Origin of the sequence: Microbacterium sp. SA39 (genome assembly GCF_000967865.1) — a bacterium.
GTDB lineage: Bacteria > Actinomycetota > Actinomycetes > Actinomycetales > Microbacteriaceae > Microbacterium.
In genome coordinates this window covers 226,044-283,714 of sequence record NZ_JXRU01000038.1, presented here as the reverse complement: position 1 = coordinate 283,714, position 57,671 = coordinate 226,044, and the positions used below count along the sequence as shown (strand labels likewise).

Genomic DNA, 57,671 nt, shown 5'->3' with positions numbered 1-57,671 from the left:
TGCTCCAGTGGGCCTCCGGCACCTGGATGGTGAGCGCATTCGGCATGGCGGCGATGGAATGCTTCGATGCGTCCGGCAGCCCGCTCGCCCGCGGACTCGAGCCCGGCGCCATCGCATTCCTCTTCGAGGCGAGCTACGCACCGCTCGCGTGGACGGTGACCGCCCTCGGCGCCACGGTGACGTTCCTGACGAGCATGTTCGTCATCCGCTGGACCGGCCTGCTCATCCCGCTCTGGTGCTCCGTCGTCGGGCTGCTGGCCCCCGTCGTCACGGGACAGGTTCTCGTCGGCCCGGACCACGACTTCGGCGGCGACTCCGCCGCCCTCCAAACCCTGGCTGTCGCCGTGCTCGGGGGAACCTGGCTCGTCAGTGCCGTCCGCGTCGGGCTGCGCCGGATGCCGGAGCCGGAGTTCATCCGTCGACACCTGCGCATCGCGTTCGTCGCGCTCCCCGTCATCGCCGTGACGGATGCGATCATCACGGTGTTCAAGCTGGCGGGCACATCTCTCACGGCATCCGTCACCGGGTGGCTCATCATGGGCCGCTGGGTCTTCTTCGCGCTGCTGGTCGTCGCGACAGTGGTCGTCGCTCGCCGCTGGAAGAGCGCGACTCTTCGCGCGGAGCACGTCGTGACCGCCTCCGCGCTGGGCGCGTTCGGCACGGTCGGCTGGATCGCGCTCACCGTCGCGATGACGCGCCAGCCGCCGCCGCAGTACTTCGTGCCGACGAGCATCGAGCAGGTCTTCATGGGGTTCGAGGTGCCCGACCCGCCCTCGCTCGCCGTGCTGTTCGGGCAGTGGCGTCCGAACATCCTGTTCCTCGTCCTCGCCGCCGTGGGCATCACCGCGTACCTCGTCGCGTTGTCGGTCCTGCGTCGTCGCGGTGACGCGTGGCCGGCGGGGCGGACGGCATCCTGGATCCTGGGATGGGTCATCGTCGTCGTCGCGACCAGCTCGGGGTTCGGCAAGTACTCGGCGGCGGATTTCGGCATCCACATGATCGTGCACATGAGCCTCAACATGCTCGCTCCGGGGCTCCTCGTCCTCGGCGGCGTGCTGACGCTGATGCTGCGCGCGTCGCGCAGCATGCGGAACGAACCATCCCGGCTGCACGACTGGATCACCTGGGTGATGCACTGGGGCGTCCTCACCCGCCTGTACAACCCGCTCATCGTCTTCGTCGTCTTCATCGGCTCGTACTACGGGCTCTACCTGACCCCGATCTTCGGCGACTTCATGCGCTTCCACTGGGCGCATCAGCTGATGAACCTGCACTTCCTCATCGTCGGGTATCTGTACTACAGCCTCATCGTCGGCGTCGACCGTGCACCCAACCCCCTGCCTCACATCGGCAAGCTCGGCTACGTGCTCGCGGCGATGCCGTTCCACGCCTTCTTCGGGGTCATCCTCATGACCCGCGGAGTCATCATCGCCGAGGACTTCTACACCTACCTCGGCATCCCCTGGGCGAACCTCGAAGCACAGCAGTACCTCGGCGGGGGAGTCGCGTGGGCGGGTGGCGAGATACCGCTGCTCATCGTCATCGTCGCGCTCTGCATCCAATGGGCCCGGCAGGATGCGAAAGACGCCAAACGGGCGGACCGTCACTTCGACACCGGACGCGACGCCGAGTACGACGTCTACAACGAGATGCTCCAGCGCCTGGCCGACCGAGACGCGCGAGCCCCTGCGCCGAAGGCCACCCGCGATTCCTCGACCGAAACGGAGCGCGACACGCTCTCGCTCGACCGAAAGGACAGCTGATCATGGCGTCCACCGCCCCGGCTCTCGACATCACGGAGACCATCGAGCTGGACGTGTCCGGCATGACCTGCGCCGCCTGCGCCGGTCGAGTCGAGCGTGCCCTGAACAAGCTCGACGGAGTGACCGCGACCGTCAACTACGCCACCGAACGAGCCGTGGTCATGGACGCATCCGCTGACCCCGCCCGGCTCATCGCCCAGGTCGAGAAGGCCGGGTACGGCGCCCACGTCCGTGAAGGCGCCGACGACACCTGGTCCTCGCGCGCGACGGAGGTGAAGATCACCTCCCTGAGGCGCAGGCTCATCGTCTCCGCGCTGCTGACCGTGCCGCTCATGGACATCACGCTCGTTCTCGCGCTCGTGCCCGCATGGCGATTCCCGGGATGGGAACTGCTCTGCGTCCTCCTCGCGATCCCTGTCGTGATCTGGGCGGCATGGCCCTTCCACAAGGCGACCTTCCGCAACCTGCGCCACGGCGGAGTCAGCATGGACACGCTCGTGTCCATCGGCATCCTCGCTTCGTTCGGCTGGGCGGTCGCGACGCTCGTTTTCGGGTTCGGAGGAAGTTCGGAAGCCGGGTACTGGCTCGGATTCGGTGCGACTCCTGCCGGCGCTGATGCGATCTACCTCGACGTCGCCGCCGGAACGACGACCTTCCAGCTCGCGGGCCGCTACTTCGAGACACGCTCCCGACGGAAAGCCGGTGACGTGCTCGGCGCACTCAATGCCCTGGCCGCCGACGACGTGCGCATCTCCCGGGGCGGTACCGAGACCGTGGTGCCCATCGGTGAGCTCCGCGTCGGTGACACCATCGTCGTTCTTCCCGGAGAGAGCATCCCGGCCGACGGCATCGTGCAGGCGGGAAGCGCGGCGGTCGACACGAGCATGATGACAGGCGAGCCGGCGCCGACGGATGTCGCGCCCGGAGACCGGGTGCTGGGCGGCACGGTGAGCGCCGACGGGCGCCTCGAGATCATCGCCGAATCGGTGGGCGCGAACACGCAGCTCGCCCAGATGGCTGCGATGACCGAGCGGGCCCAGGCGCGAAAGGCCAAGGTCCAGACCCTCGTCGACCGCATCGTGACCTGGTTCGTCCCCGTCGTCATCGCCCTCGCCATCATCGTCGGCCTCGGATGGTGGTGGGCGGGTGCCCCGGGTGAGCGTGCCTTCGGCATCGCGATCTCCGTCCTCATCATCGCCTGCCCCTGTGCGCTGGGACTGGCGACGCCCACCGCGCTCATGGTCGGCATCGGGCGCGCCGCGACGCTCGGCATCCTCATCAAGGGCCTCGACGCCCTCGAGGCCTCCAGCGGCATCACCACCGTCGTCCTCGACAAGACCGGGACGCTGACCAGCGCGGACATGCGAGTGCAGACCGTCGACGCAGAGATCGAGGAACACCGGCTCTGGGCGTTCGCGGCAGCGGCCGAGGTCGGGTCCCAGCATCCCATCGCCGATGCCATCCGCGTCTCGGCCATGACCCACGTCACGGATCTTCCTCAGGCAGACGACTACCGCACCATCCCCGGGCTGGGAATCACCTGCCGCATCGACGGTCGGATCGTCGCCGTCGGCAACGCGGCACTCATGGCGCACGTCGGCGCGAACGGTGAGGCGATGACTCAGCGTATTCAGGAGGGTGCGGCCGAGCTCGGGCACACGCCGGTCCTGGTCGCCGTCGATGCGACCGTCGTCGGAGGCTTCACCCTCTCCGACGAGATCCGTCCGGAGGCAGCGGATGCTGTGCGCGCTCTCCACGATCAGGGACTCAAGACCGTGCTGCTCACGGGGGACTCGCCTGCGGCCGGTCGGCGCGTCGCGGAGCAGCTCGGCATCACCACGGTGCACGCCGGGATCGTCCCGTCGCAGAAGGCCGAGGTCATCGCCTCGATCCAGCAGGGTGGCGAGAAGGTCGCCATGGTCGGCGACGGCATCAACGACGCCGTCGCCCTCGCGACAGCCGACCTCGGGCTCGCCGTGGTCAGCGGCACAGACATCGCGTTGAAGGCGGCAGACATCATCCTCGTGCGCGAAGACCTGATGGTCGTCCCTGACGCCATGCGCATCGCACGCAAGACCCTCTCGACGATCCGCATCAATCTGTTCTGGGCGTTCGGGTACAACGTCGCCGCGATCCCCATCGCCGCCGCGGGACTCCTCAACCCGCTCATCGCGGCCGCGGCCATGAGCCTGTCTTCGGTGCTCGTCGTCTACAACAGCCTCCGTATCCAGAAGCTGTCGGGCAGTCGTCGTCGCTGAGCTCTCGCCTCTCCTCTCTCAGCCGCACCGGGGCCAACAGAAGGGGTGTGCGGCGCGACCGCACACCCAACACCGTCTGACGAGGTCAGACGGTGTTGAAGAATCTCTTCCAGGACGGCATCCGTCGGATGAGGAGCTGGTCGACCGCGAGGATGACGAGCAGTGACAGGCCGAACATCGGCAGGAAGATGCCGAGGGCTGCGACCACGACCAGCAGGACGATGTTGCCGAACAGCGGCAGACGGGCTCGAGGCGCTGCGGTGCCGCTCGCGGTTCCTCGGCGACGCCACCACATGATGGGGGCGGAGACGCAGAGGAAGATCACCCCGAGGCAGAACAGCGACGTGAGGATCGTGTTGATGGGGCCGAAGCGACGGCCCTCGTGGATGGCGATGCCCTGGGAGACCGCCTGGGCCATCGGGCTGTAGTCCTCGTATCCGTACTGGGCGACGACATCGCCCGAGTACTGGTCGACGTGGACAGTCCGCTCGAGCGTCACATCGGATTCGGCCGGGTTGCCCTGCTGGTTCCACTGGCTGCTCATCACGCTGAACACGCCGGCCTCGTCGGCCGGGTAGATCACGTAGTAGGGGGTCGGGGCACCCTCGGCCTCCGCGGCGGCGACGGCGGTGTCGATGGACACCTGCGCACCCGCTCCCGTGCTCTGTCCGGTCGCCCCCATGCCGACTGCCCATCCCGCCGGCGCGTTGGTGCCGTCGGTCGTCTCGATGAGTTCCTCCATCGACGACTCCCCGCCCGGGTCGTCACCCCACAGTGACGAGCCGCCCTGCGATGCCACCTGCTGTGCAACGCTGCCCCACAGTCCCGTCCAAGGTAGACCCGAGACCACCAGCATGATGATGCCGATACCGACCGGCAGCCCGACGAGCGCGTGGGCGCTTCGAAGGCGCGCGCCGCCCGCCTTCTTCGTCGACGCGGCCTTCCGCGGCTTCCTGCCGAGGAAGAAGATGATGAACCCTGTGATGGTGAGCACGATGGCCCAACTCGCGCCGAGCTCCATGAAGCGGTCGCCGAGGTCACCGGCCAGGAGGTTCGCGTGAACGCGGATGAACACATCGGAGATCAGCTGGTCGTTCGTCAGCGAGCCTGTGACGACCGCCCGATAGGGGTCGACATAGACGTTCTGGGTCGTTCCGTCCTCGAGCGCGGTGACGAACACGGTCGCGCGATCTCCGAGGCTGTCGAACAGCGACATCACGGTGCGGTCCGGGTACTCCGCGAGCACGGCATCCTGCTGCTCGGAGAGCGGAAGACGTTCCCCGCCCTCGGGAACCGAGACGGTGATCACCCCCGGGTGCATGGCTGAATCGATCTGCGCACGGAAAAGATAGGTCATGCCCGTCACCGCGAGGACGAACAGCGTCGGGATGACGATGAGAGCTCCGTAGAAGTGCCAACGCCAGAAAGCGCCATACCAGTTGATCCTGCGTGCGCGGGGTGCGTGCGGGCGCTCGGCAGCGCCGACGGGGGCGTCCTGCACGGCAGCTTCTGCGGTGGTCATCGGCGCGGAGCCTTTCGACGAGGCGGAATCGTATGTCTACATTATGTAGTACTAAGCTCGTACCCGTGATCGCAGCACCTTGGAACATCGTCCTCACGCTCCTCTTCGTCGCCACGGCGGCGATCTGCCTCGGAGACCTCGTCGCCCGCCGGCGCCGCGTCTCCGACGGGACGGGGCTGACGGATGCCGATCTCATCGACCTCAACCACGGCGTGATGAGCATCGCGATGATCGTCATGGTCTGGTGGAGCGTCTGGGACGCAGTGACCTGGGCGCAGGTCGCGATCTTCGCCATTCTCGCGCTGGCGCTCATCCCGTCGTATCGAGGAGCGAAGGCGGCGAAAGCGGTCGACCTCACCGGCCATATCGCCCTCGACGCGGCGATGATCTGGATGCTGGCGGCGATGCCGCTCCTGATGGCGGGCATGGACATGGCAGAAGGCGACGGCGGAGCCCACGCCGGTCACCAGGGCGGAGGCGGGATGATGCTCGACGCGACTCCCGCATGGGCGGACGTCACGAACGTCGTGTTCCTGGGCATCTGTGCCGTGGCAGCGGTGTGGTGGATCCTGCGCCTGTTCACCGCCCGGCACCACCGCATCCACACCCTCTGTCACGTCGCCATGGCGGCGGGCATGGGGTGGATGCTCGTCCTGATGAACCTGTAGGCGAGCCGGATCCCGGCTGCCGAGGGAGGGTTCGTGCCCCCGCGTCCCCATTTGCCACTCCACGCGCCGCCTCGTTTGTGACGCATCGTCGCGATGATGAGAATGGGCGGCGCGTGGAGCCTCGGGCAAATGGGGCCCCTCGGTAGGGGGTTACCTAGGATGCGAAAAGGGACCGCCCTGGCGGGCGATCCCTTTTCGCATCCGTGCCCCCGACAGGAGTCGAACCTGCGACCTACGGTACCGGAAACCGGCGCTCTATCCACTGAGCTACGGAGGCGTACCGAACGACGATATCACTCGTCGGGGGTGGTCTCCGACCCGCCGGCCTCGGTGACGGGCGCTGCCCGCAGCGCGTCGAGGTCGGCAGCGACCTTCTCGGCCAGATAGCGGTGGCCATCCGTCGACGGATGCTTGAAGCCGACCACCACGTCGATGACGTCGAGATAGTTCTGCTCGGTGATCCAGTTCTCGGCGATGGGGGAGATGTACGCCCAGCCGCGCGCTGCCGCGAGTTCCGAGAGGTCGGCGTCGATCCGGGCGGTGGCCGCGCCGACCGGAAGCTCGTGCGGCGCCGGACCCAGCACGACGATCGCCGCCTCTGGATACTTCGCAGCCAGAGCGTCCCAGGCGGCCGTGACGGCTTCGCGGTAGCCCGCCACGCCCTGCTTGCGGTCGTGATCGAGCCCTGGATCAGGATGAGGTTCGGCGCGAGGGCCGGGTCGAGAAGAGCGATGCGCTCACCGAAGGTCGGGCCGTCGAGGCCGGGCTTGAGATAGCCGCTGCCGCGGACACCGTTGACGATGGTCTCGCCGTCGAGAAGGTCGGCGAGAACGTAGGCGTAGCCGAGAGACGGATCGGTCGCCGCGGAACCGTAGGTCCACGAGTCGCCGAAGACCAGCACACGCGGGTGATCCGGCAGGCTGAGAGGTGCGGGAGCGATGACCGAGGCGGCCGCGCCCTCCCCGCTTGCAGCGGCGCCGACGGGGGCTGCGGCGGGCATCGGCGTCCACGGTCGCCATACGCCGAGGACACCGGCGGCGACGGCGAGGAGCAGGGCGAGAACGACTCCCGCGACGCGCAGTCGGGCTCGGGTCGCGGAGGCGTGCATTGCATGAGGGTAGATCACAAAGTCGCGATCGCAAATTCCCCGCGCCGCCGGGGCGTCGGGGACCGTCATCGCGCGCCCTAAACTGGGACGGCTATGAACCCTGACACGCTCGCCGAAGCCCTCCTCGCCGTCCTCGCACCGATCGCCGAGGAACGACGCCCCGGCGAGCCGCTCGGCCTCACTGCATCCGACATCGTCTTCGAGCGCCCGCGCAACCGCGATCACGGCGATTGGGCGTCGAACATCGCGATGCGCCTGGCAAAGCCGTTCGGCACGAACCCGCGCGAGCTCGCTCAGCAGATCGCCGACGGACTCGCCGGCATCGAGGGCGTGGCGAGCGCCGAGGTCGCCGGCCCGGGCTTCATCAACATCCGCCTGGATGCCGCCGCAGCCGGCGCGCTCGCGAAGAAGATCGTCGACGCCGGCGCCGCGTACGGCACGAACGACTCGCAGGCAGGCCGCAGCGTCAACATCGAGTTCGTCAGCGCCAACCCCACCGGCCCGCTGCACATCGGCCACACCCGCTGGGCGGCGCTCGGCGATGCGATCGGCCGCGTGCTCGCGGCATCCGGAGCCACCGTCGCGCGCGAGTTCTACATCAATGACGCCGGCGTGCAGATGGAGCGGTTCGCGAACTCCATCGTGGCCGCCGCCAAGGGGGAGCCGACCCCTGAGGGCGGCTACGCCGGCAGCTACATCACCGACCTCGCCGTGCGAATGCTCGCCGCCCGCCCCGACCTGCTCGAGCTTCCGGATGATGAGCAGGCGGTCGTCGCGCGCGAGCTCGGCTACGAGTACCAGCTGGCCGAGCAGCAGGAGTCGCTCGAGAAGTTCAACGTGCACTTCGACGTGTGGTTCTCCGAGCGCACTCTGCACGCGAAGAACGCCGACGGGGTCAGCCTCGTCGACCAGGCCGTCGATCGCCTGCGCGAGCAGGGCCACGTCTTCGAGCAGGACGATGCGGTGTGGGTGCGCACGACCGACTTCGGCGACGACAAGGATCGCGTGATCCGCCGCTCGAACGGTGAGTACACCTACTTCGCCGCCGACGCGGCGTACTACCTGAACAAGGGCGATCGCGGGTTCCAGCACAAGATCTATCTGCTCGGCGCCGACCACCACGGGTACGTCCACCGTCTCAAGGCGCTCGCGGGCGCGGCGGGCGACGACCCGGAGAAGGATGTCGAGGTGCTCATCGGGCAGCTCGTCTCCGTCGGTGGAGCGCGTCTGAGCAAGCGCGCCGGCAACATCATCGAGATGGACGACCTGCGCGAGTGGCTCGGCACCGATGCCCTGCGCTACTCGCTGGAGCGCTCGCCTGCCGACTCCCCGCTCGCGCTCGACCCCGAGCTGCTGCAGAAACGCACGAACGACAACCCGGTGTTCTATGTGCAGTACGCGCACGCCCGCACCCACAACGTGGCGCGGAATGCCGCTGACTCCGGCGTCGATCGCTCGGAGTTCGCTCCTGAGACCCTGACCCACGAGTCCGAGAGCGCGCTGCTCGGAGCGCTCCAGGAGTTCCCGCGCATCGTCGCCTTCGCTGCAGAGGTGCACGAGCCGCATCGTGTCGCCCGCTATCTCGAGGAGCTCGCCGGCCTGTATCACCGCTGGTACGACAACTGCCGCGTGATCCCGCTGAGCGACGACCCGATCGAGGGCGTGCACCGCACGCGTCTGTGGCTGAACGACGCTGCGGGTCAGGTCTTCCGCAACGGCCTGGAGCTGCTCGGCGTCTCGGCTCCGGAGCGCATGTAGCACCGAGGGCCGGACACGCCGGTAGGGCAGGATGTCAGCATGAGCGACGACAACCACACCCTGCCGTATCCGGATGCCTCGGCAGAGCATCCGACGCTCGTGATACCGGATTCCGCCGAGGATCAGCGGCCGGATGCCGCACGCCCGAAGCGCCGTCGTCGGTGGCCCTGGGTGCTGCTGATCGTCGTGGTGCTCCTGGCGCTGCTGGTCGTCGCCGCCGAGTTCATCGCTCGGGCGGTCCTCCCGGGCATCGTGCGGTCGATCGTCATCGAGCAGCTCGATCTGCCGGCTGACCAGCAGCTCGACGTCGAGGCCGAAGGCATACTCCTCCCGCAGTTGATCGGCGGAAGTCTCGACACGCTGCACCTGTCGACGGATGCCGTGACGCTCGAGGGCATCACGGGGGCTGCGGATGTCACCGCGACCGGAGTGCCGCTGCGCGGGGGAGACCTCGGTGGCGCTTCCGGCACGATCCGCATCGATCAAGCCGAGTTCACGACTCTTCTCGCCAGCACGGATCTGCCCGTCGAGTCGGTCGAGTTCAATGCGCCGAACGCCACGCTCGGTGGCTCCTTCGCCCTGTTCGGCGCTGCCGTGCCGATCTCGCTCACCCTCACTCCGGGTGCGGCAGAGGGAGACCTCGAGCTGACACCGGAGGGCCTCACCGTCGGCGGTATCGACGTCGACCTCGACCGCGTCGGATCGATGCTCGGCTCAGTGGGGCAGGGCCTCACCGAGCCGCAGCGCATCTGCATCGCCGATCAGCTTCCGGCCGGGCTCACCCTCACCGGTCTTGCGATCGAGGGCAGCGAAGCGGTCATCGACATCGACGTCGACGGTGCGATCGCCACCGATCCCGCACTGCTGGAGAAGGGCGTCTGCCCGACGAGTTAGCTCTTCGCGGGCGTGCCGGTCTCGGCCGACGCGGCCTTCTGCGCGGCGCGCAGCTCGTTGGTCGCGATCCGCACGTCGACCTCCGCGCGCTGGAGGCGCCGCTGCAGGAACGTCGTCGCACCGAACTTCTGGTGCACCCGATCGGTCCGCTCCTCTTCGGCCGTCACGATGAACGCGCAGGCCAGCAGCATCACCTGCGCGGAGAGGTTGAGCCAGATCAGCAGGGCCAGCAACGACGCGAAGGATGCCAGGAGGGGGTTGCTGGTCGCACCGCCGACGAAGAGGCTGGACAGCTGCTGCAGCACGACGAGGCCGACCGCGCCGAGCAGCGCCCCGCTCCACAGGGAGCGCGCGGCCGGACGCACGCCGGAGAGCAGACGGAACACCGCCACGAGAAGCAGGGTGTCGAGCACGAACACGACGACGAGGGAGAGCAGCGGCAGACTCCAGCTCACCAGAGGCGAATCGGCCGGAAGCCCGAGCAGGTCGCTGATCCAGGTGACACCGAGACGGCCGACGAACGTGACGAGCGCTGCGGCGACGAAAGACGCGCCGATTCCCACGGCGAGAAGCAGGTTGCGCAGGATCACCCAGATGAACAGGATGTCGTCCTGCACTGTGCCGGCGATTACCCGAACAGCGGTGCGCAGCGAGCCGATCGCACCGAGCGCCGCGCCGATGAGGGCGACGAGAGAGATGATGCCGGCGATGGAGAACGACGCCGGCTGCTGTTCCCGGAGAGCATCCGTGTCGATCACGCCGCCCTCGCCGATGAGGCCGGGAACCGCGGACTGAACGGCGACGATGATCGCCCGCCACGCGTCCGGATTCCCCGCCAGCCACAGCGCGGCGATCGAGAATCCGAGCAGCACTCCGGCGAAGACGCTGAACAGTGCCCGGTAGGTCACGCTGTCGGCGAGCATCGGCCCGCGGCGCTCGGTGTAGAGCAGCGCGGCACGCACGATGCGGCGTCGAAGCGCCCACGCGATGATCGGTCCGGTGATGCGCGCGATCAGGCCGGGGCGATCAGTGTTCGGTGCGGTCGTTTCGGTGTCGGTCACGCCCCCACCCTATGAGCCCCCGCCGAACCGGCGCAGGGGCTTGACGCCGGGAGTCACCATGACAAGGCGGCCGAACCCGGTGCCCTAGAATCGGGTCAACCTCGATGTGCGCGTCCAGCCCGAGATCCGTCCCACGATTGGTGCTCAGTGCTTCCCCCTGCCGATTCGCTTGCCCCGGAATGGCTCGTCGTCCCCGATGACGCGAACGACCTCGCGAGCGGCGTGTGGCCCGCCTCGGCAGCACGCGACGCCGACGGTGTGCTCGAGCTCGCCGGCGTGAGCGCAGCGGACCTGGTCCGCGCGTACGGGACCCCGCTGCTGGTGCTGGACGAGGACGAGGTGCGCGGGCGGGCGAGAGCGTTCCGGAACGCCTTCGACCGTGCCGCGGCCGAGCACGGCACGACGGCGCAGGTCTACTACGCGGGCAAGGCCTTCCTCTCGACGACCGTCGCGCGCTGGGTCGTCGACGAAGGGCTGCGCGTCGACGTCTGCACCGGCGGAGAGCTCGCTGTCGCACTCGCCGCCGGAGTGGCCGGCGCGGCCCTCGGCTTCCACGGGAACAACAAGTCGACCGCAGAACTCGAGCGCGCCGTGCAGGCCGGTGTGGGCACGATCATCGTCGACAGCCCGATCGAGATCGAGCGCCTCGCCGCCATCACGGCTCGCAGCGGTGCCGTCCAGCGCGTCCTCGTCCGTGTCATCAGCGGCGTCCACGCCGAGACGCACGACTTCCTCGCCACCGCGCACGAGGACCAGAAGTTCGGATTCCCCCTCGCTGAGGCAGAGCAGGCGGTCGCACGCATCCGGGAACTGCCAGGACTCGACTTCGCGGGGCTGCACTGCCACATCGGGTCGCAGATCTTCGGCGTCGCCGGTTTCCGCGAGTCGGCGACGCGTGTGCTCGAGCTGCACGCGACGCTCCTCGAGGGCGGGCCCGTGCCGCAGCTGAACCTCGGCGGCGGCTTCGGCATCGCCTACACCCGCGACGACGACCCGGCACCGATCGAGCTGCTCGCCGGGGAGATCGTCTCGGCGGTCGCTGAAGGCTGCGCCGCGCGCGGCATCCCCGTTCCCGCTCTGTCGTTCGAGCCCGGTCGCGCGATCGTCGGCACTGCGGGCGTGACCCTCTACGAGGTCGGCACGACGAAGGACGTGACAGTGGAGTCCGGTGGCGTCCGACGTTACATCAGCGTCGACGGCGGCATGAGCGACAATCCCCGCACGGCACTCTACGGCGCCCAGTTCTCCGCCAGGCTTGCCTCGAGGGTCGGTGCGGGAGAGCCGCAGCTCAGCCGCGTCGTCGGGAAGCACTGCGAGTCCGGCGACATCGTCGTCGATCACGAATACCTGCCGGCCGATCTGGTGCCGGGCGATCTGCTGGCGGTTCCCGCCACGGGTGCGTACTGCACCCCGCTGTCGAGCAACTACAACCATGTTCCGCGTCCGCCCGTCGTCGCGGTGCGCGACGGCCGATCGAGGGTCATCGTCCGCGGTGAGACCATCGATGACCTGCTGGCTCGTGACGCGGGCATCGACGGGGCGTACGCCCCCGAGGGAGAAAAATGACCCACCTCCGAAGGAGCAACCATGACTGACTACCGACGACTTCGTGTGGCGCTGCTGGGCGCGGGAGCGGTCGGCTCGCAGGTCGCGGCGCTCCTGCTGCGCCATGGCGACGAACTCGCCGACCGGGCGGGCGCCGAGCTCGAGCTGGCCGGCATCGCCGTCCGCGACGTCGATGCGCAGCGCGACGTCGACCTCCCGAAGGAGCTCTTCACGACGGATGCCGAGACACTGATCCTCGGGTCCGACATCGTCATCGAGCTCATCGGCGGCATCGAGCCGGCCCGTACGAACATCCTGCAGGCGATCAGCTCCGGCGCGGATGTCGTGACCGCCAACAAGGCGCTGCTCGCGACGCACGGACCGGAGCTCTTCGAAGCGGCTGACCGTGTCGGCGCGTCCGTGTACTACGAGGCTGCGGCGGCCGGTGCGATTCCGATCATCCGCCCGCTGCGGGACTCGCTGGCCGGCGACCGCGTGGAGCGCATCATGGGCATCGTCAACGGCACGACGAACTACATCCTCGACCGGATGGACACGGAAGGCGCCGACTTCGGCGACGTGCTCGCCGACGCGCAGCGCCTGGGCTACGCCGAGGCGGACCCGACCGCCGACGTCGAAGGCTACGACGCCGCGCAGAAGGCCGCGATCCTGGCCAGCCTCGCCTTCCACACCGCGGTTCCGCTCGAGGCGGTGTACCGCGAGGGGATCACCTCGGTCACGGCATCCATGATCGAGGAGGCGCGTGCCGCCGGCTTCGTCATCAAGCTGCTCGCCGTGTGCGAGCGGCTCGAGGCGAACGCCACCGAGTCCATCTCGGTCCGCGTGTACCCGGCCCTCGTGCCCGCCACGCACCCGCTCGCCACCGTGCACGGCGCCAACAACGCCGTCTTCGTCGAGGCTGAGGCGGCCGGTTCGCTCATGTTCTACGGCGCGGGTGCCGGCGGCGTGCAGACGGCATCCGCTGTTCTCGGTGACGTCGTCTCGGCAGCGCGCCGTCACATCGCCGGGGGCGTCGGCGTGGGCGAGTCCACCAGGGCGAACCTTCCCGTCGTGCCGATCGGGCACGTGACGACCCGCTACCAGATCACGCTCGAGGTCGCCGATGCGCCGGGCGTGCTCGCCACCGTCGCCGGCACGCTGAGCGACGGCGGGGTCTCGGTGGCGACGGTCGTGCAGACCGTGGAAGGTGAGGATGAGCCCACCGCCCGACTGATCATCGGCACGCACCGCGCGACCGAGCAGGCGCTCAGCGCGACCGTCGACGCTCTCGCCGACAGTTCCGTCGTGGCGCGGGTCATCTCGGTGCTCCGCGTGGAAGGCGAGTGACGGTGTCGGCCACCCCGGTCTCCGCTGAAGGCGGCGCGACGCAGGGAAGGACCGTCGAGGTGCGGGTCCCCGCCACCAGCGCGAACCTCGGGCCCGGTTTCGACACGCTCGGCCTGGCGCTCAGCATCTACGATACGTTGCAGGTGACGGCGCTCCCCGAGGGGCAGCTCGAGATCGAGGTGACAGGTTCGGGTGCGCAGGAGATTCCCCGCGACGCCTCGAACCTCATCGTCCGCACGATCGCGTATGTCTTCGCCGACGCGGGTCGTCTTGTTCCGGGTCTTCGCATCGTGGCCGAGAACGGCGTGCCGCACGGACGCGGCCTCGGGTCGTCCGGCGCAGCAGTCGCGGCCGGCGTGCTCGCGGCGAAAGGACTGCTCGCCGGCGACGTCGACATCGACGACGACGATCTGCTCCGCCTCGCGACCGAGCTCGAAGGCCACCCTGACAACGTCGCCCCCGCGCTCTTCGGCGGGCTGACGATCGCGTGGGTGGGGGAGCGCGGCCCTCAGCACAAGAAGCTCCTCGTGCACCGCGGGGTCTCGCCGCTCGTGCTGGTACCGGCGTACACCATGTCGACGTCGCAGGCGCGCTCTCTGCAGCCGCCGCAGGTGTCGACCGCGGATGCCGTGTTCAACGTGTCTCGTTCGGCGCTGCTCATCGCCGCGCTGATGCAGAGCCCCGAGCTGCTGCTCGATGCGACGGCAGACCGTCTCCACCAGGATTATCGTGCTGAGGCCATGCCCGAGACGCAGCGGCTGGTGCAGGCGCTGCGCGCCGCCGGATTCGCCGCCGTCGTGTCCGGGGCGGGACCGAGCGTGCTCGTGCTGGCGGACGGACCGGGCAGCCGCCAGGACGCCGTCGAGCTCGCCGATCGGATCACAGACACCCCGTGGGAGGCGCTCCTGCTCGCCGTCGACGTGCGTGGTGGTACAGTGGGGGATCGAGCGGAGGGCTCCACGTAGTTTCGTGAATCTGGCCCCATTGCAACTCTTGCAAGACCCGCACGCAAACCCTTGATGCAGAGCTCTTTCTCAGAGCCTCCTGCCGAGGCTGGCTGGCGCAGAGCGTCAGCCCGTGCGATCGCGCGCAGCACCCGTTGTGCACGTTCAACGCTCTTTCCCCATGACATATAAGGGAGTACTCGTGGAGAACCTCTCCGAGACCCAGAACGATCAGACGACGTCCGTCGCCGACGCCCCTGCGGCTGCTGCGGACACCGAGACGGCCGCACCGGCGCGCAAGCGCGCACCGCGTCGTGCCACCACCGCCACCGCCGCCGCGAAGGCGGAGAAGGCTGCGGAGAAGGCGGATGCCGCCCCCGCAGCCGTCGAGCAGCAGGCCGCGCCGTCCGGCGACGGAGCCGAGAACGCGGAGGCCGCCCCCAAGGCCAAGGCCCCGCGACGCAGCCGCGCGAAGAAGGCGGATGCCGATGCACCCGCAGCCGACGCCTCCGACGCCCCGGCCGAGGCACCTGCCGCCGCCGAGGCGCCGGTCGAGGCCGCCCCGAAGACCTCCGGCCGCGGCCGCCGCGGCGCGCAGAAGCCCGCCGCGGACGCAGAGCCCCCGGCGTCCGACGCCGCGGATGCCACTCCTGCCGAGTCCGGTCAGGAGGACGGCGGTCAGAACGACTCCGCTCCGAAGCGCAACCCGCGCAACAACAACGCGCGCACCAACGCTCAGAACGACAGCGCGCAGAACGACGAGGGCCAGAACGGCGGCACCCAGAACGGCGGCGCCCAGAACGGCAACGGCCGGAACGGGCGCAACGGCAACGCCCAGAACGGCAACGCCCAGAACGGCAACGCCCAGAACGACGACGCGCAGAACAACGACGCGTCCGACGCAGACGGCGATGAGCAGGGCGGCCGTGGCCGCAATCGCAACCGCAGCCGCAACCGTGGTCGTGGTCAGAACGGTACTGCGCAGGACCAGCAGCAGCCCCAGGCCGCCGCAGTCGCCGCAGACGACCAGGCAGGCGGCAACAACCGCAATCGCCAGCGCAACAAGCGTCGCGGCGCGGAGCCGACCGACGAGTTCGACACCGAGATCGGCGAGGACGATGTGCTGATCCCGATCGCCGGCATCCTCGACGTTCTCGACAACTACGCGTTCGTGCGCACCACCGGCTACCTCGCAGGTCCGAGCGACGTGTACGTGTCCCTCGGACAGGTCAAGAAGTACAACCTCCGCAAGGGCGACGCCGTCGTCGGCTCGATCAAGCAGCCGCGCGAGGGCGAGCAGCAGGGGCGCCAGAAGTACAACGCGCTCGTCAAGGTCGACTCCATCAACGGACTGTCGGTCGATGACGCCGCGACCCGCGTCGAGTTCGGCAAGCTGACCCCGCTGTACCCCCAGGAGCGTCTGCGCCTGGAGACCGCGCCCGAGAAGCTGACGCAGCGCATCATCGATCTCGTCGCTCCGATCGGCAAGGGCCAGCGCGGCCTCATCGTCGCGCCGCCCAAGGCCGGCAAGACGATCGTGCTGCAGCAGATCGCGAACGCGATCGCGCAGAACAACCCCGAGGTCCACCTCATGGTCGTGCTCGTCGACGAGCGCCCCGAAGAGGTCACCGACATGGAGCGCACGGTCAAGGGCGAGGTCATCGCCTCGACCTTCGACCGTCCGGCCGAAGACCACACGACGGTCGCCGAACTCGCGATCGAGCGCGCCAAGCGCCTGGTCGAACTCGGTCGCGACGTGGTCGTGCTGCTCGACTCGATCACCCGTCTGGGACGCGCGTACAACCTCGCCGCCCCGGCATCCGGCCGAGTGCTGACCGGTGGAGTCGACGCCTCGGCGCTGTATCCGCCCAAGCGCTTCTTCGGTGCTGCGCGCAACATCGAGAACGGTGGATCGCTCACCATCCTCGCCACGGCGCTCGTCGAGACCGGCTCCAAGATGGATGAGGTCATCTTCGAGGAGTTCAAGGGCACCGGCAACAGCGAGCTGCGTCTCTCGCGCTCGCTCGCCGACAAGCGCATCTTCCCGGCCGTCGACGTCAACGCGTCGAGCACCCGCCGCGAGGAGATGCTCCTTTCGGCCGACGAGGTCAAGATCACCTGGAAGCTGCGTCGCGCTCTTGCGGGCCTCGACCAGCAGCAGGCTCTCGAGGTCGTGCTCGGCAAGCTCAAGGAGACGAACTCCAACGTCGAGTTCCTCGTGCAGATGCAGAAGTCGATGCCTGCGCCCGCTTCGGGCGCCCACGGTCACGACAGCAGCATCCGCTGAGGGATTCCGTGTTCGAGTCCGTCCAGACTCTGATCGACGAGCATCGCCGGGTGCAGGAGGAACTCTCCGACCCGGCGGTGCACGCCGACGCCGCCCGTGCGAAGCGCGTCAACCGCCGCTACGCCGAGCTGTCGCGGATCGTCGCCGCGTACGACGCCTGGATCGCGGCGACGGATGATCTGGAGACCGCTCGGGAGTTCGCCCGGGAGGACGAATCCATCGCCGCAGAGATCCCTGCGATGGAGGAGGAGCTCCAGACCTCGCAGGAGCGTCTGCGGCGTCTGCTGATTCCGCGCGACCCCGATGACGCGCGCGACGTGATCATGGAGATCAAGGCGGGTGAGGGCGGCGCGGAGTCGGCGCTGTTCGCGGCCGACCTGTTGCGCATGTACATCCAGTACGCGGCGCACAAGGGGTGGAAGACCGAGCTGCTGGAGCGCAACGAGTCCGACCTCGGCGGCTACAAGGACGTCCAGATCGCCATCAAGGGTTCGTCGACCGACCCGGCGCAGGGTGTCTGGGCGCACCTCAAGTACGAGGGTGGAGTTCACCGCGTGCAGCGCGTGCCGGCGACCGAGTCGCAGGGTCGCATCCACACCTCGACGACGGGCGTCCTGGTCTTCCCCGAGGTGGACGAGCCCGAAGAGATCCAGATCGACCCGAATGATCTCAAGATCGACGTGTTCCGGTCCTCAGGTCCCGGTGGGCAGTCCGTGAACACGACCGACTCGGCCGTGCGCATCACGCACGTGCCGACCGGCATCGTCGTCTCGATGCAGAACGAGAAGTCGCAGCTGCAGAACCGCGAGGCCGGCATGCGCGTCCTCCGCGCCCGCCTACTCGCGCGTCAGCAGGAGGAACTCGCTGCTGCGGCGTCGGATGTGCGCAGGTCGCAGATCCGCGGGATGGACCGCTCCGAGCGGATCCGCACCTACAACTTCCCGGAGAACCGCATCGCGGATCACCGCACCGGCTTCAAGGCCTACAACCTCGACCAGGTGATGGACGGCGCACTCGATCCGATCATCACGAGTGCGATCGCCGCCGACGAGGAAGCGCAGCTCGCCGCCGTCGGCAACGACTCCTGACAGCGTCCGCGCCGAGCGCTAGGCTCGGCGCGTGATCACACTCCTGTTCCGCGGGCTGATGTACGTCGTCTCCGCCGGCCTCGGACTCATCGTGGCTGACGCTCTCCTCGACGGATTCCGGATCCAATGGGACAGGTGGTGGGGATTCGTCATCTGCATCGTCGTCTTCGCGATCGTGCAGAGCATGCTCGCGGTGCTGACGGGCAAGCTCGCGCATCGTCATGCCCCCGTGCTGACGGGCGGCATGGGCATCATCTCGACGTTGGTCGCCCTGGTCATCGTGGTGCTGCTGCCGATCGGCGGCCTGCGCATCGTCGACCTCAGCGGCTGGTTGCTCGGAGCGCTCATCGTCTGGCTGATCACGGCGCTCGGCAGTGTGCTGCTTCCGCGGATCTTCCTGAAGCGCAGAGTTCCTGAAGACGACTCCCGCCGCCGCTGACGGCTCAGCCGGTCAGATGGAGTAGTCGGGCGCAGTGAGCAGCGCCCGGGTGTCCTCGCCGACGCTGCGATGACGCGGCTTGGCCGGCACGCCGACCAGGATGCTGTCCGCCGGGGCATCGCGCGTCACGACAGCGTTCGCGCCGACCACGGATCCGGCGCCGATAGTCACCGGACCGAGGATCTTGGCCCCGGCTCCCACGGCGACGCCGTCGCCGAGGGTCGGATGCCGCTTGCCCGAGTCCCGCGTGCGGCCGCCGAGCGTGACGCCGTGGTAGAGCATCACATCGTCGCCGATCTCGGCGGTCTCGCCGATGACGACGCCCATCCCGTGGTCGATGAAGAAGCGCCGACCGATCGTCGCCCCCGGGTGGATCTCGACACCGGTCAGCCAGCGGGACAGCTGCGACGTCGAGCGGGCCAGCAGGCGGAGCCGGCGCTCCCAGAGTGCGTGCGAGACGCGGTGAGCCCAGATGGCGTGCAGCCCCGGGTACAGCAAGGCCACCTCGGCCGCGCTGCGCGCGGCCGGATCGCGCAGGCGCGCGGCCGCGACGTCTTCGCGGAAGCGAGCCCAGACCGACGTGCTCACTCGTCGCGAAGGTGCTCGTACAGAGCCGTCGACAGGTAGCGCTCACCGAACGAGGGGATGATCACGACGATGTTCTTGCCCGCGGCCTCCGGGCGCTTGGCGACTTCGAGTGCCGCCCAGATCGCGGCGCCGCTCGACATGCCGACGAGGATGCCGTCCTTGGCCGCGGTGTCGCGGGCGAGGCGGATCGCATCGTCGAAGGTGACGTCGATGACCTCGTCGAGCACGTCGCGGTCGAGGATCGGCGGCACGAAGTTCGGTCCGATGCCCTGGATCTTGTGCGGACCGGGGTGGCCCTCGGTGAGGATGGGGGAGTCCTTGGGCTCGACCGCGACGATCTTGACGCCGGGGATCCGCTCCTTCAGGACCTGTCCGACACCCGTGATCGTTCCGCCGGTGCCGATGCCGGCCACGAAGTAGTCAACCTTGCCGTCGGTGTCGCGGAGGATCTCCTCGGCCGTCGTCTTGCGGTGGATCGCCGGGTTGGCCTCGTTCGCGAACTGCTTGGCCAGCACCGCACCGGGAGTCTTCGCCGCGATCTCCTCGGCCTCCGCGATGGCGTTGGTCATGCCCTTGGTGGGGTCGGTGAGCACGAGCTCGGCGCCGAACGCCTTGAGCAGCATGCGCCGCTCCTTCGACATCGATGCCGGCATGGTGAGGATCACCTTGTAGCCACGGGCCGCTCCCACCATCGCGAGCGCGATGCCGGTGTTGCCGCTGGTCGCCTCGACGATCGTTCCGCCCGGCTTCAGCTCACCCGATGCCTCGGCGGCGTCGACGATCGCGATACCGAGACGGTCCTTCACGCTGGACGCCGGATTGTAGAACTCGAGCTTGGCGAGAATCGTGGCGTCGACACCCTCGGCCACCCTGTTCAGGCGGACGAGCGGGGTGTTGCCGAACGCGGTCGTGATGTCGGAGTGGATACCGGGCATGAGGAGCCTTCCTGTGCGGGTCGCTGCGGCACCAGCCTAGGTGAGGCCTTCGGCGACGCGGGAAATGTGACAGCCGCTTGCACTCTACGCTGGAAGCCATGCCTGAGAACTCGCTCGCCGCCCACGTGCGCGCCGCGGCCCAGCGCCTCGCGGAGGCCGGGGTGCCGGACCCGCTGGTCGACGCCGAGCTGCTCGCGGGTCACGTGCTCGGACACCGCCGCGGTGAGGTGCAGGCGGCGGTCATCCGCGGTGATGGCCTCACCGACGAGCACGCGGCGGAACTCGACCTCCTCGTCACGCGGCGCTCTGCGCGTGAACCCCTCCAGCACATCACCGGCACGGCTCCGTTCCGACATCTCGAGTTGGCCGTCGGCCCCGGTGTCTTCGTGCCGCGTCCGGAGACCGAGACGGTTGCCCAGTACGCCATCGACGCGTTGCTGACTGCTCCGGACGCGGCGCCGATCGGAGTCGATCTCGGCACAGGGAGCGGCGCGATCGCTCTGGCGATGGCGACCGAGGTGCCGCATGCCCGCATCTTCGCCGCCGAGCTCTCGCCCGATGCCCATGTCTGGGCGAGCCGGAACACTGCGGGGGTCGAGAACCTGACGCTCATGCTCTCCGATCTCGCCGACGCGTTCCCGGAACTCGACGGCACGGCATCCGTCGTCATCTCGAATCCGCCGTACGTCCCCGACGATGCGATCCCGCGTGACCCGGAGGTGCGTCTGTTCGACCCCGCGATGGCGCTGTACGGGGGAGAGGACGGCCTCGACGTCGTGCGCACCCTCAGCTCGCGCGCGCTGCGACTGCTCCGTCCCGGGGGACTGCTCGTGATCGAGCACGGTGAGCTGCAGGGAGCGGCGATCAGGGAACTGCTCACCGCTGACGGATGGCGCGCGACGGCGACGCACCGCGACCTGACGCTGCGTGACCGCGCCACCACGGCCCTCCGGCCCTGATCAGCCCACGTCGAGCATTCTCCGCATCCGGCCCGGATAGAATCGAACCGTCATGTCAACCATCTTCGACTGCCGCGACGAGGCGCAGCTGCTCGCCGGAATGCGCAACGCGCGCCAGGCGATCGGCCGCGGAGAACTCATCGTGATGCCCACCGACACTGTGTACGGGGTCGCCGCCGACGCCTTCTCCCCGGCGGCCGTGCAGCGCCTTCTCGACGCCAAGGGACGAGGCCGCGACCAGCCGCCGCCTGTCTTGATCGGCTCCAAGGACACCCTCGCCGCCCTGGCCGAATCGGTCCCCGAGCCCGTCCAGCGTCTCGTCGACGCCTTCTGGCCCGGCGGACTCACCATCGTGCTTCCGGCCCAGCCGTCGCTCGTCTGGGATCTGGGCGAGACGCTCGGGACTGTCGCCGTACGGATGCCGGAGGGCCATGTCGCCCTCGAACTGCTGGCCGAGACGGGACCGCTGGCGGTGTCCAGCGCGAACCTCACCGGCAAGGACGCCGCGATCTCCGCCCTCGATGCCGAGAAGATGCTCGGTGACAGCGTCGCGGTGTACCTCGCAGACGGTATGAGCAAGAACGGCATCGCGTCCACCATCGTCGATGCCACGTCGTTGATCCGCCGGGGCGACGACGAAACGGGTCTCGTCCGCATCCTCCGCCACGGGGTCGTGACCAGGGAGCAGCTGCACGAGGTGCTCGGCGACCTGCTGGAGCCCGAGGAGACGCAGGAGTCCGACGAGGGCCAGGAGTCGCACGAGGATCACTCGGGGGAGCAGCAGGACGGGAATCCGTGAAGCAGTATCTCTTCACGATCGTCCTCACCGCCGTCATCACCTTCGGGTTGACGTGGGCGGTCTGGCGTCTGAGCCTTCGCTTCAAGCTGTATCCCGGCATCCGCGACCGCGACGTGCACACGACGCCGACTCCGCGGCTCGGCGGCGTCGCGATCTTCCTCGGCATCGCCTGCGCCTTCGCGTTCTCGGCCGCGAATCCCTTCTTCCAGAGCATCTGGATCCCGCCGAGCACCATGTGGTCGATCCTCGGCGCGTCACTGCTGATCGCGGTCATCGGCGTCGTCGACGACCTCTGGGATCTGGACTGGATGATCAAGCTGGGAGCCCAGTTCCTCGCCGCAGGGATCATCACGGTCGGAGGCGGACTGCAGATACTCTCGCTGCCCTTCGGCGACCTGATCGTGTTCTCGAGCTGGGTCAGCATCACGATGACGATGTTCGCGATCGTCATCGTCATGAACGCCGTGAACTTCATCGATGGGCTCGACGGTCTCGTCGCCGGCGTGTGCCTCATCTCCAACGGCGTCTTCTTCGCGTACTCCTACATCTTCACCCGCGATTCCGGTGCTTCGAGCTACTTCAACCTGTCGACCTTCATCGCGGCGGTGCTGATCGGCGCCTGCCTGGGCTTCCTCCCGCTGAACTGGAGTCCGGCGAAGCTCTTCATGGGCGACTCCGGGGCACTGGTCCTCGGTCTGCTGATGTCGACCTCCGCGATCGCGATCACCGGTCAGATGGATCCCTCGGCACTGGACCCCGAGCGTCTCGGACGCTCTCAGCTGCTCGGTGCGTTCATCCCGATCCTGCTGCCGCTGCTCGTCGTCCTCTTGCCGTTGCTCGACTTCGGTCTCGCGGTGCTCCGGCGCATGAACGCGGGGAAGTCGCCGTTCTCGCCCGACCGCAAGCATCTGCACCACCGCATGCTCGATCTCGGTCACCGCGATCGTGATGCGGTCCTCATCTTCTACGCATGGACGACCGTGATCTCGCTCGCGGTGCTGCTCATGTATGTCGGCGCGCGCGAGGATTGGCCTGGCCAGTACCTGCCGGGCGTCGGCTTCGGCATCGTGGGCATCGCGGCATGCCTTGTCATCACCCTGAGTCCTACCCGCCGCAGAAAGCGCCCGGCGGCGGTTGCACCCGATCCGAAACCCGTGGAGTCCTGATGAGCCCCAGCCCCGTATCCAGCACGCCGATCCTGCGTCGCACCCTGATCTGGTCGGCGGTGGCCACCGCGGTGCTCGCAATCGTCGCCGGCGGGATCGGCTTCGCCGTGGCGCAGGGGGAGGGGCTCGTGAGCGGGCTGCTCGGCGTGCTCCTGTCTGCTCTGTTCCTGGCGATCACGGGGATCAGCATCCTCGTCGCGAACCGCTGGTACGGGGACCCGCTGTACGTGCAGCTGTTCTTCGCCATCGTGCTCGGCGGTTGGCTGCTGAAGCTCGGCGTGTTCGTTCTCGTGATGATCCTGCTGGCCGGGCAGCCGTGGCTGCATCCGATGGTCTTCTTCCTCTCGATCATCGCCGGCGTGATCATGTCCCTCGTCATCGACGTGATCGTGCTCACCCGGATGCGGCTGCCGAACGTGAGCGACACGACGCTGCCGACCGAGGTACCGGAAGACCGTGCGCCGGGGGCCGGCTATCTGCCGGATGCGGGCCCGTCGGATAGCGGTCCGCGGTCTTAGGGCATCCTCAGATTCTGATAGTGTTGAGGAGTGCCCGCCGCTCTAACGCGAGCGCTTGCGCAGAAGCACACCGACCATCGTCGCCCCGGTTCTGACCGGTGCCCCGAAGCTGGAGCCCGCGCTGTTCAATCTTGCTGCGACCCTGATCCCTAAACTCGCCACTGATGGCGAGTTCCACGGCCCGTCGATCGATGAGTTCTTCCCGGAGATTCTCTTCGATGCGTTCGGTGTCATCCCGGTGCACCGCATCCACGTGGTGCAGTTCCTCTCGGTCATCGCCGTCGTCCTGATCCTCTGGCTCGGTACGCGCCGCATGACGGTCGTGCCCGGCCGCTTCCAGAGCCTCGTCGAGATGGGCCTCGGGCTCGTCCGCGGAAACATCGCGCACGACCTGCTCGGACGCAAGGACGGCGACCGCTTCCTGCCGATCCTCACCACGATCTTCTTCATGGTGCTGTTCATGAACATCACGGGCATCATCCCATTCCTGAACATCGCCGGTACCAGCATCATCGCGGTCCCGCTCGTGCTCGCGCTGGTCAGCTACGTGACCTTCATCTACGCCGGCATCAAGAAGAGCCCGGGCAAGTTCTTCAAGAACGCGCTGTTCCCGGCCGGTGTGCCGTGGCCGGTGTACATCATCGTCACCCCGATCGAGCTGCTCTCGACCTTCATCATCCGTCCGGTGACGCTCACCCTGCGACTGCTGATGAATATGGTCGTCGGCCACATGATCCTGGTCCTCTGCTTCGCAGCGACCCAGTTCTTCTTCTTCACCGCAGGTGGCGGCTGGGCCGTCCTCGGTGTCGGAACCCTCGCCTTCGGCGGCGCCTTCACGATCTTCGAGATCCTGGTGGCCGTGCTGCAGGCCTACGTATTCACCGTCCTCACCGCGGTCTACATCCAGCTCGCGGTCGCAGAAGAGCACTGAGCCAACAGACTCTGAGCGGGCGGGCAACAGCCCTCCCACCCAACGAAAGGAAAAACCCGTGGACGCAACTACGGTTCTCGCTGAAATCACCGGCAACCTCGCGGCGGTCGGCTACGGCCTCGCAGCCATCGGCCCGGCCATCGGCGTGGGTATCGTCGTCGGCAAGACCATCGAGGGCGTCGCTCGTCAGCCCGAGCTGGCCGGTCGCCTTCAGGTCCTCATGTGGATCGGCATCGCCTTCACCGAGGCGCTCGCATTCGTCGGCATCGCCGTCGGATTCATCCCCTTCCCGTAATCCGCCTCGACTTCTGAAGGAGACAGGATGCTGAACGCTCTTGTCACGAACCTCGCAGCAGAGGGTGAAGCGGCCAAGAACCCGCTGATCCCCGCGTGGTACGACATCATCTGGTCGGGCGTGTGGTTCGTCATCATCCTCCTCGTCGTGTGGAAGCTCGCCCTTCCCCGACTGACGAAGATGCTCGACGAGCGTTCGGCTGCCATCGAGGGCAACATGGCGAAGGCTGACGAGGCGCAGAAGCAGGCCGAGGCAGCACTCGAGGAGTACACCCGTCAGCTTGCAGAAGCGCGCACCGAGGCCGGTGAGATCCGTGAGGCCGCCCGTGAGGACGGCAAGAAGATCGTCGCCGAGGCCAAGGAGGCCGCTTCCAGCGAGGCTGCCCGCCTCACCGCCACCGCGCACACGCAGATCGAGGCCGAGCGTCAGACCGCTCTCGTCTCGCTGCGCAGCGAGGTGGGCTCGCTGGCCCTCGACCTCGCCGGCGGTGTGGTCGGAGAGACCCTCTCCGACGACGCTCGTGCGACGGCTGTCGTCGATCGCTTCCTCGCCGATCTCGAAGCATCCGAGAAGGCGGCGAAGTAATGGGCAGCGCGACCACTCAGGCACTCGCGGCATCCATCGAGACGCTTGCCGCAGCGAAGGGCGTCACTCTCGACACCGCACGGGAGCTCTTCGCTGCCGGTCGTGCCGTGAGCGAGTCGTCCCAGCTGAGCGGCGCGCTCGCCGACCCTTCGGCTCCTGTCGAGGCGCGACAGAACGTCGTGACCGCAGTCTTCGGCGGATTCTCCGCTGACGCGCAGAGCGTGCTGAAGACCGTCGTCTCGGAGCGCTGGTCCAACGCCGGCGAGCTGCTGGACGGCATCGAGGAACTCGCGATCCGTGCTGCGGCGATCGCGGAACCCGGCGGCGACATCGAGGCGGAGCTCTTCGGCTTCTCCCGTGTCATCGCCGCGAACGCCGAGCTGGAGCTCGCCCTGGGCAGCCGCCTCGGGAGACAGGACGCCAAGGTCGCACTCGTCGAGCGCCTGCTCGCCGACGGCGGCTCCAGCGCTCCGGTCACGCTGATCGTCTCCTCGCTCGTGCGCCAGCCGCGCGAGCGCCGGGTCCGGCAGCTGCTCAGCCGCGCCACGCGCATCGTCTCGAGCCAGCATGGTCGAGTCGTGGCCACGGTCCACACCGCGTCCGAGCTCAACGACGCGCAGCGTACTCGTCTCAGCGACGCTCTCTCGCAGCGCTACGGCGGCAAGGTCTCGCTCAACGTCGTCATCGACCCTGCCGTCGTCGGAGGCCTGCGCGTGCAGATCGCCGATGACGTCATCGACGGCAGCATCTCCGCTCGACTCGCAGACCTTCGCCAGAAGCTCGCGGGCTAACACGACTTCGCGCGGGGAACCGCGCACCCAGATACAAAGGGAAGACAATGGCAGAACTATCGATCAGCCCCGACGTCATCCGTGACGCGCTGAAGGACTTCGCCGCCGCCTACGAGCCCACCGGGGCCGCGGCGACCGAGGTCGGCACCGTCATCGACGCCGCGGATGGAATCGCGCACGTCGAGGGCCTGCCCGGCGTCATGGCGAACGAACTCCTCACCTTCGCCAACGGCACGAAGGGTCTCGCGCTGAGCCTCGACCAGCACCAGATCGGTGTCGTCGTCCTCGGCGACTTCGCCGGTGTCGAAGCAGGCCAGGAAGTCACCCGCACCGGTGAGGTCCTCTCGGTTCCCGTCGGCGACGGCTACCTCGGCCGCGTCGTCGACCCGCTCGGCAACCCGATCGACGGCCTCGGCTCGATCGCGACCGAAGGCAACCGCGAGCTCGAGCTGCAGGCGCCCGGCGTCATGCAGCGCAAGTCGGTCCACGAGCCGATGCAGACCGGCATCAAGGCCATCGACGCGATGATTCCCGTCGGCCGCGGACAGCGCCAGCTGATCATCGGCGACCGCCAGACCGGTAAGACGGCCATCGCGATCGACACGATCATCAACCAGAAGGACAACTGGGAGTCCGGCGACGTCAACAAGCAGGTCCGCTGCATCTACGTCGCCATCGGTCAGAAGGGCTCGACCATCGCTTCGGTGAAGGGCGCGCTCGAAGAGGCAGGCGCCCTGGAGTACACCACGATCGTGGCGGCTCCGGCATCCGACCCCGCCGGTTTCAAGTACCTCGCTCCCTACACGGGGTCCGCGATCGGTCAGCACTGGATGTACGGCGGCAAGCACGTCCTCATCATCTTCGACGACCTGTCGAAGCAGGCAGAGGCCTACCGCGCCGTGTCGCTCCTCCTGCGCCGCCCGCCGGGCCGCGAGGCCTACCCGGGTGACGTCTTCTACCTGCACTCCCGTCTGCTGGAGCGTTGCGCGAAGCTGTCCGACGAGCTGGGCGCCGGTTCGATGACGGGTCTCCCGATCATCGAGACCAAGGCCAACGACGTCTCGGCCTACATCCCGACCAACGTGATCTCGATCACCGACGGTCAGATCTTCCTGCAGTCCGACCTCTTCAACGCCAACCAGCGTCCGGCGGTCGACGTGGGTATCTCGGTCTCGCGAGTCGGCGGTGACGCACAGGTCAAGTCGATCAAGAAGGTCTCGGGAACGTTGAAGCTGGAGCTGGCGCAGTACCGCTCGCTCGAGGCGTTCGCGATGTTCGCCTCCGACCTCGACCAGGCGTCGCGTCGTCAGCTCTCCCGCGGTGCTCGTCTGACCGAGCTGCTCAAGCAGCCGCAGTACTCGCCCTACCCCGTCGAGGAGCAGGTCGTCTCGATCTGGGCCGGAACGAAGGGCAAGCTCGACACCATCGAGGTCTCCGACGTGCTCCGCTTCGAGCGCGAGCTCCTGGACTACCTGCGTCGCAACACCAAGGTGCTCGACACCCTGCGCGAGACCAACGTCCTCGACGACGACACGGTCGCAGAGCTCGAGAAGCACACCGATGCCTTCGTCCTGGAGTTCCAGGGTGGCAAGGGACACGCCATCGGCGCTCCCGGGCACGAGGAGCACGAGGCTGCTGAGGCGGATGACGTCAACCAGGAGAAGATCGTCAAGGGTCGTCGCGCGTAACCGCGTGAGGTACTGAATTCATGGGCGCTCAACTCAGGGTCTACAAGCAGAAGATCTCTTCTGCTCAGACGACCAAGAAGATCACGAAGGCGATGGAACTCATCGCGGCTTCGCGCATCCAGAAGGCCATGGCACGCGTCAAGGCGTCCAGCCCCTTCGCGCGGGCCGTGACGAGGGCCGTCTCCGCCGTCGCGACGCACTCGAACGTCGATCACCCGCTCACCCGCGAGCCCGAGACGATCCGCCGCTCCGCGGTCGTGATCTTCTCGTCGGACCGCGGGCTCGCCGGAGCCTTCAACTCGCAGATCCTCCGTGAGGGTCTCGAGGTGGCCGAGCTCCTGCGCGGTCAGGGCAGGGAGCCGGTGTTCTACCTCGTCGGTCGCAAGGCCGTCGGCTACTTCCAGTTCCGTCGCATCGCGGCGGCCGCGGAGTGGACCGGCGACACCGACACACCGACGTTCCACACCGCCGAGGAGATCTCGCAGCAGCTGCTCGAGGACTTCAACCGCGGCGCGGACGAGGGCGGCGTCGACGAGATCCACCTCGTGTACAACCGTTTCGTCAGCATGATGACGCAGTCGCCGGAGTCCGTGCGCCTGCTCCCGCTGGAGATCTCGGAAGCCGACGAGTCGGAGGCGGGCAACACCGTCTACCCGCTCTACGAGTTCGAGCCGGATGCCGAGACCGTGCTGGACGCGATCCTGCCGGTGTACATCCAGAGCCGCGTCTTCAACGCCCTCCTGCAGTCGTCCGCCGCCAAGCAGGCTGCGACGCAGAAGGCGATGAAGTCCGCCAGCGACAACGCCGACAAGCTCATCACCGACTACACCCGTCTGCGCAACAACGCGCGTCAGGCGGAGATCACGCAGCAGATCGCAGAGATCGTCGGCGGCGCCGACGCCCTCTCGTCGAGCAAATAGACCATCAGGAAAGAGACGAAAATGACCCTCACCGCCCCGGCTGACCAGCCGGCGACCGCGGTCGTCGGGCGCGTCGCACGCGTCAACGGTCCGGTTGTCGACATCGAGTTCCCGCACGACTCGATCCCCGACATCTACAACGCACTGAAGACCACGATCGTGATCGGCGACTCCTCCGTCGAGATCACACTCGAGGTCGCTCAGCACCTCGGCGACGACCTCGTTCGCGCCATCGCCCTGAAGCCCACCGACGGCATCGTCCGCGGCCAGGAGGTGCGTGACACCGGTGAGGCCATCTCGGTCCCCGTCGGTGACGTCACCAAGGGCAAGGTCTTCAACGTCATCGGTGAGGTCCTGAACCTCGAGCCCGGCGAGACGATCGAGGTCACCGAGCGCTGGCCCATCCACCGCAAGGCGCCGAACTTCGACCAGCTCGAGTCGAAGACGACCATGTTCGAGACCGGCATCAAGTCGATCGACCTCCTCACCCCGTACGTGCTGGGTGGAAAGATCGGTCTCTTCGGTGGCGCCGGTGTCGGCAAGACGGTCCTCATCCAGGAGATGATCCAGCGCGTCGCGCAGGACCACGGTGGTGTGTCGGTGTTCGCCGGTGTCGGTGAGCGCACCCGTGAGGGCAACGACCTGATCCACGAGATGGAAGAGGCCGGCGTCTTCGACAAGACGGCCCTCGTCTTCGGCCAGATGGACGAGCCGCCGGGAACGCGTCTGCGCGTCGCCCTGTCGGCTCTGACGATGGCGGAGTACTTCCGCGACGTGCAGAAGCAGGACGTGCTGCTCTTCATCGACAACATCTTCCGCTTCACGCAGGCCGGCTCCGAGGTCTCGACGCTTCTCGGACGCATGCCGTCCGCGGTGGGATACCAGCCGAACCTCGCCGATGAGATGGGTGTGCTCCAGGAGCGCATCACCTCGACGCGTGGCCACTCGATCACCTCGCTGCAGGCGATCTACGTTCCGGCCGACGACTACACCGACCCGGCCCCGGCGACTACCTTCGCCCACCTCGACGCGACGACCGAGCTCTCCCGTGAGATCGCGTCGAAGGGGCTGTACCCGGCCATCGACCCGCTGACCTCGACGTCGCGGATCATGGACCCCCGGTACTTGGGCGAGGACCACTACCGCGTCGCGACCACCGTCAAGCAGATCCTCCAGAAGAACAAGGAACTGCAGGAGATCATCGCGATCCTCGGTGTCGACGAGCTGTCCGAGGAAGACAAGATCGTCGTGTCGCGTGCACGTCGCATCCAGCAGTTCCTCTCGCAGAACACCTACATGGCGAAAAAGTTCACCGGCGTCGAGGGTTCGACCGTCCCGCTGAAGGAGACCATCGAGTCGTTCGATGCGATCACCCGCGGTGACTTCGACCACGTCGCTGAGCAGGCCTTCTTCAACGTCGGAGGCATCAACGACGTCGAAGAGCAGTGGGCGAAGATCCAGAAGGAGAACGGCTGACCATGGCGCTCAACGTCAGCCTCGTCTCCGCAGACGCGGAGGTCTGGACGGGAGAGGCGAGCCTTGTGGTCGCCAAGACCGTCGAGGGTGAGATCGGCTTCATGACCGGCCACGAGCCGGTGTTGGCGATCCTCGCCGAGGGCCAGGTCCGCATCACGCAGACGGACGGCACGAAGGTCCTGGCGAATGCCCAGGACGGGTTCCTCTCCATGGAGGGTGACACCCTGACGATCGTCGCCGGTAACGCGGCTCTCATCGCCTAGCAGTAGTTCTGTTCCACTCTGTCCGCCCCGGACCTTTCCGCTCACTCGCTGAGCGCGGAGGTCCGGGGCGGACGTGTCTGTCCCCGAGGTCCCATGAAGATCCTGCTCCCGCCCTCCGAGACGAAGCGCCCCGGAGGCGACGGCGCCCCTCTCGAGCTCGGCTCCCTGGCGCTACCCGGACTGCAGGCGCACCGATCTGCCGCGATCGACGCACTTGTCGATCTCGCCGCCGATGAGGAGTCTGCACGTCGGGTGCTGAAGCTCAGCGCGCGTCAGCTCGACGACATCGCGCACAATCGGATGCTGCGCGCGGCACCGACCATGCCGGCGATCGACCGGTACACCGGTGTGCTCTTCGACGCGCTGGACGCGTCGTCGCTGACGAAGTCCTCCCGGCGCTGGCTGGGCGAGTACGTCTGGATCCACAGCGCTCCGCTCGGGCCCGTCGGGGCCCTCGACCCTCTGCCCGCCTATCGTCTCTCGGCCGGTACGTCGCTTCCCGGGCTGCCGGCGCTTCGACGTCACTGGGCGGATGCCACCTCCGCGGCCATCGCGGACGCGCAGCCTGCGTTCGTGCTCGACCTGCGCAGCGAAGCGTACGTCGCACTCGGCCCGGTGCCGGCATCCGTTCCCTCGTCATACGTCCGCGTGGTCACAGAGCACGGCAGAGCGCTCAACCACTTCAACAAGAAGTCCAAGGGTCTGCTGGTGCGGGCGCTGGCCGAGGATCGTCCGCGGATATCCTCGCTCCGGTCGTTCCGCGCCTGGGCCGCGCGTCGGGGCATCGTGCTCCGCGACGACCCGGATTCCGGCATTCTGGACCTCGTCGTCGCCGAGTGACGCTGCGTGACGCGGGAAGAACTGCCCCCGCGTGGTTCATTGCCCGCCCTCATGCGCACCGCTACCATGTCGAATGCGAGGCGGTCGCTTCGTTGCGGGGGACGAGAGCCGTCTTCCGAGACCAAAGAATGTGAGTCTCATGCCATACGACGACTACGGAGTGGGCTACGCTGGCCTGCTTCTCGCATATTCTTTCGTGATCTTCCTGATCGCGATCGCCGGCTACGTGCTGGGTTCTCTCTTCTACATGAAGATCTTCGAGAAGGCCGGCGTCCAGGGCAAGTGGCGTGCGTGGGTGCCCGTGTACAACGTAATGATCTTCTTCAAGCTCGGCGACCTCTCGCCGTGGCTCGTGCTGTACGGCATCGGAGGTGCCGCACTTCTCAGCTGGATCGGCATCGGCTTCGTGTTCTCCATCGCTCTCGCCGTTCTGTCCGCGATCGCCGCGTGGCGCGTCGGCCTCAAGCTGCAGAAGGATGCGGTCTGGGTCGTCCTGTACGTGTTCCTGAGCATCGTCTGGCTGGGCATCAACGCGTTCGACAAGTCGCGCTGGAACCCGAACATCCAGCCGGCTTCGTGGGCGGGCAACGGCTTCCTCGCCGACCGCACGGTCTGGGACGGCGTTCCGGTTCAGCCGAGTGCCGCCGCACCGCAGCAGGGCTACGGCGCCGCGCCCCAGGGCTACGGCGCCGCGCCCCAGGGCTACGCGCCCCCGGCACAGCAGGGCTACACGCCTCCGGCACAGCCCGGCTACGCACCTCCGGCTCAGCCCGGATATGCTCCGCCCGCTGCTCCTGCCGCTCCGGCGACCGGCGCCCCCCTGCCTCCTGCGCAACCCAACACGCCGCCGGCACCTCCCGCAGCACCGCCGGCCACTCCGCCCGCGCCCCCGACCGCACCGCCGGCCACTCCGCCTGCTCCGCCGTCCGACCCCACGCAGCCTCCCGCGTGATCATCTGACACAGGGCCCTCGACCTCGGTCGGGGGCCCTGCGTCGTCCCCGCCGCAGCCTCTCCGGGACAGGCTGATCGCGGCGGCTAACGTGGAGTCATGGTCATGTCGCAGCGCCGGGTCGGCGCCTCCGGTCTTCTCGTCTCAGCCACCGGCCTCGGTTGCAACAACTTCGGTCGCAGTGCGACGGCCACCGAGACGATCGGCGGTACTCGTGAGGTCATCGATGCGGCGATCGCGAACGGCATCACCCTGTTCGACACCGCCGACATGTACGGCGCGGTCGCAGGGACCAGCGAGACACTGATAGGCGAGGCGCTGGAGGGCCGCCGCGATCGGGTTGTCCTGGCGACGAAGTTCGGCCACGAGCGCGACATGGGCTACGCGTTCCCCGCCGCTCGCGGTTCGCGTCGCTATGTGAGGCGAGCCGTCGAGGAATCGCTCCGGCGACTGCGCACCGATTGGATCGACCTCTACCAGCTGCACCTGCCTGATCCCGAGACGCCGATCGCCGAGACGAATGACGCGCTGGATGAGCTGGTGCGCGAAGGGAAGATCCGTTACTACGGGCACTCGAACTTCTCCGGGTGGCAGATCGCCGAGGCCGAGTTCACGTCGCGGCAACGCTCATCGGGGCGTTTCATCTCCGCGCAGAACCACTACTCGCTGCTGGCCCGGGCAGCGGAACGCGAGGTGCTGCCCGCAGTCGAGCGGTATGGCCTCGGCTTCTTCCCGTACTTCCCGCTCCACAACGGACTGCTGAGCGGCAAGTTCACCCGTGAGGGGGGCCCGGCGTCGAGCCGGATCATGTCCGCTCGGCGTCATGTCTGGGACGACGCCCCGTGGGATGCGCTCGACGGGTTCCGCGCCTTCTGCGACGAGCGCGGGATCACGATGCTGGAGGCGTCGTTCGGCTGGCTGCTCGCGCACTCAGTCGTCTCGAGCGTCATCGCCGGGGCGACCTCTGTCGCGCAGATCGAGGCGAACGCGGCTGCCGGGGATGCCTGGCGACCGGATGCCGCCGACCTGGAGGCCATCGACGCGCTGTTCCCGCTGCCAGAGGATCCGGGCGCCCGAGTGTGATCCGCCACGGGGAGTTCCACTACGATATGTGAGTATCCTGCGCTCGCCCGATCCGCCGCAGGTCCATCGGAGGCAGCACGTGGCTGAGACGACGAAGACGCGCAGCATCACGATCGCGCAGCGCCCGCTGCAGCTCTCGTGGGCTGGCGTCACCGATCTGGGGCGACGCCGTGAGACGAACCAGGACGCGTTCCTGGCCGAGTATCCGCTGTTCATCGTCGCCGACGGAATGGGCGGTCACGCCGGGGGCGAGATCGCGAGTCGTCGTACGGTCGCACGGCTCGAGGCGATCGTCGAATCCGGCGAGGTGGACCGGGCATCGATCGAGAACGCGCTCGAGCTCGCGGTGGCCGACATCGCCGATCATCCGGAGACGACGGATGAGGGGACCGGCACCACGCTGACCGGGGTCTATCTCGACGTCGAGGGCGACGAGCCCCAGTGGGTCTCCCTGAACATCGGTGACTCGCGCGTCTATCTTCTGCGTGATGACCGGCTCATCCAGGTCACCACGGATCACTCCGTCGTTCAGGAGCTCATAGCGTCAGGCAAGCTCAGCCCGGAAGAGGCGGAGGGCCACCCGTACAGCAACGTGATCACTCGCGCTGTCGGTGCGAGCGAGCTCACACCGCCGGATTACCTCACCATCGATGTCCGCGAGGGCGACCGCTTCGTCATCTGCTCGGATGGGCTCACGAAAGAACTGACCGACTACGGGATCCAGCACTTCCTGCGGGAGAATGCCGACCCCGCCGACGCGGTGGAGGCGATGCTCGCGGCGGCGCTGGAGAACGGCGGTCGCGACAATGTGACGCTGGTCATCGTGCAAGTGGATGCCGCCGGCGAACCGTCCTCCACAATGGCGGACTCTGCGGAGTAGCCCGCTGGCCCTGTGGAAAGGGGTCCTGCGGGACCGATCCTGAGGTGCACTGGGGTGATGGAACCCCTTCCCATCGCCCTCCCCACCGCAGCCGCGCCCGTGCGGCGACCCTCTCTGCCCTTCATGGCGGCGATCGTGCCCATCGGTGCGGGAGTGGTGCTCTGGCTGGTGACCGGCTCGCTGTTCGCGCTCTGCTTCGCCGCACTCGGGCCGTTGATGCTCGTCGCGTCGCTATGGGATTCTGCGCGCAGCCGACGCCGTGAGCGCCGCCGCAGTGATGCCGAGGCCGCGGGGGCGTGGAGCGCCGCTGAGGAGGAGCTGCTGCGGCGGCAACGACGGGAACGAGAAGCGCGATGGCTCCGGGAGCCGGACGCGGCGTCCTGCCTCATGCAGACGCCGCTTCGCGGTGCTGACCCTCCCGATGCGACGACGCGTATCGTCGTCGGCAGGGGCGCCGTCTCGAGTGGAATCGACTGCGGCGGTGGCGACGACCCTCGAAGCCGCGAGTTCCGAGTGCGGTGTGCGACCCTTCAGGATGCGCCGATCGCCCTCCCGCTGGGACGGGGTGTGTGTGTGCGAGGCCCGGAGGCACTTGCGGCGGCCGCTGCGCGCGCGATGGTGGCCCAACTCTGCATGCGCTTCAGCGCCGCTCAGCTGTCGCTCGTCGGAGAGGGACTCGAGCGCTGGGGTCTCGACACGCTGCCGCACGCCATGCGGGCGGGCCGGGGAAGCCTGCGGGTCGGCGTCGCGTCGGTCGCGGGGACCCGGATCGACGCGGACTCCGTCATCTGGCTGGTGTCGGCGGGAGCAGAGGTACCGGATGGCGTCACTACCGTGATCGATGTCATCGAGCCGGGGTCGGCGACGTTGCGCACTCCGCGCGGCATCGCCGAGATCGGGGTGGAGTGCCTGTCGCTCGGTCAGGCGCAGGCGATCGCGCGGGAATGCGTGGATAAGGGAACGGACGCCGACATGCTGCCGGCGTCCGTCGCCCTGCACGAACTCGAGCAGTCGAGGGGTTCTCTCGGGCTTCCTGTCCGCATCGGACGCACCGCACACGACGATCTTCTCGTCGACATCGTGGAAGACGGCCCTCACGCGCTCGTCACAGGGACCACGGGAACCGGCAAGAGCGAGTTGCTCGTGAGCTGGGTGACCGCGATAGCTGCGGCCAACGGGCCTGACCGCGTGACGTTCGTCCTCGCCGACTTCAAGGGCGGCACGGCATTCGAGCCGCTGCGCGACATGCGGCAGGTCGCCGCGGTCATCACCGACCTCGACGAAGAAGGAGCGCGGCGAGGCGTCTCCAGCCTCACCGCCGAGATCCGGCACCGCGAGGCAGTACTCGCGGCCGCCGGGGCACGCGACGTCCGGGGTGTCACCATGCCGCGGCTCATCATCGTCGTCGACGAGTTCGCGGCGCTCCTGCAGGAGCATCCCGATCTCGGAGCCGTCTTCACCGACGTCGCGGCGCGCGGACGGGCTCTGGGCATGCACCTCATCCTCGGCACGCAGAGAGCCGCGGGCGTGGTGCGCGAAGCCCTCGCGGCGAACTGCCCGCTGCGCATCAGCCTGCGGGTGGGTGACGCCGCGGACAGCAGGCTCGTGATCGGGACGAGCGACGCAGCGGAGCTCCCCGGCGGCGCAGCGTCTCGAGGTATCGCGCTGGTGCGACGGCCGGAGGACCACGAACCGGTGCCGATGCGCGTCGCTCTGACTGCTGCCTCGGATATCCGCCGCATCTGCATGCGCTGGGCCGCGGGCGAGCGTCCCCGCAGTCCCTGGCTTCCCGCCCTCCCGGAACACCTTCCACTACCTGATCTCGAGCAGGACTCGAAGTCCATTCCTGCGGACACGATCGTCCTCGGGCGGGCCGACGATCCGGGACGGCAGGCGCAGCCCCTGGAACTCTTGACCACGCCCGTGGAACGCGGCCTGGCGATACTCGGAGCCCCGGGGTCCGGCCGCACAGCCGCCCTTCGCGCCATCGCCGTCCAGCGAGCAGGTAACCGTTGGGTGCCGCGTGACCCGGAACAGGCATGGGACCTCCTCGCAGCATGGACGTCGGGAACCGAGCGGACGCCGCCACTTGTGCTCTGCGACGATCTGGATGCTCTGGTGGCGGGATTCCCTTCGGAACATGCCTCGCAGTTCCTTCAGCGTTGGGAGCAGCTGCTGCGAGGAGGGGCGGGTACGACGTTCGTGATATCCGCAGCGCGAGCCGCTGGCCCTGTCGGGAGGCTCCTCGACGCGCTCCCACGCCGTGCGCTGCTGCGGATGCCGAGCCGCGTGGAGCACCTGGCGGCCGGGGGAGAGCCGTCCGCGTTCCTCCGCGATCGCGCGCCGGGACGCGCCAGTGTGGATGGGCGGGAGGTGCAGCTCGCGTGGGTCGACGAAGACGAGGTCGTCGTCGCTGACGAACAGTCTGGACCGGAATGGAATCCTCGGACGGACCTCACCGCCGTCGTGAGCTCGGGCGCGCCCGCTGTGGTCGAAGTGCTCCGCGCTGCTCATCCGGACTGCGAGGTGCTCGTGGCAGGATCGGACCGGCTCCGCCCCTCGGCTCCGTGCGTCCTCGTCGCTGATGCCGAGACCTGGCAGCGGAGCTGGTCGGTCTGGCAACACGTCCGAGCCGAGGGAGAGATCCTCATCCGAGCGGAGCAGCCCGCAGATCTTCGTCAGCTCGCGGGGGTCCGGGAGCTGCCACCGTTCGCGCGTCCGCACGCAGGTAGAGCGTGGTCGGTGCTCGGAGCCGGATCCCCGCGCCGGGTCATCGTGCCGGCGCTCGTACCGAGATGAGGACGTCTGAGGATCAGATGCCGCTGCCGGGACGGATGCTGCCGACGACGCGACCGCCGCCGGAGACGTCGAGAGAAAGCGCGGAGCTCAGCGCCGAGACATCCGCGTCGTCCAGCCCACCGGCGCGGGCGAGCAGCGTCGCCGCCACGATCGTCGAGGCGCGCGCTGCACCGTCCAGCATCTTCAGCGCGACGGTCGTGCCGTTCGGGGCGACCATCACCATGACGCCCTCGGCGCCGCCCTTGGTGAAGACCCCGAGCTTCTCGATCGCGATGGTGTCCGGGCGCCCGGGCCCCTCGATCGTCCACGGGTTCTCCCGCACGGCACGAACCAGTGAGCCGGCCACACGATGCAGGGCGAAGGGGGAACGATCCGATGCCGTACCGATCCGGTGGGTGGCGCGGGCGAGGCCGGTGAGCGTCAACGCATGGACAGGAGCGCCGCAGCCGTCGACAGCCGTGTGTGCGATCTTCTCGCCGGACAGCCGTTCGACGACCTCGCGGATGTGAGCCTGGAGGGGGTGTCCGGGATCGAGGTAGCCCTCGGTAGACCAACCCGTGGCTACGCATGCGCGCAGCATCGCGGCGTGCTTCCCGGAGCAGTTCATGCGCACGCGCGCCGCCTGGCCGTGCTCGCGGATGAGCTCGTCGCGAGTTGCGGAGTCGCTCGGCCACGCGGGCGGGCATCCGAGGTGATCCTCCGTCAGACCACCCTCGGTCAGGACCTCTCGAACCACGGACGCGTGGCGGTCGGTGCCGGTGTGGCTCGCGGTCGCCATCGCCAGCTGCTCGCCTTCGAGGACCGCACCGGCTGTGATGCACGCGACCGCCTGCAGCGGCTTGAGGCTCGAGCGAGGGAGGACCAGGGCGTCGGAGTTTCCGTGCCTGGCGACGATATCGCCGTCGGGCGACAGGACGACGGCGGCACCCGCATGACGGGACTCGACGAATCCGCTGCGTTCGACGACGGCGAGTTCCACGGCATCCTGAACAGTGAGAGTCTCCAGCACCCCTCGATCCTATCTCCGCACCTGCTCGCGCCCCCTGCGGACGCACGGAGGTTCGCACTGTCCGAGGTCCCTGACAGACTGGGCCCATGGCAGAGCAGACGACCACACGTGCCCTCGGCGAGCACCACTATGCGCTCACCTCCACCTGGACAGGGAACGTCGGCAGCGGCACGAGCGGCTATCGCGACTATCGCCGCGACGTGACCATCGAGGTGGAGGGGAAGCCCGAGCTGCTCGCATCGTCGGACAAACCGTTCCGTGGCGATCCGTCCCGCTGGAACCCGGAGGACCTGCTGCTGGCGTCACTCTCGGAATGCCACCTGCTCTCGTACCTCCACGCGTGCGTGACGGCCGGAGTCGTCGTCGTGTCCTACCGTGACCGGGCGACCGGCATGATGCGCGAGAACGGCGCCGGCGGAGGCGCTTTCGTCGAGGTCGTGCTGCGTCCCGAGGTCGTGGTCACAGAGGCGTCGATGGTCGAGGCGGCGGAGCGTGCTCACGCCCAGGCGAACGAGTGGTGCTTCATCGCCAATTCGGTGAACTTCCCGGTGCGGCATGAGGCGACGGTGACGGCCACCGCATAGAGCAGAACCCGCCGTTCAGCGCCGCTCGTGCGGCAGCGCCTGCTTGATCTTCTCGATCGTTCCTTGTGCGGGCGCCTCGTTGTAGGCACCCGCGAGTTCCTGGCCCGAGAGCGCGTGGATGGCCGCCATGATGTCGTCGGTCGCAAGCCGACGCGCCCGTCCGCTCGTCGCCGGACCGTGCGGCGACAGATCGAGCGGCGTGCCGAATCGCACCGTGATGCGTTCCGAGACCGTCGGCATCTTCGCACCGACCGGCATCACCTTGTCTGTCCCGACGAGGCCGACCGGAACGACCGGCGCACCGGTCTGCAGTGCGAGGAAGGCGACGCCGGTGCGCCCCTTGTAGAGGCGACCGTCCGTGGAGCGGGTGCCCTCGGGGTAGAGCGCCACCGCGAGGCCCTCGTCGAGGAGCTGGCGCTGCAGATCCAGCGCGTCCAGGGCGGCCTTTCCCGCTCCACGCTGGACCGGGATCGCCCCGATCGACTGGAAGAAGGTGCGGCTGAGCCACCCACGGAAACCGGCGCCTTCGAAGTACGAGGACTTGGCGAGGAAGTGCACCGGCCGGGGAGCGGCGACCGGGATCGCGATCGAGTCGATGAACGACAGGTGGTTGCTCGCGAAGATGACGGCACCGGTGAGCGGCACATTCTCCCTGCCCTCGATGCGCGGCCGATAGACGAGTCGTGCGAGCGGGCTGATGAGGCTCCGGCCGAGTGTGTAGGTGAAGCCCGCGTGACGCGGCTTCGTCGTGTCCTCTGTCTCCGCGATCTCTTCTGACGAGGGTTCGGGCTCGACGGATTGCTCAGAGGTCATCAGAGCAGGTTACTCCCGGATCCATGCCACGGCGGGAATGAAGACTTCCGCCGCGCCTCCCAGCGCGAGCAAAGGGGGATGGGAGAGGATGGGGTGTCCCGCCCGCGATCCTGAGGTCTTACTGTGCGCAAGCGTCCGCTCATCGTCCTGTCCACCGTCGCCGCCGCGACCCTCCTGCTGGCGGGCTGCTCCGGCGGCGCTGCACCGGAGAGTTCGAGCACACCCGAGCCGACGGCCTCGAGCACCTGCGCTCTCGACGCGCAGCCGGGCGCCACGTCCGACTCGGTCGTCCTCGAGGGCGAAGGCGCGGACACCACGGTGACCGTTCCCGCGGACGCGGCCTTCGCAGGGGTCGAGCGCACCATCATCAGCGAGGGCGACGGCGAGGACATCGGCGTCAATGACCTGGTCTCGGTGCAGTATCAGATCCTCGAGGGCGCAACCGGGGAGGTCCTTGACTCCTCCGCCCGCGGCGAGGGCGGTCTGCTTCCGGTTCTCCTCGACACGAACCAGTCCTCCCTGTTCGTCGCTGCCCTCGAGTGCGAGCCGGTCGGCTCGCGCGTCGTGCTCACCCTGCCGGGCAGCGTCTTCGGCGAGGGTGGAACCAGCAAGGTCGTCTACGCCGAGGCCGTCGAGCACCTTCCCGAGGTCGCGACCGGCACCCCGGTCGACCCGACCGAGGGCATGCCGACCGTCGAGCTGGACGACAAGGGCGTGCCGACCGTGACCATCCCCGAGGGGGACGAGCCGACCGCGACGAAGGTCGCCGTCCTCAAGCAGGGTGACGGCGCGACCGTCGCGTCGGGAGATCTCGTGGTCGTGCAGTACCTCGGCGTGAAGTGGTCGGACGGCGAGGAGTTCGACTCGAGCTGGAGCCGGGATGCCGCGCCCTCGCAGTTCCAGACGACGGGTGTCGTCTCGGGCTTCAAGCAGGCACTCGAAGGCCAGAAGGTCGGATCGCAGGTCGTCGTCGAGATGCCGCCCGCCGACGGGTACGGCGCCACGGAGGGTCACGAACTCCAGAAGGAGAGCCTCGTCTTCGTCGTCGACATCCTCGCCACGACGCCCGTGCAGCAGCAGCAGTAAGCGGAGGCCTCCTCGGCGGGTGTCCTAGGCTGGCGTCATGCGTCGCATCATCGTTCTCGGCTCCACCGGCTCCATCGGAACGCAGGCCCTGGATGTGATCCGGGCCAATCCGCGACGCTTCGAACTGGTCGGCCTCGCCGCCGGCTCCAACAGCGAGATGCTGGCGACGCAGGCGGCGCAGTTCCAGGTCGAGGACACGGCGCTCGGGGCGGTCGAAGCCGAGCAGCTGGTGCGCGATGTGGAGGCCGACGTCGTGCTCAACGCGATCACGGGCTCCATCGGACTCGGATCGACACTCGCGGCGCTGAAGGCGGGACGCACCCTGGCCCTCGCCAACAAGGAATCGCTCATCGTCGGCGGAGAGCTCGTGCTCGCGGCCGCGGCACCGGGTCAGATCGTGCCTGTCGACTCGGAGCACTCCGCTCTCGCGCAGGCGCTCCGTGCCGGCACCCACGCCGAAGTGCGGCGCCTCGTCGTGACGGCATCCGGTGGTCCCTTCCGCGGCCGTACACGCGCAGAACTGGCCGACGTCACGCCGGCGGAGGCGCTCGCGCACCCGACGTGGGACATGGGCCGCATGGTCACGACCAACTCGGCCACGCTGGTGAACAAGGGGCTCGAGGTCATCGAGGCCCACCTCTTGTTCGACATCGCCTACGACGACATCGAGGTCGTCGTGCATCCGCAGTCCATCGTCCACTCGATGGTCGAGTTCATCGACGGCTCCACGATCGCTCAGGCCTCCCCGCCGGACATGCGCCTGCCGATCTCGCTCGGCCTGGACTGGCCGAACCGCGTGGGCGGAGTGGGTCGACCTCTCGACTGGACGACCGCATCGTCGTGGATCTTCGAGCCGCTCGATGACGCCGCGTTCCCTGCCGTCGTGCTCGCGAAAGCCGTGGGTCGCGCCGGTGCAACGTTCCCCGCGGTCTACAACGCGGCGAACGAGCAGGCCGTCGACGCCTTCCACGAAGGTCGACTGCCGTTCCTGGGCATCGTCGACACGATCGCCCGCGTCGTCGACGCCCACGAGCCGCCTGATGCGCTCACGGTCGAGTCGCTCGCGGCGGCGGAGTCCTGGGCCCGCGAGAAGGCGGACCGGCTGATCGCGGCTGCCTGATCGCTGCAGCCTGATCGCCGCAGCTCAGTCCTCGTCGGGGTAGGGCACCGGCCACCGCGAATCCGGTACCGGCCACCCTGCAGCGCGCAGAGCGCGACGCGCGAGCTCCCGGGCGGAGTACGGCGTGCGCACGCCGCGGATGTCGCGGTAGTCCTGGTGACCGGGACCCGCCCAGAGGATCGCATCGCCGTCGCCGACGAGGCCGACCGCGGCGACGATCGCGCGCTCCGGGGGAGAGTACTCGTGGATCTCGGCATCCGGTCGGGCCGTGCGTGCGTCCTCGATGAGGGTCGCTCGGATCGACGCCGGATCTTCGAAGCGCGGGTGGTGATCGGTCACGACGAGGACATCGCTGCCCTCGACCGCGGTGCGCGCCATATCGAACCGCTTGCTGGCGTCGCGATCTCCGTCAGCGCCGAAGAGCATGAGCACCCGACCGGGCGTCACGCGACGCACGGCCGCGAGAGTCTTCTCGAAGGCGTCGGGGGAATGACCGAAGTCCACGAACACGGCGGGGCCACGGTCGCCGGAGACGAGCTGCGTGCGTCCTGGGAGATACGCACGGATGCCGCCGTCGCGGGTCAGCGCGTCGACGATGCGCTGCCAGGGATAGCCGCCCTCGAGCAGCATCACGATCGCGAGCGCCGCGTTCGCGGCCATGTGCGGGCCGATCACGGGGACGATGGTCGTGAGTGAACCCGCGGGTCCGGTCATCGTGAACGTCGTGCCCGTTGCGCGCTCATCGTCGATGACGACCACCCAGTCGGCCTCGCCAGCTGCGTCGGGGTCGGAGGCGATCGAGGGGGCTCCCACGGTCACGACGGGAATCTCGGAGCGCTCGACGACGATGGCACCCGAGGGCGAGTCGAGGCAGATCACGCCGCGCAGGGCGCGATCGGGCCGGAAGAGCGGCAGCTTCGCCTCGAAGTACTCGTCCATGTCGGCGTAGTCGTCGAGGTGGTCGTGGCTGAGGTTGGTGAATCCGGCGACGTCGAAGCGGATGCCGTCGACGCGATGCCGCGACAGGGCCTGAGCGCTGACCTCGACCGCGACCGCTTCGACCTCGCGCTCCCGCATCAGGGCGAGGAGGGCATGCATCTCGGACGCCTCGGGTGTCGTGAGGCGGGAGACGATGACTTCACCGGCGATGTGCCGCTCTGCCGTCGAGGAGAGCCCGGTGACGACCCCCATCTGATCGAGGATGCCCTCCAGCAGGTGCGAGACGCTGGTCTTGCCGTTGGTGCCGGTGGTCGCGAACAGCAGGGGGAGCGGGTCATCGGCTCCGGTGCCGTACACCCAGGCGCTGAGGTCTCCGAGGATTCCGCGCGGATCGTCGACGACGAGGATCGGCAGGCCGGTGCCGGCGGCGATCTCCGCGCCCGCCGCATCGGTGATGACGGCGACGGCGCCCATCTCCGCCGCGGCGGCAGCGAAGTCGGCGCCGTGGCGGTTGACTCCCTGGATCGCGACGAAGGCTTCGCCGGGGCGCAGATCGGCGGTGGCGAGGGTGATACCCGACACCACGATGTCGTCCACGTCGCCGCGAACGGCTCCGGCGAATCGGGTGGCGAGTTCGGACAGCTGACGCCGGGGCGGGTTCGCGGGGCGGAGCACGGGAGGCAGGCTCGGTTGTTGTTCAATCGACATGTCGAAACCATGATCTCACGGCCGTGCGACGACCGCGTCAGCCTGGCTGCGTCGGCGGGCCGGGCGGATTCGTAGGCTCTGGGCAGTAGCGTGAGCAGGTGGAAATACTGCTGTACATGGGCGGCATCCTGTTCATGCTGATCGGCCTCGGCTTGTCGATCGGCTTGCATGAGGTCGGTCATCTCGTCCCCGCCAAGCTCTTCGGCGTGCGCGTCGGCCAGTACATGATCGGCTTCGGGCCGCGCCTCTGGTCGAAGCGGATCGGTGAGACCGAGTACGGCTTCAAGATGCTGCCGCTGGGTGGCTTCATCTCGATGTCCGGCATGTACCCGGCATCGAAGACCGCGGGCCCGGCGAAGGGCATGTTTCGATCGCTCATCCAGGACGCGCGTTCGGCGAACGACGAGACGATCGCCGAGGGCGCGGAGGACCGCGTCTTCTACAAGCTCCCGGTGTGGAAGCGCGTGATCATCATGCTCGGCGGACCGTTGATGAATCTGGTCCTCGCGCTCATCATCTTCACGGTGCTCGTCTCCGGCATCGGGGTGCAGCAGGGCACCACCACCATCGCCTCGGTCACCGAGTGCGTGGTCCCAGCGGGATCGACCGCCACCGAGTGCACGCCCGACGATCCAGCGTCGCCCGCGGCCGAGGCGGGGATCGAGCCGGGCGATGTGCTCGTCTCGATCGACGGGCAGCCTGTCTCGACGTTCGCCGAGGCGACCGCGATCGTGCAGGCGGCGCCGGGGGAGACCCTCGGCCTCGTCGTCCTCCGCGATGGCACGGAGGCGACGCTGCAGATCACGCCGATCGCGGCGGAGCGCACGATCACGGATGCCAGCGGGCTGCCGGTCCTCGACGACTCCGGTGAACCGGTGGTCAAGGAGGTCGGCTACGTCGGCATGGGCTCGCAGATGGGATACGTGCAGCAGCCGCTGACGGCGGGCCCGGAGATGACGGCCGAGAACGTCAGCCGGGTCGCCTCGCTGATCGTCACCCTCCCGGTGCGTCTCTGGGACGTGGGTGTGTCCCTCGTCACCGGCGGTGAACGCGATCCGAACGGCCCGCTGAGCGTCGTGGGAGTGGGCCGCATCGCCGGGGAGGTCGCGGCCACCGACGCGCCGATCCTCAACCGCTTCGCGATACTGCTGGGGCTGCTCGGCTCACTGAACGTGGCCCTCTTCGTCTTCAACCTCATCCCGCTGCTCCCGCTCGACGGCGGCCACGTGGTCGTGGCGCTCTGGGAAGGGATCAAGCGGATCTGGGCGAAGCTCTTCCGCCGTCCCGCGCCCGCCCCCGTGGATGCGACGAAGCTCGTGCCGCTCACGGTGGTCGTGGCGGTGCTGCTGATCGGCATGGGGGCTCTGCTGCTCGTCGCCGACCTGTTCAATCCGGTCGACATCCTGCAGTAGCCGTCTTCGGAATCCGCTCAGGCGAATGCGTGACGCACGAGGCGCTCGAGCGTCCGGATGCCGTCCCGCGACAGGATCGACTCCAGGTGCCCCTGCACCGAGGCGAAGTGCGGCCCGCGGAGGGCGTAGACGTCGCCGGTTGCGGCATCCGCCGACACCTCGGCCGCGTCCACGCGGGTCGTCCCCGGGTGGACCCGGGCTGTGAAGGTGTTGTAGAAGCCGATCGACGCGTCCTCGCCGAAGACGGGCACCGCCTTCTGCAGGCCCTGATGCGGAGCGGCGAGCGGTGTCAACGCGATGCCGAACCGGTCGCTCAGGATCTGGTGACTCAGACACACGGCCAGCAGCGGCGCACCGGCATCCAGACGTCGCGAGACGACGCGGCGCATGCACGCGATCCGCTCGCTGGTTTCGTCGCGGGGATCTCCGGGGCCGGGGCCTGCGACGACGATGTCCGCCGCGTCCACATCCGCATCCTCCACGGCGCTCCACAGTCGGATGCGCACGGAGAGACCGAGGTGGCGCAGCTGATGCGCGAGCATCGTGGTGAACCGATCCTCCGCGTCGACGACGAGAGCGGTGCGGCCGGCGAAGGGCCCATCCAGGTCATCGCCCTGCGGGTTCAGCCAGAAGTCGGCGAGCCGGGCGTTGCGCGACGACAGCAGCGCGGCGATCGTCGGGTCGTCGGCGAGTGCCCGCTCGTCACCCGGTGCATCCGCGTCGCTGCGAGCTTCGGCGACGCGGTCGCGGTCGATCGCGCCGATCGCGCCCAGCACACCGGCGGCTTTGCCGTGCGTCTCCGAGACCTCCCCGAGCGGATCGGAGTGGCGCACCAGGGTCGCGCCGACGGGCACGCTCAGCGCGCCGTCCTGCAGATACACGGTGCGGATCAGAATAGGTGCATCGAGGTCGTGCCCGCCCGCCGCATTCGGGGTGAACAGCGCGGCGACGCCTGAGTAGTAACCACGGGGCTTCTTCTCGTGACGGCGGATCACCGCACAGGCGTTCTGCATGGGGGAGCCGGTGACGGTGGGGGCGAACATCGTCTCGCGGAGGATGTCGCGAGGGTCCAGCCCGCTGCGTCCGCGGAGCATGTACTCCGTGTGCGTCAGTCGCGACATCTCCTTCAGGTGCGGCCCGGTGATCCGGCCGCCGTCGGAGCAGACCGCGCTCATCATCTTGAGCTCTTCGTCGACGACCATGAAGAGCTCCTCGGTCTCCTTGGTCGAGGCGAGGAAGTCGACGAGGGTGTCCTTCGTGGCACCGCCCGCGGGGTGGCGGAACGTGCCGGAGATCGGGTTCATCGTGACGACGCCGCCGCGCGCGACGACGTGTGCCTCGGGGCTCGCGCCGACGGCGATGTGCCCGGGCGTGAAGACCGCGAATGTCCAGTAGGCGCCGCGCTCGTGCGTGAGCAGCGCGCGGAACCAGGTGAGCGCGGCGGTGCGGTCATCGACGTCGATGTTCGCCGTGAAGTCGCGTCGGATGACGAAGTTCGCCCCCTCCCCGCGTCCGATCTCCTCGGCGATGACTCTCTCGACGATCGCGGCGTACTCGGCGTCGGCGATGTCGAACCCGTCGTCTCGTAGAGGCACAGGTGCGTGCGGGAGAGCGGGGAGCAGCTCCGCGGCGGGCAGGTGCAGGTGCTCGTCGACCACGATGCACCGCAGCGGTGCTCCGTCGTCCTGCGCCACGAAACCGCGCTCGCGCACCTGCCGATAGGGCACGAGTGCGAAGATCTCGCGCGGTGCGCCGTCGATCTCCAACGGGATGTCGCCGAGGAGGTCGACGTCGACGACCTCACCGACGAGGAGCTCGACCGTGTCGGCTCCGTCGCGCGCGATCAGCACGAAGGATGCCGCCGGGTCGTCACTGAGCTCGGCGAGTCGTGAGAGGGTCATCGATGTCTCCTGTGCAAGGCTCCGGCTCGGCTCAACGAAAAGACCGCCCCGGAGGCGGTCTGGATTCGTGGGAACGCGAACACACCGCCTAAGAGGCGGGCCACCAGGTGAAGTTCGCGAGCATGGGGTGAAAACTACCACACCGCAGGTAGCCGGCCGGGCGGATGACGCGGTGGCGATGCTGCCCGCATCCAGCCCGCGTGCATCCGGGCGGCGTAGGCTGGACGCGTGCCAGCAGTGAATCTCGGGATGCCGAAAGTCCCCGTCGTCCTCGCCCCTCGCCGCAAGTCCCGCCAGATCAAGGTCGGCAAGGTGCTCGTGGGCGGTGACGCTCCCGTCAGCGTGCAGTCGATGACGACCACGAAGACCACCGACATCAACGGCACACTCCAGCAGATCGCCGAGCTGACGGCATCCGGTTGCGAGATCGTGCGTGTGGCCGTGCCGTCGCAGGACGACGCCGACGTGCTGCACATCATCGCGAAGAAGAGCCAGATCCCGGTCATCGCCGACATCCACTTCCAGCCGAAGTACGTCTTCCAGGCGATCGATGCCGGGTGCGCCGCCGTGCGCGTGAACCCGGGGAACATCCGCAAGTTCGACGATCAGGTCGGTGCGATCGCCAAGGCTGCCAAGGATGCCGAGGTCTCCCTCCGGATCGGTGTGAACGCGGGATCCCTCGACCCGCGGCTGCTGCAGAAGTACGGCAAGGCCACTCCCGAGGCGCTCGCCGAGAGCGCGCGCTGGGAGGCGTCGCTGTTCGAGGAGCACGACTTCCACGACTTCAAGATCTCGGTCAAGCACAACGACCCGGTGATCATGGTGCAGGCATACCGTCTGCTCGCGCAGATGGGCGACTGGCCGCTGCACCTCGGCGTCACCGAGGCAGGTCCTGCGTTCCAGGGCACGATCAAGAGCGCGACGGCGTTCGGCATCCTGCTGGGAGAGGGCATCGGCGACACCATCCGCGTCTCGCTCTCCGCCCCTCCCGCGGAAGAGGTCAAGGTCGGTCACCAGATCCTCCAGTCGCTCAACCTGCGCGAGCGCAAGCTCGAGATCGTCTCGTGCCCGTCGTGCGGTCGCGCTCAGGTCGACGTGTACACGCTCGCAGAAGATGTGACCGAGGGACTCAAGGACATGACGGTTCCGCTGCGCGTGGCCGTGATGGGCTGCGTCGTGAACGGCCCGGGTGAGGCCCGCGAAGCTGACCTCGGCGTCGCTTCCGGCAATGGCAAGGGGCAGATCTTCGTGAAGGGCGAGGTCATCAAGACCGTGCCCGAGGCCGACATCGTCGCCACGCTGATCGAAGAGGCGAATCGGATCGCCGCCGAGATGGGCCCCGCGGCTCCTCTCGGCACCGCCCAGGTCGTCACGGTCTGACCCGCTCGCACGTCCGGAGATCCATGTCGTCCACGATCGTCTCGTTCGCCGATGGCTCCGTGACCGGCGAAGGTGTCGTCACGCGTGTCGAGAGCTCGCCCGAGGGTGCAGTGGTCGTCGTCGACGCCACGCCGTTCCACCCCGTGGACCACACCTGGCCCGACCAGCCCGGCGACTCCGGCGAGCTGGTCTCGGGAGATACGCGTGCTGCGGTCGCCGAGGCGGTCATGGCCGCTTCGAGTGACGAGGGACTTTTCGCCGTGGGCAGTGACATCCCGGCCAAACGCGGTGCCGAGGGATGGACCTGGCTGGTGGCGCACCGGCTCACCACGGAGGCGCCCTACTGGCTCGTTCCCGGGACGACGGTGACACTGTCCGTGGATGCTGCGCGACGCGCCGGGCTCAGCCGCGGGCACACGGCCTGCCACCTCGCGTCTCTCGCGCTCGATCTCGCGGTCGCCGACCTCTGGCGCAAGGATCCCGGCGTCGATGCGCTCGGCAACCCGGACTTCGAGGCGCGCGCGAACCAGTCGAGCCGGATCCACGAAGACGGGGCCGTCGACGAGTATCGCCTGGGCAAGAGCCTTCGCCGTGCCGGTTTCGACACCGAGACCTTCGGTTCGACGCTTGCCGATCGCGAGGAGCGGATCAACTCTCAGCTTGCCGCCTGGGTGGCGTCCGGTGCTGCGAGCCGCATCGAGGCCGAGGGCACGACCATCGTCGGCCGTCGCCGCTGGCACTGCGAGCTTCCCGAGGGCGAGGCCGTGATCCTCTGCGGTGGCACGCACGTGCAGGCGCTGTCCGAGTTCGCGTCGATCTCCGTGGCTCTGGACCTGACCGATCCTCAGCTCCTGGTGATGACGACCACGGCGACTTCCTGACTCCCCGAGCCCACGTCAATGCCGACCGAACCAGCCGGCGACTGCACGCCGGGATCGTCAGCGGGACCGGACCACGTCCTGCAGTATCCGGTCGACCCAGGGCCGTGTCGGGATCAGTGCTGCGTCTGCCTCGGAGAACCATCTCGCTTCCACGAGCTCGTGATCGGCGAACGAGATCTCGGCCATGGGCGGCAGCTCGCACTCGTATGCGATCGTCACGTAACTCACACGATCGCCGTTCGGGTACTCGGTGACGAGGTCGGCGCCTCCGTAGGCCCCGACGATGCGCCGGACGACGACGGAGTCGAGGCCGAGCTCTTCCGCGATCTCACGGGCGACAGCATCCTGCGGCTCTTCACCCGGTTCGACACCGCCGCCGACCAGCCCCCAGAGTTCGGAGCCGCGCTGACGGACCAGGAGGAAGCGGTCTCCGTTTCGGATGATCGCCGTCACGCCGGGCAGCAGCAGGAGATCGTGCCCCACGCGGGCACGGAGGTCACGCACGTACGGCGACATCGGCATCCGTCGAGCCTAGGTCAGGAGTGCTGCGGTCAGCGCACGAATCCGGCCTGCACTCGTCCACCGGCGCGCGCGAGCTCTTCGTCTGCGCGCTCTGCGAACGCGCCAAGGTCGCCGCTCAGCAGCGGAGCGCTGAGGGCCTCCGCGCGAACCTGGTCGAATCCGCGGAGATGGCGGGGCAGCCACTTACCGGCGCCGACCCAGCGGTGATTCTCGAGAAGCATCAGTTCGGCGACCTTCTCGAAGACGAGGGCTGCCAGCACACGCTGTTCGAGCGGGTCGGTCGCATCGCGCAGATCGTCGATGAGGTCGGTGATCACGTAGCGGCGGAAAGCGGATTCACTGTGGTCGAGTGTCGGTCCGGCGGCCAAGATCGGTTCCCAACGTTCACGCAGCTGTTCGAGCGCAGCGTCGTGGCGGATCGTGATTCCTTCGATGAGCATCTGGACAATCACCGGGCGGCACTGATTCACGCTCCGCTGAGCCCATTCGTCGAAGCCGGCGGGAGTGTAGGCGAACACCTCGAAGATCTCGCCCTCGAACCCGTAGGTGGCTGCTTCACTCGTCTTCCCCGGATCCTCGAACAGCGACTCGCCGATGAGCAGGAGGTCGATGTCGCTGGTCGGGGTTCGTGCTCCCCGGGCGGTGCTCCCGGCGACGATGGCGATCGAGGCGCGGTGGTAGCTCTCGGCGATGAATCGCTCTGCGACGTCAGTATGTTCCACGCCGTCAGCGTAGTCGGACGCTGCAGTCCGTTCAGATGGCGAATTCGACCTCGCCGCGTGCGATGTCCGCGCGGATCACGCGGAGCCTGACTACATCGCCGGGCTTGGCGCCCGGAGGAACCTGGGTCGTCGATGTCACCGCCGGTTCGGCGATCTGCACGGACGCCCGGTCGCCGCGCAACTCGATGACGGTCGCCTCGATCTCGGTCCCGAGCAGAGGTGTCAGCAACGCCGCCTCGACGCAGTTGACGGTCGCTGAGTTCAGTCGGGAAGACCGCTGTGCGGATTCCTGCATGAGCGCGGGCAGCTGATCGAGGGATTCGCGGACCCATCGCGGGACCTCGCGGCCGGTGGAGACGGCGAGACAGATCGCGAGCACCCAGCGATCGACGAGACGTCGCAGCGGTGCGGTGGCGTGAGCATAGGGGGCGGCGATCGCCGCCTGGATCGCGTCTTCCGGAGCCTCGCCGTCGAACGTGACGTAGCCAGCGCCTCGGAAGAGTGAGGCGGCGGCCTGCAGGACGGGAAGCGCGAGAGGGTCGGTCCGGTCGAGTCCGCGGAGGTATTCGCCGTAGTCTCCTGTCGTCCACGGACGGCCGAGAGCCTCGGTCTGGTGCCGGAACGCGTCGAAGGCAGCGGCGTCGGGTCTTGGCATGGTGCGCAGGATGCCGACGCTCGCGTCGATCATGAGCGATGCGGCGGCCATCCCGGTCATCAGCGAGAGCTGGGCGTTCCACTCCTCCACGGGGAGCGGACTCGCCCGCTCGATGTCGTAGGAACCGTCGGCGTTTCGGATGACCTCTTCATCGGGCAGGTTGAGGCTCGCGCCGCCGCGCAGGCGCTCCTGCTCTATACGCAGCGCGCCGATCTCGGGGAGTAGTGACGCCGGCCCTTCCTCGCCCCGGTCGATCGCCTGCTGCGTGGAGACGTAGTCGAGCTGGGCGCGCGAGCGGATCAGGGCACGCTCCAACCGGGAATCAGAGACCGCACCCTCGGCATCCAACGCGAAGGTCCACACCAGGGCCGGCCGGTCGACGTCCGGAAGAAGAGAGGCCCGGTCTTCGCTGAGCACCGGCGGATGCAGCGGAATCCGGCCGTCGGCGGCGTACAGCGTCTGCCCGCGGCGGCGGGCTTCCAGGTCTACGGCGCCGCCGGGCGTGACGAACGCGGGCACGTCGGCGATCGCGTACCGCACCGTGTACCCGTCACCGGTTCTCTCGAGGTGGAACGCCTGGTCGAGGTCGCGGGAGCCGACGGGGTCGAGTGTGGCGAACGGGATGTCGCGCAGATCGAGGTCGGGAACGGCGGCCGCCGATGCTTCGGCTTCGGCGAGGACCTCGGCCGGGAACTCGGCCGGTGCGTCGAGCGACTCCCGGAGTGCGGCAAGGGCGGCGGCCAGCTCGGTCTGTGCGGCGGACGGGGCGACGTGCGATCGGCGCTGAGGCATGACTCCACACTAGGTCGGCCGGCGCGCGGACGCGTCAGAAGGGTGGTGGGGTGTCGTCTTCGGTGAAGGTGACGGTGTTCTGGGGCGGGGGCTTGTCGATGTAGGTCTGTCCGGTGGGGCTGGTCCAGGCGTACAGCCCGTCGGCGAGGGGTTCGACGTGCCAGGGGCTGTGGTGTTTGAGGGTGTGGTGTCGTCGGCAGAGGTGCCCGAGGTTGGTGTCGGTCGTGGGTCCGCCGTGGGCGGCGTCGTGGTGATGGTCGATGTCGCAATCCGATGGTAGGTAGCCGCAGGTCGGGAATCGGCAGCGCTGGTCCCGGGCTCTCAGGTGGCGTTTGAGGTCGGAGCTGGGCCGGTAGCGGTCGACGGCGAGGAGCGCACCGGTGATGGGGTGGGTGAGGATGCGGTCCCATCCGGATGCCGCGCCCGCGAGCCTTCGCGCGGTGTCCGGGTCGATCGGGATGCACCCGTCGAGCTCCGCGGGGATTGCGCTCCGGCCCATCAGGGTCGTGACGGGGACGGTGATCGAGACCTGACCGGTGATCGAGGCGAGCAGCCCGGCGTCGGTGCCGTGTCCGGCGGGGGCGCCGGTGAGGAACAGGTCGAGGGCGAGGTCCGCCCGGATCTGTCCGAGCGTGCGCGAATCAGCGCATCCCGCACCCGACCGTCGAGAGTTCGGCGCCGCATCCGCGGCCGGACCGAACGCACTCTCGCGTGAGTCCGTGCCTGCCGCATCCGCCCCAGGCCCGCCAGGACCCGACTGGCCGTGCACGGTCTTCGCCATCTGTGTGATCCGGTCGAACGCCCCATGAACGAGCGCGGCGGGGCCGCGCATGCCGAGCTCGGCCATCCCGTCGGCGAGGTCCTTCACCCACACGCCTCGGGTCTTCCGGGCATCCTTGTGCCGGTCTTCGATAGAGCGTGACTGGAAACGTTCCGCGACCCGGCGGGCGCGTCGGGCGACCCGGTTCGCGGACTCGGTCTCGGCGAACCCGATCAGCTCTGCCGAGTACGCGTCCCGGTCCGCCGAATCCTCCAGGTGCTCCCCGGCGTCGCAGATCACCCGGGCATGCCCAGCACTGATCCGCCCGGCGCCCTGCGCCTGCCACACCAGCGGAAACCGTTCCACCAGGAAGGCCGCATCCGTCATCCGACGCTGCACCGTGCGATCCGACACTCGCAGCGCGGTCGCGAACTCCGCGGCGACCGTCCGCAATGCCAGCTCCGCCTCACCACGCGAATCGGCCTGCTCGGCGACCTCGCCTGCCAAACGCGACCCGACCGCGAAGATCCCGTCCCGCACCGCTTGCATGCTGCTGATGGTGCGCTCGACCTCGACGAGCATCTCGGTGACCGCAACCAGCGCCCTCACCTGCTCGATCGTCGCGTCCGCCAACCTCGTCATACCCTCACTCAACCAGGAGCCACCGACATTCAAACCCGCAGATCAGACGGTCAAAACGATATGCCGGAATACGTGCCGCGCGTTTCTTATCATGACCCATTCGGTCGCCCGCACCGGCCCCGATGTCGACGTCCCGGGTTAGCGTGGAGTCATGACCACTGCTGCCAAAGCCCAGACCCTCGTCGGACTCTATGATGCTTCGGAGATCCTCCGTGTCGTGAACGTGTGGGACGTCGTCGGCGCCCGTGCGGTCGCCGCTCTTCCCGAGACGAAGGCGATCGCGACAGCCGGCCACGGAATCGCCGCATCCTTCGGGTACGACGACGGTGCGACGCCGCGCGACCTCATGATCGACATGGTCGGGCGCATCGCGGCATCCGTCCAGGTGCCGGTCACCGCCGATCTGGACGACGGATACGGCGACGCGGGGGAGACCACCCGCCTCGCGATCGGCGTCGGCGTCGTCGGCGCGAACGTCGAGGACCGCCTCAAGCCGTTCGATGAGTCGGTCGCCGCGGTCGAGGCGATCGTGAAGGCGGCCGAGGCCGAGGGAGTGCCCTTCGCGCTGAACGCCCGCACCGACGCGTTCGTACGGGCCGGGCACCGTCCCGTGCAGGAGAGCATCGCCGATGCCATCCAGCGCGGACGTGCCTACCTCGACGCCGGTGCGACCGCGGTGTTCGTGCCCGGCCTTCTCGACGCGAACGTCACGCGCCAGCTGGTCGAAGGAATCGGTGAGCGCAAGGTCAGCGTGATCGGCGTCCCGGGAGCGCTCGCGGCGTCCGACTACGAGAAGCTCGGCGTGGCACGCATCTCGTACGGTCCGCTCCCGCAGCGGGTCGCGCTCACGGCCCTGCAGGAGCTCGCGGCGAGCCTGTACGCCGGGGGAGTCGTCCCCTCGGGGCTGCCGGCGCTCAACTGACTCCGTCGATGAGACGGGTGACCGCGGCTCACTAGACTTGCTCCGTGGTCACTCGTCTCTCGAAATTCTTCCTCCGCACGCTCCGTGAAGACCCTGCCGATGCAGAGGTAGCCAGCCACCGTTGGCTCGTCCGCGCCGGCTACATCCGTCGCGCCGCCCCGGGAGTGTTCACCTGGCTGCCACTGGGCCTCAAGGTGAAGGCGAAGATCGAGGCGATCATCCGTGCCGAGATGACGGCGGCAGGCGCGCAGGAGGTTCATTTCCCGGCTCTGCTGCCGCGTGACCCGTACGAGGCGTCCGGCCGCTGGGAATCGTACGGCGACGGCATTTTCCGCTTGCAGGATCGCAAGGGAGCCGACTACCTTCTCGCGCCGACGCACGAGGAGATGTTCACCCTCCTCGTGAAGGACCTGTACTCCTCCTACAAGGATCTGCCGCTGACGATCTATCAGATCCAGGACAAGTACCGCGACGAGGCGCGCCCGCGTGCCGGCCTGCTCCGCGGACGCGAGTTCACGATGAAGGATGCCTATTCCTTCGACGCCTCGGATGCCGGTCTGGAGACCAGCTATCAGGAGCAGCGCGACGCCTACGAGCGCATCTTCCAGCGCCTCGGCCTGGAGTACGTGATCGTGAACGCCGACAACGGGCTCATGGGTGGCGCGCGCAGCGAGGAGTTCCTGCACCCGACCCCCGTGGGTGAAGACACCTTCGTGCGGAGCGCCGGTGGATACGCCGCCAACGTCGAAGCGTTCACGACCGCGGTGGCCGACGCGATCCCGTTCGACGCGGATGCCGCGCCCGTCGTCTTCGACTCGCCCGACACCCCGACGATCGAGACGCTCGTCGCGCACAGCAACGCGCACCTGGACGGCGAGTACACAGCCGCCGACACTCTCAAGAACGTCGTGCTCGCGCTCACCCATCTCGACGGCACTCGCGAACTGGTCGCCGTCGGCATCCCCGGCGACCGCGAGGTCGACGAGAAGCGCGCCGAGGTCGCATTCGCGCCGGCCGATGTCTCCACGGCCACGGACGACGACTTCGAGAACAACCCGCTGCTGGTCAAGGGGTACATCGGACCCTGGTCGCCGACCGGCGCGGTTCTGGGCGAGGAGTCGGCCACCGGCATCCGCTATCTCGTCGACCCGCGCGTGAGCGACGGGACCAGCTGGATCACGGGCGCCAACATCGACCAGAAGCACGCGCACTCGGTCGTCGCCGGACGCGACTTCTTCGCCGACGGGGTCGTCGAGATCGCGAACGTGCGCGCCGGCGACCCGGCACCCGACGGCTCCGGTGCCGTCGAGCTCGCGCGCGGTATGGAGATCGGTCACGTCTTCCAGCTCGGCCGCTTCTTCGCCGAGACGCTCGGACTGAAGGTCCTCAACGAGAACGGCAAGCTCGTCACGGTCACCATGGGTTCGTACGGCATCGGCGTGACCCGCATCCTCGCGATCATCGCCGAGCTCAACAACGATGCGAAGGGCCTGATCTGGCCGGCATCCGTCGCGCCGTTCGACGTGCACGTCGTCGCAGCGGGTCGCGACCAGGTCGCGTTCGACGTGGCGGAGTCGCTGTCGGCTCAGCTGGAGACTGCCGGTCTCGACGTGCTCTACGACGATCGCGCCAAGGTGTCGCCCGGCGTGAAGTTCGGAGACGCAGAGATCGTCGGGGTGCCGCAGATCGTCATCGTCGGTCGCGGCGCGGCTGACGGACAGGTCGAGCTCTGGGATCGCCGCACCGGAGAGCGTGACGCGCTCTCGGTCGACGATGCGATCGCGCGGCTCGCGAGCTGATCGGGAGCGGCATGACCGACCAACCCATCCCCGAACCGTTGACCGCCGAGATCGAGGCACTTCTCGACGACGCGGGGGTGCATGACGACCGCAGGCTCGTGATGCGGATGATCCGCACCGCGATCGGACTCGGCGAGGATGACGCGGATCGGCTGGACCTGAAGATCGCCTCGGCCGCACTCGCGGAGATGCGCGACGCCTTCCGCCTGTTCGCGCCGTTCCGCGGCGTGCCCAAGGTCAGCGTGTTCGGATCGGCGCGCACCCGGCAGGATGATCCGCTCTACCTCCAGGCGCGCGACATCGCTGCCGCGCTGGCCGCAGACGGATGGATGGTCGTCACCGGCGCGGGGCCCGGAATCATGCAGGCGGCTGCGGAAGGCGCGGGACCCGAGCTCTCACTCGGCGTCTCGATCCGGCTGCCGTTCGAAGAGAAGGCGAACAGTCTCGTAACCGGCCAGGGGCAGGTCGTGGCGATGAAGTACTTCTTCACGCGCAAGCTGATGCTGGTGAAGGAATCCTCGGGGTTCATCTGCCTGCCCGGCGGTTTCGGCACCCTCGACGAGATGTTCGAACTGCTCACGCTTCAGCAGACGGGGAAGGCGGAGCCGACGCCGATCGTCCTCCTCGATCAGCCCGGCGGCACGTTCTGGCAGGGGCTTCAGCGCTACATCGACGACACGCTCGAGCCGATGGGTGTCATCTCACCCGGCGACTTCGACCGCGTCGTCGTCACCGACTCCGTGGAGAAGGCGCGGGCTGAGATCGCCGGATTCTGGCACAACTACGACTCCCTGCGGTGGATCGGCGACACGCTCGTGCTGCGTCTGCGTAACGAGCCGACGGATGCCGAGATCGAATCGCTCAACGAGAAGCTCGCTCCGATGCTGGCGTCCGGTCGCATCGAGCGCACGGCGCCGCGACGCCCCGAGGTCGCCGACGACGACGTGCTCCACCTGCCGCGCCTGATGCTGCACCTGGATCAGCGGCAGGTCGGCAACCTGTTCCGGCTCGTCAGGGCGATCAACGACCTGCCGTCCGCACTGCGCTGAACTGACGGTTCAACGGACGTTCACCCGTGCGCAACCTCTGTCGACGAAGCTGACCCGCGCAGCATCCCGACGAGGAGGACCCGATGACTCTGGCAGGCGACATCCGACGACCGCTTCCGATGGCGGACCACGTGAGAGGCAAGCGCTCCGCGCTCACCTGCGAACTCAAGTGCGCCAACGCGTGCCTCGGCCCCGAGTGCAACACGTCGGCCAACGAGGACTTCCGATCGATCGCAAGTGCCGTGTTCTCTCGACGCGCACTGCTGGGCCTGGGTGCGGCGGCGGCCGTGGCGCTGGTCGCCGGAGCCGGCCGGGAAGCCCCGATCTCCACGCCCGGTGCGTCTGCCGCCGGCGATCTCGGTGTCGCGTTCGGCAAGCCGGGCACCGCAGGGCTGTCATTCCAGGCGATCGCCCCGGTTCCGGCCCAGGTGGACGCGCTCACGGTCCCCCAGGGTTTCACCTGGAAGCCGATCATCCGCTGGGGCGACCCGCTGTTCTCGCGAACCCCCGCGTTCGCCCTCGACCGCCAGACGCCGGAGGCGCAGGCGGAGCAGTTCGGCTACAACTGCGACTACCTCGACATCGTCGCGGACCCGAGCGGCAAGGCCGGCGTGCTCGTCAACAATCACGAGTACGTCAACCCCGGAATCATGTTCCCCGACACCACGGATGCCGCCGAGCTGCGCCGGCGCGGCGACATCTACAAGGCCGCACAGGGCATGTCGGTGTTGGAACTCCGCCGCCGCAAGGTCGGCGAGCCGTGGTCGTATGTCGTGGACGGGCGCCGCAACCGTCGCATCACGGTCGAGACCGTCTTCGAGCTGAC

51 protein-coding genes and 1 tRNA gene (2 of these 52 cut by a window edge) are annotated in these 57,671 nt (G+C 68.3%); 38 read left to right on the top strand and 14 right to left on the bottom strand.

Translation table 11 applies throughout. The annotated features are described in order from the left end of the window. Together RS85_RS16150 and RS85_RS16145 are read left to right on the top strand one after the other, a co-directional pair. Window positions 1-1,763, top strand: the 3' portion of a protein-coding gene (locus RS85_RS16150) for a cytochrome c oxidase assembly protein (RefSeq protein WP_082087664.1). Its footprint begins 331 nt before the window's first position; the window shows 1,763 of its 2,094 coding nt (coding positions 332-2,094); its start codon lies off the left edge, out of view; its stop codon occupies window positions 1,761-1,763. Between the two features lie 2 nt (window positions 1,764-1,765). Further along, window positions 1,766-4,021, top strand: coding sequence for a heavy metal translocating P-type ATPase (locus RS85_RS16145; RefSeq protein WP_046014478.1), 2,256 nt, complete (start codon window positions 1,766-1,768; stop codon window positions 4,019-4,021). Window positions 4,022-4,106: 85 nt separating this feature from the next. Here the strand turns inward: RS85_RS16145 and RS85_RS16140 are convergent, their stop codons facing one another. Then, window positions 4,107-5,543, bottom strand: a complete 1,437-nt coding sequence (locus RS85_RS16140; RefSeq protein ID WP_046014477.1) for a PepSY-associated TM helix domain-containing protein — start codon at window positions 5,541-5,543, stop codon at window positions 4,107-4,109. 65 nt (window positions 5,544-5,608) lie between these two features. On the opposite strand from RS85_RS16140, the gene RS85_RS16135 reads away from it, so the two are divergent. Then, window positions 5,609-6,211, top strand: a complete 603-nt coding sequence (locus RS85_RS16135) for a DUF5134 domain-containing protein (RefSeq protein ID WP_046014476.1) — start codon at window positions 5,609-5,611, stop codon at window positions 6,209-6,211. Window positions 6,212-6,415: 204 nt separating this feature from the next. On the opposite strand, the gene RS85_RS16130 is transcribed toward RS85_RS16135, so the two are convergent. Then, window positions 6,416-6,488 (bottom strand) — tRNA-Arg (locus RS85_RS16130). 16 nt (window positions 6,489-6,504) lie between these two features. Next, window positions 6,505-6,870 carry a hypothetical protein gene (locus RS85_RS20105; RefSeq protein WP_235282462.1) on the bottom strand — a complete coding sequence of 122 codons (366 nt, stop codon included), beginning with the start codon at window positions 6,868-6,870 and terminating at the stop codon, window positions 6,505-6,507. Between the two features lie 542 nt (window positions 6,871-7,412). On the opposite strand from RS85_RS20105, the gene argS reads away from it, so the two are divergent. Continuing rightward, a complete protein-coding gene (gene argS / locus RS85_RS16120; RefSeq protein ID WP_046014475.1) occupies window positions 7,413-9,077 on the top strand; it encodes an arginine--tRNA ligase in 1,665 nt (554 codons plus the stop codon). A gap of 39 nt (window positions 9,078-9,116) precedes the next feature. Next, complete coding sequence (locus RS85_RS16115) at window positions 9,117-9,971, top strand: LmeA family phospholipid-binding protein (RefSeq protein ID WP_046014474.1); 855 nt, start codon at window positions 9,117-9,119, stop codon at window positions 9,969-9,971. Here RS85_RS16115 and RS85_RS16110 read toward each other — a convergent pair. Then, entirely contained in the window at window positions 9,968-11,032 is a 1,065-nt protein-coding gene (locus tag RS85_RS16110; RefSeq protein WP_082087662.1) for a YihY/virulence factor BrkB family protein, read from the bottom strand. The two genes, RS85_RS16115 and RS85_RS16110, sit on opposite strands and share 4 nt — an antisense overlap. A 147-nt stretch (window positions 11,033-11,179) precedes the next feature. Between RS85_RS16110 and lysA the strand changes: the two genes are divergently transcribed. The 6 genes from lysA to RS85_RS16080 all read left to right on the top strand — a co-directional run bounded on the left by lysA (window position 11,180) and on the right by RS85_RS16080 (window position 18,682). Beyond that, window positions 11,180-12,598 (top strand): diaminopimelate decarboxylase, encoded by a 1,419-nt coding sequence (gene lysA, locus RS85_RS16105; protein WP_046014473.1) that lies wholly within the window; start codon window positions 11,180-11,182, stop codon window positions 12,596-12,598. 21 nt (window positions 12,599-12,619) lie between these two features. Further along, window positions 12,620-13,924, top strand: a complete 1,305-nt coding sequence (locus tag RS85_RS16100; RefSeq protein ID WP_046014472.1) for a homoserine dehydrogenase — start codon at window positions 12,620-12,622, stop codon at window positions 13,922-13,924. 2 nt (window positions 13,925-13,926) lie between these two features. Beyond that, window positions 13,927-14,889, top strand: coding sequence for a homoserine kinase (thrB, locus tag RS85_RS16095; RefSeq protein ID WP_046014535.1), 963 nt, complete (start codon window positions 13,927-13,929; stop codon window positions 14,887-14,889). Between the two features lie 181 nt (window positions 14,890-15,070). Further along, window positions 15,071-17,155, top strand: a complete 2,085-nt coding sequence (gene rho, locus RS85_RS16090; RefSeq protein ID WP_046014471.1) for a transcription termination factor Rho — start codon at window positions 15,071-15,073, stop codon at window positions 17,153-17,155. Window positions 17,156-17,163: 8 nt separating this feature from the next. Beyond that, window positions 17,164-18,243: a peptide chain release factor 1 gene (gene prfA / locus RS85_RS16085; RefSeq protein ID WP_046014470.1), complete on the top strand. Its 1,080-nt coding sequence runs from the start codon at window positions 17,164-17,166 to the stop codon at window positions 18,241-18,243. Between the two features lie 31 nt (window positions 18,244-18,274). Beyond that, window positions 18,275-18,682, top strand: a complete 408-nt coding sequence (locus RS85_RS16080; protein WP_046014469.1) for a hypothetical protein — start codon at window positions 18,275-18,277, stop codon at window positions 18,680-18,682. Window positions 18,683-18,694: 12 nt separating this feature from the next. Here the strand turns inward: RS85_RS16080 and epsC are convergent, their stop codons facing one another. Further along, window positions 18,695-19,270, bottom strand: coding sequence for a serine O-acetyltransferase EpsC (gene epsC / locus RS85_RS16075; protein ID WP_046014468.1), 576 nt, complete (start codon window positions 19,268-19,270; stop codon window positions 18,695-18,697). Beyond that, entirely contained in the window at window positions 19,267-20,205 is a 939-nt protein-coding gene (gene cysK, locus RS85_RS16070; protein ID WP_046014467.1) for a cysteine synthase A, read from the bottom strand. Before cysK ends, epsC begins: the two co-directional genes overlap by 4 nt. Window positions 20,206-20,303: 98 nt before the next feature. Between cysK and prmC the strand changes: the two genes are divergently transcribed. The 17 genes from prmC (at window position 20,304) to RS85_RS15985 (ending at window position 37,149) form a co-directional block, all read left to right on the top strand. Further along, window positions 20,304-21,164 (top strand): peptide chain release factor N(5)-glutamine methyltransferase, encoded by an 861-nt coding sequence (gene prmC, locus RS85_RS16065; RefSeq protein WP_046014466.1) that lies wholly within the window; start codon window positions 20,304-20,306, stop codon window positions 21,162-21,164. A gap of 52 nt (window positions 21,165-21,216) precedes the next feature. After that, window positions 21,217-21,963: an L-threonylcarbamoyladenylate synthase gene (locus RS85_RS16060; protein WP_046014465.1), complete on the top strand. Its 747-nt coding sequence runs from the start codon at window positions 21,217-21,219 to the stop codon at window positions 21,961-21,963. Next, window positions 21,960-23,129, top strand: a complete 1,170-nt coding sequence (locus RS85_RS16055; protein WP_046014464.1) for an MraY family glycosyltransferase — start codon at window positions 21,960-21,962, stop codon at window positions 23,127-23,129. The genes RS85_RS16060 and RS85_RS16055 overlap by 4 nt, the downstream gene beginning before the upstream one ends. Next, the gene (locus tag RS85_RS16050; RefSeq protein WP_046014463.1) at window positions 23,129-23,647 is read left to right on the top strand and encodes a membrane protein; all 519 of its coding nucleotides are present in this window, start codon (window positions 23,129-23,131) and stop codon (window positions 23,645-23,647) included. Before RS85_RS16055 ends, RS85_RS16050 begins: the two co-directional genes overlap by 1 nt. Window positions 23,648-23,768: 121 nt before the next feature. Continuing rightward, on the top strand, window positions 23,769-24,578 hold the full coding sequence (gene atpB, locus RS85_RS16045; RefSeq protein WP_235282469.1) for a F0F1 ATP synthase subunit A: 810 nt from the start codon (window positions 23,769-23,771) through the stop codon (window positions 24,576-24,578). A 58-nt stretch (window positions 24,579-24,636) separates the two neighbouring features. Continuing rightward, the gene (gene atpE / locus RS85_RS16040) at window positions 24,637-24,873 is read left to right on the top strand and encodes an ATP synthase F0 subunit C (RefSeq protein WP_046014462.1); all 237 of its coding nucleotides are present in this window, start codon (window positions 24,637-24,639) and stop codon (window positions 24,871-24,873) included. Between the two features lie 27 nt (window positions 24,874-24,900). Further along, window positions 24,901-25,458, top strand: coding sequence for a F0F1 ATP synthase subunit B (locus RS85_RS16035; protein ID WP_046014461.1), 558 nt, complete (start codon window positions 24,901-24,903; stop codon window positions 25,456-25,458). Next, window positions 25,458-26,249, top strand: a complete 792-nt coding sequence (locus RS85_RS16030) for a F0F1 ATP synthase subunit delta (protein WP_046014460.1) — start codon at window positions 25,458-25,460, stop codon at window positions 26,247-26,249. The genes RS85_RS16035 and RS85_RS16030 overlap by 1 nt, the downstream gene beginning before the upstream one ends. Window positions 26,250-26,296: 47 nt before the next feature. Beyond that, window positions 26,297-27,937, top strand: coding sequence for a F0F1 ATP synthase subunit alpha (gene atpA, locus RS85_RS16025; RefSeq protein ID WP_046014459.1), 1,641 nt, complete (start codon window positions 26,297-26,299; stop codon window positions 27,935-27,937). 20 nt (window positions 27,938-27,957) lie between these two features. After that, window positions 27,958-28,857 (top strand): F0F1 ATP synthase subunit gamma, encoded by a 900-nt coding sequence (locus RS85_RS16020; protein WP_046014458.1) that lies wholly within the window; start codon window positions 27,958-27,960, stop codon window positions 28,855-28,857. A 21-nt stretch (window positions 28,858-28,878) separates the two neighbouring features. Continuing rightward, window positions 28,879-30,333: a F0F1 ATP synthase subunit beta gene (gene atpD, locus RS85_RS16015; protein ID WP_046014457.1), complete on the top strand. Its 1,455-nt coding sequence runs from the start codon at window positions 28,879-28,881 to the stop codon at window positions 30,331-30,333. 2 nt (window positions 30,334-30,335) lie between these two features. Further along, window positions 30,336-30,596 carry a F0F1 ATP synthase subunit epsilon gene (locus RS85_RS16010; protein ID WP_046014456.1) on the top strand — a complete coding sequence of 87 codons (261 nt, stop codon included), beginning with the start codon at window positions 30,336-30,338 and terminating at the stop codon, window positions 30,594-30,596. A 93-nt stretch (window positions 30,597-30,689) separates the two neighbouring features. Continuing rightward, a complete protein-coding gene (locus RS85_RS16005; protein WP_046014455.1) occupies window positions 30,690-31,436 on the top strand; it encodes a YaaA family protein in 747 nt (248 codons plus the stop codon). A 139-nt stretch (window positions 31,437-31,575) separates the two neighbouring features. Further along, complete coding sequence (locus RS85_RS16000) at window positions 31,576-32,388, top strand: large exoprotein (RefSeq protein WP_162484840.1); 813 nt, start codon at window positions 31,576-31,578, stop codon at window positions 32,386-32,388. A gap of 98 nt (window positions 32,389-32,486) precedes the next feature. Then, entirely contained in the window at window positions 32,487-33,470 is a 984-nt protein-coding gene (locus RS85_RS15995) for an aldo/keto reductase (protein WP_046014454.1), read from the top strand. Window positions 33,471-33,549: 79 nt separating this feature from the next. After that, on the top strand, window positions 33,550-34,350 hold the full coding sequence (locus RS85_RS15990) for a PP2C family protein-serine/threonine phosphatase (protein ID WP_046014532.1): 801 nt from the start codon (window positions 33,550-33,552) through the stop codon (window positions 34,348-34,350). A gap of 57 nt (window positions 34,351-34,407) precedes the next feature. Then, the gene (locus RS85_RS15985; RefSeq protein ID WP_046014453.1) at window positions 34,408-37,149 is read left to right on the top strand and encodes an FtsK/SpoIIIE domain-containing protein; all 2,742 of its coding nucleotides are present in this window, start codon (window positions 34,408-34,410) and stop codon (window positions 37,147-37,149) included. Window positions 37,150-37,162: 13 nt separating this feature from the next. Here RS85_RS15985 and RS85_RS15980 read toward each other — a convergent pair whose 3' ends face one another. After that, the gene (locus RS85_RS15980) at window positions 37,163-38,158 is read right to left on the bottom strand and encodes an asparaginase (RefSeq protein WP_046014452.1); all 996 of its coding nucleotides are present in this window, start codon (window positions 38,156-38,158) and stop codon (window positions 37,163-37,165) included. An 86-nt stretch (window positions 38,159-38,244) separates the two neighbouring features. Between RS85_RS15980 and RS85_RS15975 the strand changes: the two genes are divergently transcribed. Beyond that, a complete protein-coding gene (locus RS85_RS15975; protein ID WP_046014451.1) occupies window positions 38,245-38,742 on the top strand; it encodes an OsmC family protein in 498 nt (165 codons plus the stop codon). 15 nt (window positions 38,743-38,757) lie between these two features. Here RS85_RS15975 and RS85_RS15970 read toward each other — a convergent pair whose 3' ends face one another. Continuing rightward, window positions 38,758-39,555 (bottom strand): lysophospholipid acyltransferase family protein, encoded by a 798-nt coding sequence (locus RS85_RS15970; protein ID WP_046014450.1) that lies wholly within the window; start codon window positions 39,553-39,555, stop codon window positions 38,758-38,760. A 123-nt stretch (window positions 39,556-39,678) separates the two neighbouring features. On the opposite strand from RS85_RS15970, the gene RS85_RS15965 reads away from it, so the two are divergent. Both RS85_RS15965 and dxr read left to right on the top strand, forming a co-directional pair. Then, window positions 39,679-40,641 carry an FKBP-type peptidyl-prolyl cis-trans isomerase gene (locus RS85_RS15965; protein WP_046014449.1) on the top strand — a complete coding sequence of 321 codons (963 nt, stop codon included), beginning with the start codon at window positions 39,679-39,681 and terminating at the stop codon, window positions 40,639-40,641. Between the two features lie 37 nt (window positions 40,642-40,678). Continuing rightward, window positions 40,679-41,761, top strand: coding sequence for a 1-deoxy-D-xylulose-5-phosphate reductoisomerase (gene dxr, locus RS85_RS15960; RefSeq protein ID WP_046014448.1), 1,083 nt, complete (start codon window positions 40,679-40,681; stop codon window positions 41,759-41,761). Between the two features lie 24 nt (window positions 41,762-41,785). On the opposite strand, the gene RS85_RS15955 is transcribed toward dxr, so the two are convergent. Next, window positions 41,786-43,408, bottom strand: coding sequence for a Mur ligase family protein (locus tag RS85_RS15955; RefSeq protein ID WP_046014447.1), 1,623 nt, complete (start codon window positions 43,406-43,408; stop codon window positions 41,786-41,788). Between the two features lie 98 nt (window positions 43,409-43,506). Here RS85_RS15955 and RS85_RS15950 point away from each other — a divergent pair, with 98 nt between their 5' ends. Continuing rightward, window positions 43,507-44,820 carry a M50 family metallopeptidase gene (locus RS85_RS15950; protein ID WP_046014446.1) on the top strand — a complete coding sequence of 438 codons (1,314 nt, stop codon included), beginning with the start codon at window positions 43,507-43,509 and terminating at the stop codon, window positions 44,818-44,820. A gap of 17 nt (window positions 44,821-44,837) precedes the next feature. On the opposite strand, the gene RS85_RS15945 is transcribed toward RS85_RS15950, so the two are convergent. Continuing rightward, on the bottom strand, window positions 44,838-46,721 hold the full coding sequence (locus RS85_RS15945) for a chorismate-binding protein (RefSeq protein ID WP_046014445.1): 1,884 nt from the start codon (window positions 46,719-46,721) through the stop codon (window positions 44,838-44,840). A 249-nt stretch (window positions 46,722-46,970) separates the two neighbouring features. Between RS85_RS15945 and ispG the strand changes: the two genes are divergently transcribed. Both ispG and RS85_RS15935 read left to right on the top strand, forming a co-directional pair. Next, entirely contained in the window at window positions 46,971-48,101 is a 1,131-nt protein-coding gene (gene ispG / locus RS85_RS15940; protein WP_046014444.1) for a flavodoxin-dependent (E)-4-hydroxy-3-methylbut-2-enyl-diphosphate synthase, read from the top strand. A 23-nt stretch (window positions 48,102-48,124) separates the two neighbouring features. Next, the gene (locus tag RS85_RS15935) at window positions 48,125-48,982 is read left to right on the top strand and encodes a hypothetical protein (protein ID WP_046014443.1); all 858 of its coding nucleotides are present in this window, start codon (window positions 48,125-48,127) and stop codon (window positions 48,980-48,982) included. A 57-nt stretch (window positions 48,983-49,039) separates the two neighbouring features. Here the strand turns inward: RS85_RS15935 and RS85_RS15930 are convergent, their stop codons facing one another. The 4 genes from RS85_RS15930 to RS85_RS15915 are packed head-to-tail and all read right to left on the bottom strand — an operon-like array spanning window position 49,040 to window position 53,075. Next, window positions 49,040-49,504 carry an NUDIX domain-containing protein gene (locus RS85_RS15930; RefSeq protein WP_046014442.1) on the bottom strand — a complete coding sequence of 155 codons (465 nt, stop codon included), beginning with the start codon at window positions 49,502-49,504 and terminating at the stop codon, window positions 49,040-49,042. A 29-nt stretch (window positions 49,505-49,533) separates the two neighbouring features. Beyond that, complete coding sequence (locus tag RS85_RS15925; protein ID WP_046014441.1) at window positions 49,534-50,226, bottom strand: nucleotidyltransferase domain-containing protein; 693 nt, start codon at window positions 50,224-50,226, stop codon at window positions 49,534-49,536. A gap of 31 nt (window positions 50,227-50,257) precedes the next feature. After that, complete coding sequence (locus RS85_RS15920) at window positions 50,258-51,673, bottom strand: RNB domain-containing ribonuclease (protein ID WP_046014440.1); 1,416 nt, start codon at window positions 51,671-51,673, stop codon at window positions 50,258-50,260. A 34-nt stretch (window positions 51,674-51,707) separates the two neighbouring features. After that, entirely contained in the window at window positions 51,708-53,075 is a 1,368-nt protein-coding gene (locus RS85_RS15915) for an HNH endonuclease signature motif containing protein (protein ID WP_046014439.1), read from the bottom strand. A 151-nt stretch (window positions 53,076-53,226) separates the two neighbouring features. Between RS85_RS15915 and RS85_RS15910 the strand changes: the two genes are divergently transcribed. The 4 genes from RS85_RS15910 to RS85_RS15895 form a co-directional block, all read left to right on the top strand. Beyond that, window positions 53,227-53,997 carry an isocitrate lyase/PEP mutase family protein gene (locus RS85_RS15910; RefSeq protein WP_046014438.1) on the top strand — a complete coding sequence of 257 codons (771 nt, stop codon included), beginning with the start codon at window positions 53,227-53,229 and terminating at the stop codon, window positions 53,995-53,997. 44 nt (window positions 53,998-54,041) lie between these two features. Next, on the top strand, window positions 54,042-55,796 hold the full coding sequence (locus tag RS85_RS15905) for a proline--tRNA ligase (protein WP_046014437.1): 1,755 nt from the start codon (window positions 54,042-54,044) through the stop codon (window positions 55,794-55,796). An 11-nt stretch (window positions 55,797-55,807) separates the two neighbouring features. Further along, window positions 55,808-56,845 carry a TIGR00730 family Rossman fold protein gene (locus RS85_RS15900; protein WP_046014436.1) on the top strand — a complete coding sequence of 346 codons (1,038 nt, stop codon included), beginning with the start codon at window positions 55,808-55,810 and terminating at the stop codon, window positions 56,843-56,845. 83 nt (window positions 56,846-56,928) lie between these two features. Beyond that, window positions 56,929-57,671, top strand: the start of a protein-coding gene (locus RS85_RS15895; protein WP_046014435.1) for a PhoX family protein. The gene runs 1,312 nt beyond the window's last position; only the first 743 of its 2,055 coding nucleotides appear in the window; it begins with the start codon at window positions 56,929-56,931; its stop codon lies off the right edge, out of view.

Coding starts and splice junctions, on each gene's coding strand:
- RS85_RS16145 (WP_046014478.1), top strand. CDS start 1,766: ATGGCGTCCACCGCCCCGGCTCTCGACATCACGGAGACCATCGAGCTG.
- RS85_RS16140 (WP_046014477.1), bottom strand. CDS start 5,543: ATGACCACCGCAGAAGCTGCCGTGCAGGACGCCCCCGTCGGCGCTGCC.
- argS (WP_046014475.1), top strand. CDS start 7,413: ATGAACCCTGACACGCTCGCCGAAGCCCTCCTCGCCGTCCTCGCACCG.
- RS85_RS16115 (WP_046014474.1), top strand. CDS start 9,117: ATGAGCGACGACAACCACACCCTGCCGTATCCGGATGCCTCGGCAGAG.
- RS85_RS16100 (WP_046014472.1), top strand. CDS start 12,620: ATGACTGACTACCGACGACTTCGTGTGGCGCTGCTGGGCGCGGGAGCG.
- cysK (WP_046014467.1), bottom strand. CDS start 20,205: ATGCCCGGTATCCACTCCGACATCACGACCGCGTTCGGCAACACCCCG.
- prmC (WP_046014466.1), top strand. CDS start 20,304: ATGCCTGAGAACTCGCTCGCCGCCCACGTGCGCGCCGCGGCCCAGCGC.
- RS85_RS16060 (WP_046014465.1), top strand. CDS start 21,217: ATGTCAACCATCTTCGACTGCCGCGACGAGGCGCAGCTGCTCGCCGGA.
- RS85_RS16050 (WP_046014463.1), top strand. CDS start 23,129: ATGAGCCCCAGCCCCGTATCCAGCACGCCGATCCTGCGTCGCACCCTG.
- RS85_RS16035 (WP_046014461.1), top strand. CDS start 24,901: ATGCTGAACGCTCTTGTCACGAACCTCGCAGCAGAGGGTGAAGCGGCC.
- RS85_RS16030 (WP_046014460.1), top strand. CDS start 25,458: ATGGGCAGCGCGACCACTCAGGCACTCGCGGCATCCATCGAGACGCTT.
- atpA (WP_046014459.1), top strand. CDS start 26,297: ATGGCAGAACTATCGATCAGCCCCGACGTCATCCGTGACGCGCTGAAG.
- RS85_RS16020 (WP_046014458.1), top strand. CDS start 27,958: ATGGGCGCTCAACTCAGGGTCTACAAGCAGAAGATCTCTTCTGCTCAG.
- atpD (WP_046014457.1), top strand. CDS start 28,879: ATGACCCTCACCGCCCCGGCTGACCAGCCGGCGACCGCGGTCGTCGGG.
- RS85_RS16010 (WP_046014456.1), top strand. CDS start 30,336: ATGGCGCTCAACGTCAGCCTCGTCTCCGCAGACGCGGAGGTCTGGACG.
- RS85_RS16005 (WP_046014455.1), top strand. CDS start 30,690: ATGAAGATCCTGCTCCCGCCCTCCGAGACGAAGCGCCCCGGAGGCGAC.
- RS85_RS16000 (WP_162484840.1), top strand. CDS start 31,576: ATGCCATACGACGACTACGGAGTGGGCTACGCTGGCCTGCTTCTCGCA.
- RS85_RS15995 (WP_046014454.1), top strand. CDS start 32,487: ATGGTCATGTCGCAGCGCCGGGTCGGCGCCTCCGGTCTTCTCGTCTCA.
- RS85_RS15985 (WP_046014453.1), top strand. CDS start 34,408: ATGGAACCCCTTCCCATCGCCCTCCCCACCGCAGCCGCGCCCGTGCGG.
- RS85_RS15975 (WP_046014451.1), top strand. CDS start 38,245: ATGGCAGAGCAGACGACCACACGTGCCCTCGGCGAGCACCACTATGCG.
- RS85_RS15970 (WP_046014450.1), bottom strand. CDS start 39,555: ATGACCTCTGAGCAATCCGTCGAGCCCGAACCCTCGTCAGAAGAGATC.
- dxr (WP_046014448.1), top strand. CDS start 40,679: ATGCGTCGCATCATCGTTCTCGGCTCCACCGGCTCCATCGGAACGCAG.
- RS85_RS15955 (WP_046014447.1), bottom strand. CDS start 43,408: ATGTCGATTGAACAACAACCGAGCCTGCCTCCCGTGCTCCGCCCCGCG.
- RS85_RS15945 (WP_046014445.1), bottom strand. CDS start 46,721: ATGACCCTCTCACGACTCGCCGAGCTCAGTGACGACCCGGCGGCATCC.
- ispG (WP_046014444.1), top strand. CDS start 46,971: ATGCCGAAAGTCCCCGTCGTCCTCGCCCCTCGCCGCAAGTCCCGCCAG.
- RS85_RS15935 (WP_046014443.1), top strand. CDS start 48,125: ATGTCGTCCACGATCGTCTCGTTCGCCGATGGCTCCGTGACCGGCGAA.
- RS85_RS15930 (WP_046014442.1), bottom strand. CDS start 49,504: ATGCCGATGTCGCCGTACGTGCGTGACCTCCGTGCCCGCGTGGGGCAC.
- RS85_RS15920 (WP_046014440.1), bottom strand. CDS start 51,673: ATGCCTCAGCGCCGATCGCACGTCGCCCCGTCCGCCGCACAGACCGAG.
- RS85_RS15915 (WP_046014439.1), bottom strand. CDS start 53,075: ATGACGAGGTTGGCGGACGCGACGATCGAGCAGGTGAGGGCGCTGGTT.
- RS85_RS15910 (WP_046014438.1), top strand. CDS start 53,227: ATGACCACTGCTGCCAAAGCCCAGACCCTCGTCGGACTCTATGATGCT.
- RS85_RS15900 (WP_046014436.1), top strand. CDS start 55,808: ATGACCGACCAACCCATCCCCGAACCGTTGACCGCCGAGATCGAGGCA.